Source organism: Streptomyces sp. NPDC046900, from assembly GCF_040644975.1.
Taxonomy (GTDB): Bacteria; Actinomycetota; Actinomycetes; order Streptomycetales; family Streptomycetaceae; genus Streptomyces.
This window is the reverse complement of record NZ_JBEYXD010000066.1, coordinates 1-49,616: the sequence shown is the minus strand read 5'-3', so window position 1 is coordinate 49,616 and position 49,616 is coordinate 1. Positions and strand designations below refer to the sequence as shown.

Sequence of the window (49,616 nt, the reverse complement as noted above, 5' to 3'; positions counted from 1 at the left end):
GCCCCCGCCGGCGCCCGCCGGACGGGCTGGGTTCAGCCCGTCCGGCGTCCGGCTTTTCCGGGGGTCGGCTACTTGACCGATCCGGCCATGACCCCCTGCACGAAGTGCCGCTGGAACGCGAAGAACACCGCCACCGGCACGATCAGCGACAGAAACGCGCCGGGCGCCAGCACATCGATGTTGCTGCCGAACTGCCTTATCTGGGACTGGAGTTCCACGGTCAGCGGCTGCGAGGAGCTGTCGGCGAACAGCAGCGCCACCAGCATGTCGTTCCACACCCACAGGAACTGGAAGATGGCGAGGCTGGCGAGGGCGGGCCGCCCCACCGGGAGCACGAGCCGGGTGAAGATGCGCCACTCACTGCCGCCGTCCATCCGCGCCGCCTCCAGCATCTCCTTCGGTATCTCCGCGAAGTAGTTCCGCAGCAGGAACACGGCGAAGGGAAGCCCGTACGCCACGTGGAAGAGGACGACGCCCGGAATCGTGCCGAACAGCCCCAGCTGCCCGAAGAGTTTGGCGACCGGCAGCAGACCGATCTGCACCGGCACCACGAGCAGCGCGACCACCAGCAGGAAGATCGGCTCGCGCGCCGGGAAGTCCAGCCATGCGAAGGCGTATCCGGCGAGCGCCGCGAGCACGACGACCAGTGCGGTGGCCGGCACCGAGATCAGCACCGTGTTCCAGAACGCCTGCGTCATCCCGGCGTTCTTCAGCAGCGCCGAGTAGTTGTCGAAGGACAGCTGCCCGGGGCCGGCCAGGGCCGTCCACCAGCCGCCCTTCGCCGTGTCCTCGGCCGACCGGAGCGACGAGACGAACAGTCCCGCCAGCGGAGTGAGCCAGATCAGGCCGATCACCACGAGGAAGGCCTGCACCAGCCCGTTGCCGAGGCCGCGTCTGACCGCGTTCATCGCTGACTCCTTCGGAAACGGCGGACATTGAAGACCATCGCGGGAATCACCAGCAACAGGAGCAGCACGCCGAGCGCGCTGCCGAGCCCCTGGTTGTTGCCGCCGCCGAAGGAGACCAGCCACATCTGCGTCGCCAGCACGGTCGCGTCCTCCTGCACCGGCCCCGGCGCGATGATGTAGACGAGGTCGAAGACCTTCATCACATTGATCACCAGGGTCACGAAGACCACGGTCAGCACGGGTGCCAGCAGCGGAACGGTGATCCGCCGGAAGATCTGCCACTCGTTCGCCCCGTCCATCCGGGCCGCCTCCAGCGCGTCCCGGGGCAGTGTGGCGAGGCCCGCTCCGATCAGCACCATCGCGAAGCCGGTCCAGATCCACAGATACGCCCCGATGATCGCCGGCGTCACCAGCGTCGGTCCGAGCCAGGAGACACCCTGGTAGGGCGGTGCGAAGTTCGATCCCGGCAGCGTCACCGTGTACGAGCCGGAGTCCAGTCCGGAGAAGCGGAAGGAACCGTCGGACGCGGTCGTCGTGGTCGCCACGGTCCGCCCGTCGTGCACCGCCTCCACCTTCATCTGCGGCAGGCCGCTCTCCCCGCGGTCGACCACTCCCTGCTTCCCGCCCCCACCGGGTGTGAAGTCCAGGTAGACGACCCCGCGCACCTCGTCCGCGCCGGCCTTCTGCCCGGCCGCCCCGTACGCGGGCGCCGCTCCCGCGGGCAGGTCCTTGGGCAGTACCCCGACCAGTCCGAGGGCCACCGAGTCGCCCGGCGAGACGCCTGCGCTCGTGCGGTACGAGCCGTCGCGGCCTGCCGTGAGCCCCTGTCCGGTGCGGGCGCGTGCCGCCGGATAGGACGACGTGCCCTGGAAGGCGTCGTGGACCGAGACCACGGCGGCGTTCAGCACGCCCTTGTTCGGATCCTCGTCGTAAGCGAGGCGGAAGATGATGCCCGCGGCGAGGAAGGACACCGCCATCGGCATGAACAGCAGCAGTTTGAACGCCGTCGCCCAGCGGACCTTCTCCACCAGGACGGCCAGGATCAGACCGAGCCCGGTCAGCAGCGCGGGGGCGACGACCACCCAGATGGTGGTGTTCCGGATGGCCTTGAGCGTCGCCGGGTCACGGAACATCTCCGCGTAGTTGTCGCCGCCCACGAAGCGGGTGCCGGAGGCGTCGAAGAAGCTGCGTCCGACCGAGAACAGCACCGGGTAGACGACGAGGGCGCCGAGCAGCAGCAGCGCGGGGAAGACGAAGAGCAGGGCGACGATCCGCCCGCGTCGTCGCGTACGCCGCGCACGGGCGGCGGACGCGACGGACGGGGAACCCGCGTCTCTCGAGAGTGCGGTGGCGGTCATGTCCGCTCAGCCCTGGTACGCCTTGGCCGCCGCGTCCTCGAGCTGCGCCGCGGCCGCCTTCGGGTCGGACGGGTCGCGCAGGAAGTCCTGCAGCAGCTTCCACTCGCCGGCGCCCTTGGTGCCGCCGAAGGCCGCCGGGGCCTGGTCGGACATGTCGAAGCGGACCGAATCGCCTGCGGCGACCAGGGACTTGGCCGTCTCGCGGGTGACGTCGTCACCGTAGGAGGCGAGGTCCAGCTTCTTGTTCGGGGACAGGAAGCCGCCCGCCTTCGCCCACACGGCCGCCGCCTCAGGAGTCGCCAGGTACTCCATGAGCTTCATGCCGGCCTTGGCGTTCTTGCCGTCCTTGAGCACGACCGCCGCGTCACCGCCGCTGACCACGGGCGCCGTACCGCCGTCGACCGCCGGGAACGGGAAGAAGTCGGCGTCCTTGCCGATGGTCTTGCCGAACTGGTCGTGGGCGACACCGGCGACGAAGTCGCCCTCGTAGACCATGCCGGCCTCGGGCTTGGGACCGAAGACCTTCTCGACGGAGCCCGGGAAGTCGGTGTTGAGTGCCTCCTTCTGGCCGCCCGCTATCAGCTGCTTGTCCTTGAAGAGCTTGCCGAGCGTGGTGAGCGCCTTGACCACGCTCTCGTCGGTCCACTTCAGCTTGTGGGCGGCGAGCGCGTCGTACTTCTCGGGTCCGGCCTGGGAGAGGTAGATGTTCTCGAACCAGTCGGTGAGCGTCCAGCCGTCCTGACCTGCGACCGCGAAGGCGGCGAGGCCCGAGTCGGAGACCGTGTGCCCGGTCTTCAGCAGCTCGTCGTACGTCTTCGGCGCCTCGACCCCCGCCTGGGTGAACGCGTCCGGGCTGTACCAGATCGTCGACTTGTGGGCGGCCTTGAAGTAGAGGCCGTAGAGGGTGCCGTCGACGCTGCCGTAGTTCTTCCACACCGTCGCGAAGTCGGCGTCGACGGTCTGCTCGGCGGTCTTGGACAGCGGCTGGAGCCAGCCCTTCTTCGCGAACTGCTGGAGCACGCCGACCTGCGGGACCATCACGACGTCGGGCGCGTTGCCGCCCTCGATCTTGCTGCCGACGACGGTGGAGACGTTGTCGCCGGTGGAGACGAACTGCGTCTTGGCGCCGGTCTTCGCGGAGAACGCGTCCAGCACCTTCTGGAAGTTCTTCTGCTCGCTGCCGGACCAGACACCGGCCACAGTGACCGTCTGGCCGTTCAGCTCCTTGTCGCCGCCGCCTGCGGCAACGGGCCCGCCGCCGCAGGCGGTGGCGCCGAGCGCCAGGGCGAGGGCGGTGCAGCCGGAGAGCAGAGTGGTGCGTCGTCGCATCATCGTTGATGTCCCTTCGGGGAAGCGGGAATGGCGGGGTTGTGGTGTGGGGCTCAGAGGTCGGTGCCGTCGCTGATCCACCAGGCGGCCGTGGACCCGGCGAGCACCCCGGGCGCACAGGGGCCGCTGGCGAGCAGCGGGGTTCCGGAGACGGGGGCCGGCGTGGGTGCCGCACCGAAGTTGACGGCGCAGACGAGGTCGTCGCCGCGCACGAAGCCGAGGACACCCGGCGGTGTCTCCAGCCAGCGCAGGGGGCCCTCGCCCAGCTGGGAGAGCGCGGCGCGCAGTTGGAGGCCGTCGCGGTACAGGTGCCAGAAGGAGCGGGTGTCGGCGAGGGCCCGGTCCGTGGCGTGCTCGGCGAACCAGTCGGGCTGGGGCAGCCAGGGCCGCGCGCCCTCGGCGCCTGAGGTGAAGCCGAACGGGGAGGCCTGTCCCGACCACGGCAGGGGCACCCGGCACCCGTCCCGGATACGGGCGCGGCTTCCGGTGCGGTGGAAGATCGGGTCGGTGAGCACGTCGTCGGGTAGGTCGACGACCTCGGGCAGGCCCAGTTCCTCGCCCTGGTAGATGTACGCGGCGCCGGGCAGGGCCAGCATCAGCAGTGCCGCGGCGCGGGCCCGGGCGGCGCCCAGGCCGCTGCCCTCGGTGGCCGGTTCTCCGTAGCGGGTGACGGTGCGGACCTGGTCGTGGTTGTTGAGGACCCAGGTGACCGTGGAGCCGGTGCCCGCGATGTCCTGCATGGCCTCGGATATGACCTTGCGGAAGGCGTCCGCGTTCCAGGGGGCGCTGAGCAGATCGAAGAAGAACGCCTGGTGCAGCTCGTCCGGGCGGACGTACTGGGCGTGCTCGCGGGCGGTCGGTACGGAGACCTCGCCGACCAGAAGGCGTTCTCGGCCGTCGCGTGCCGTGTACTCCTCGCACACCGCACGCCAGTGCCGCCACACGTCGTGCACCTCGGGCTGGTTCCAGGCGAGCGGGTTGACCGAGTCACGGGTGCGGGCGTCGGCCTCGGGGTCGGGCGAGTCCGGCAGGCCGGGGTGTTTGAAGAGGCCGGCGGCGACGTCGATACGGAAGCCGTCCACGCCCCGGTCCAGCCAGAAGCGCAGCACCCGGTCGAACTCCGCGGCGACCTCGGGGTCGCGCCAGTTCCAGTCTGGCTGTTCGGGGGTGAACATGTGCAGGTACCACTGGCCGGGCCGGCCGTCCGCCTCGGTCACCCGGGTCCAGGCGGGACCGCCGAACATGGCGTGCCAGTTGTTGGGCGGCTTGCCGCCGTCGGCGCCGCGGCCGTCGGCGAAGTGGAAGCGGGCGCGGGCCGGGCTGCCGGGCGTCGCGGTCAGCGCCTCGCGGAACCACCGGTGCTCGCTGGAGCAGTGGTTGGGGACGATGTCCAGGAGCACCTTGATGCCGAGCCGCCGGGCGGCCGCCGTCAGCTGATCGAACTCGGCGAGGTCGCCGAAGAGCGGGTCGACGTCGCAGTAGTCGGCCACGTCGTAGCCGTGGTCGTACTGGGGCGAGGGGTAGAAGGGGCTCAGCCAGATCCCGTCGACGCCGAGTTTCTTCAGGTACGGCAGCCCGGCCCGGACGCCGGCCAGATCGCCTATGCCGTCTCCGGTGCTGTCCAGGAAGCTGCGGACGTACACCTGGTAGATCACTGCGTCCCGCCACCAGAGGTGGTTGTCGATGTACTGGGAACTCACCCCGTTGACCTGTCTGTGCGTGCTGAGGCGACCCGAAGCGGGGTCGACGGTTATGCATGCATGTTAGGTAGGCGTGTCATAAGAGTGTCAACGAATCTGCGGAAGCTGTTGGGAAGTTGGCCCTTCAAATCCGTATTTATCTGCCCAGGAGGAGCCAAGGTGAGATCGTGGCGTTACCTAACAAGTAACTAGCGAGCGACTAGCGGTGGGAAATGGCGGCCAGCTCCCGCGCCAGCCGTCGCACCGCGCTCTCGGGCGTCTCCTGCCCCGTCAGCGCGTCGTCCACCACCGCCTGCACGACCAGGCTCACCTGGTCGTAGCGCGGGCTCTTGGGACGCGGAGCGGCGGCCATGACGCTCGCCCGCAGGGTCGGCAGATAGGGGAACTGCCGTATCAGCACGGGGTCGTCGTAGAGCGCGGCACGCACCGGCGGGAGCGCGCCGCGGGTGAGGACCTGGCGCTGGACGCGCTCGCTGGTGAGGTACGCGATCAGACGCGCGGCGGACTCGGGGTGCCGCGCATGTGCGCTGACCGCCAGATTGGAGCCGCCCAGGACACTGGTGCCCGGGCCGTTCGGTCCCGGCAGCGGTACGGCGCCTACCTTCCCGGCGACCTCGGACCCCTTGGCCGAGGCGACGACGTACGCGTAGGGCCAGTTACGCAGGAAGAGCAGCCGGCCGTCCTGGAACGCCTGCTTGGACTCCTCCTCCTTGTACGTCAGCGCCTGTTTCGGTATCCATCCCTCGCGCACACCCCGGGCGAGGAAGCCGATGCCCTCACGCGCGGCGGCCGAGTTCACCGTGACGCGCTCGCCCTCGTCGCCGAGGATCGTGCCGCCCGCGGAGTACACCGCCTCGGCCGCGTTGACGGTGAGGCCCTCGTACGGCAGGAACTGCCCCGCGTAGCCGCCGAGTCCGTACTTCGGGGCGATGGTCTTCGCGTCCCGCTCCAGCTCGGCCCAGGTCCGCGGCGGCGCCACGCCCTCCTTGGCGAGGACGTCCTTGCGGTACAGGAGGAGACCGGCGTTGGTGACGTACGGGACCGCGTACAGCCGTCCGTCGTAGGTGGCGGTGTCGACGACCGGCGGCAGGAAGGTCTTCAACGGGAAGCGGTCGCGCGGCAGCGGGCGGATCCAGCCGGCCGCCGCGAACTCCGAGGTCCAGGCGACGTCGATGTTGAGGACGTCGAACCGGCTGCGGTCGCCGCCGCGCAGGTCGGTGGTCATCTGCGCATGGGTCTCGTCGGCGGAGTCCGGAAGTTCGACGAGAGTGACCCGTTCACCGGGGTGGGCGCGGTTCCAGCCCTCGAGCAGCGGGCCGAGATAGCCGGTCAGGTCTCCCGCGGTGGCCAGGGTGATCGGTCCGCAACCGCCCGCGATCCCGTCGTCGGCCCGGGCGCCCGAGGCGACGCAGCCGGCCATGACCACGGCCAGAACGAGGAGGCCCCTACCGGCGGTGCGCATCCACCGCATAGGTTCCTCCCTGTGCACCGGCACCCGGCGTCGTCGCCCGGGGTCAGAGGCCATGTATACCTGTTAGGTATGGGCGATACTAGGGTCTGGAGCACAATACGAGGACCCGAGGAGGAGAGCACGAGTGCGCCTGCCCCTCCTGGCCCTCCTCGCACGCGGCCCCGCCCACGGCTACGAGCTCAAGCAGGACCTTGAGCAACTGCTGGGCTCCGCGTACCCTCAGCCGAACGTCGGCCAGATCTACGTCACCCTCGGCCGCCTCGAGAAGTCGGGACTGATCGAGGGCGAGGAGGTCGAGCAGTCGAGCCGGCCCAACAAGAAGATCTACCACCTCACCGACGCCGGGCGGGAGGCGCTGCGCGCCTGGTACGAGGAGACGGCGGACGAACCGCGGGTGAGGGACGAGTTCTTCATGAAACTGGCACTCGCACCGCAGACCGGCCTCGCCGATCAGATCGCCCTGATCAACAAGCAGCGGCGCCAGTACCTCAACACCATGCGCAGCCTGTCGAAACTCGCCGCTGCCGAAGACCGCGACAACCGGATGGCCCATCTGCTGATCGAGGGCGCGATGCTGCATCTGCAGGCCGACCTCGACTGGCTGGAGCGGTGCCAGGAGGAACTGGAGGAGCAGGAGTGAGCGAGCGCCCCACTCCTCTGCTGCGGGCCGAGGGCCTCGTCAAGACCCACTACGGCGAGGGCGCGCCCGCGCACGCCGTGCGCGGGGTCGATCTGAGGGTGACGCGGGGCGAGTTCGTGGCCGTCACCGGCCCGTCCGGGGCCGGGAAGTCGACGCTGCTGCACCTGCTGGGGGGGCTGCAGCGGCCGGACGCCGGCAGCATCTGGCTGGACGGCGAGTGCACGGACTCCTACAGCGAGGCCCGCTGGGCCGTGGAGCGCAGAAGGCGCATCGGGATCGTCTTCCAGTTCTTCAACCTGGTGTCCAATCTGTCGGTCGCGGACAACGTCGAGTTGCCGGCACTGCTCGCCGGTGCGTCACCGAAGCAGGCACGCGCCGAGCGAGAGGAACTCCTCTCCGAACTGGGCCTCGCGGGCAAGGAGCGCAGCATGCCGGGCGAGTTGTCCGGCGGCGAGCAGCAACGGGTCGCGCTGGCCCGGGCCCTGGTCAACCATCCGCCGCTGCTCCTCGCCGACGAGCCCGCGGGCAGCCTCGACAGCAAGGGCACCCGCGAGGTGATGCGGCTGCTCTCCCGTTTCCACCAGCGTGGCCAGACCATCGTGCTGGTCACCCATGACGCCCGGCTGGCCAGCGCGGCCGACCGGGTGATCAGCTTCTTCGACGGCCGGATCGCGGACGACGCGGAACTGGACGGCACACCGTCACGCCGGACGGGAACATCCGGTGTGCTGGAGCTCAGGGACTGATCCGCGGTGCACGACGACCCGAGGGCGACCCCGTCCGCCCCGCCCGAGCCGAGAGGCTGACGCCGTGCGAGCCACCCTGCGCTGGGCGCACTCCGATCTGCGGACACATCGCGGCGAAGCCCTGTTCATCGTGCTGGCCACCGCCGGCGTCGTCGCCTCCCTGCTGCTGGCCGCGTCGCTCTTCGGGTATGCCACCAACCCCTGGCAGCGGGTCTTCACCCAGGCACGCGGCGCCCATGTGTGGATCCACACCGGCCGCGGCGCGGACACGGCCGAGCTGGCCGGTCTGGACGGCGTCCAGTCCGTCGCGGGTCCCTACCCGACCGAGGCCACGACCCTCGTCGCCCGCGGCACCCGCGCCGCCGTCGAACTGCGCGGCACACCGCGGCTGCCGTCCGTGGGCCGGCCGCTGATCACCTCGGGCCACTGGCTGAGCCCCGCGCAGCCCGACGGTGTGGTGCTGGAGAGCCGGCTCGCCCGGGCGCTGCTCGCCGAGCCCGGCGACACCCTGACCGTGGCGGGCACGGCCCGGACGCTCACCGTCGTCGGCGTCGCGGACAGCGCCGAACCCCGTTACAGCCCGGGCGAGCAGCCGGGGCTCGTCTGGGCACCGCCGGCCGCCGTGCGCGAACCCTCCGGCCAGGTCACCGGACTGCGCCTGGCCGATCCCGAGGACACGGACTACGCCGTCCAGCGCGCCGTCACCGTACTGGGAGCCGGTGCGGTCAGCGAGGTCTCCACCTGGCAGCAGGCCCGGGCCGAGGCGCAGGGTGACAACCGGCTGCTGGGCCAGGTGCTCGGCCTGTTCGGGCTCGGCGCGCTCGTGGCGGCCGGCTTCGCCGTGCACGGAGCGATCGGCACCCGCATCCGCGGACATCTGCGGGACATAGCCGTGCTCAAGGCGATCGGCTTCACACCCGGCCAGGTCGTACGGATCTTCCTGCTCCAGCACATCGCGTACGCGCTGCTCGGCGCCGTGGCGGCGGCCGCCCTCACCCAGGGGCTGGGCAGCCGGATCCCGGGGCGTCTCGGCGACGCGGTCGGTGTGTGGCAGGGGCTGCCCGACCACACAGTCGCCCTGTTCGCGGTGCCGGTGGCCGCCGTGCTGTTCATCGCCGCCACCACCTGGCTCGCGGCCTGGCGGTCCGGCCGGGTGCCTCCCGTGCCCGTGCCCCGGCCCGCGGCACCGGCCGGTGGCCGCCTGACGGGCGTGGCGCGCGGGGCCCTCGGACTGCGGCTGCCGCCGGCTCTGGTCCTCGGCTGGCACAAGGCGTTCACCCGCCGGCCCCGGTCGCTGGCCACGATCGCCCGGCTGGCGCTGCCACTGCTGCTGATGGTGGTGGCGATGAGCGCATGGACCACCATCGACCGCTTCCACAGCAGACCCGAGGAGGTCGGCCTCGCGGGGGCGCTCACGGTCCGCCCCGACAGCAGTCTCGACGACGCGTCAGCCCGTTCCCTCCTGCAGCGCAATCCGCAGGTGGCCGACGCCTACCCGGGCGTCCAGGTCGCGGCGCTGGTACCGGGCCAGACGGCCACGATCGCGCTGCGCGGGCTGGGCACCCGCACGGAGCCTTACCCGTTCGCCCTGGCCGAGGGCCGTCCGGCGCTGGGCCGTGACGAGGCGGTGGCCGGGCAGGGGTTGCTCGACCTGCTGGACGTGCGCGTGGGCGACTGGGTGCGGATGACGGTGGGCGACCAGCCCCAGATCCTGCACATCGTGGGCCGCAGCATCGAGCCGGAGAACGCCGGGCGGGTCATCTCCACCTCGCTCGACACCCTGCGCGAGAACGACCCCCGGCTGCGCCCCACGCTCTACCAGATCCGGCTCCGCCCCGGCGCCGACCCGCACGAGGTCGCCGGCGAACTGGCGGCGTCGGCCCCCGGGCATCTCGACGTGCACCCCGTGACGAATCCGGCGGACGGCCTCGGGCCACTGCGCGGAGTCGTCGCCGGACTGATCGCCGTCCTCGCGCTGATCGGAATGGTCGAACTGCTGAGCGCGATCGGCGGCACCGTCCGCGAGAGCGAGCGGGACCTGCTGGCGCTCAAGGCCATCGGCCTGTCCCCGCGGCAGATCACCGCGATCACCGTCACCGCCACCGCCTGCACCGCCCTGGCCGCGGTGTGCGTCGGCACGGCGCTGGGGATTCCGCTCGCCCACTGGCTGATCGACGTACAGGGCAGATCCAGCGGTATGGGCGCCGGGCTGGCCGAGGGCCCCTCCCCCGCCCTTCTGCTGGCGTTCGGGGCCGCCGCCGTGCTGGGCGCCGCGGCCCTCGCGGCCCTGCCCGCAGCCCGGGCGACACGCCGCCGCCTCGCGGACACCTTGAGCGCGGTGGCCTGAGCGGCGGCTGCGGAGAGGGCGGTCCGGCCGCCCCCTCCGCTCCCCTGGGTCTTAACGGCCGCGCAGCTCGCGGTACTTGTCGACAAGGGCCTTGGTGGACTCGTCCAGGCCCGGCACCTCGGCGCCCTCGGTCAGCGCGGGCTCGACGCGCTTGGCGAGGACCTTGCCCAGCTCCACACCCCACTGGTCGAAGGAGTCGATGTTCCAGATCGCACCCTGGACGAACACCTTGTGCTCGTAGAGCGCGACGAGCTGGCCGAGCACCGACGGGGTCAGGTCGGTGGCGAGGATGGTGGAGGTCGGGTGGTTGCCCTGGAACGTCTTGTGCGCCACCAGCTCCTCGGGCACACCTTCGGCGCGGACCTCGTCGGCGGTCTTGCCGAACGCCAGCGCCTGCGTCTGGGCGAAGAAGTTGGCCATGAGCAGGTCGTGCTGGGCCTTGAGCTCGTCCCCCAGCTCCCCGACCGGGTTGGCGAAGCCGATGAAGTCGGCCGGGATCAGCTTGGTGCCCTGGTGGATGAGCTGGTAGTAGGCGTGCTGGCCGTTGGTGCCCGGCGTCCCCCACACGACCGGCCCGGTCTGCCACTCCACCTCGCGTCCCTCGCGGTCCACGGACTTGCCGTTGGACTCCATGTCCAGTTGCTGGAGGTAGGCGGTGAACTTGGACAGGTAGTGCGAGTAGGGCAGGACCGCATGCGACTGGGCGTCGTGGAAGTTGCCGTACCAGATGCCGAGCAGACCCAGCAGCAGCGGGACGTTGGACTGGGCGGGCGCGGTGCGGAAGTGCTCGTCGACGGTGTGGAAGCCGTCGAGCATCTCGCGGAACTGCTCCGGGCCGATGGCGATCATCAGCGACAGGCCGATCGCCGAGTCGTACGAGTAGCGGCCGCCGACCCAGTCCCAGAACTCGAACATGTTGTCGACGTCGATACCGAACTCGGCGACCTTCCCGGAGTTCGTCGACAGGGCCACGAAGTGCTTCGCGACCGCCTCCTGACCGGCCTTCAGACCGGTGAGCAGCCAGTTGCGGGCCGAGGTGGCGTTGGTGACCGTCTCGATCGTGGTGAACGTCTTGGAGGCGACGATGAACAGCGTCTCCGCCGGATCCAGGTCCCGCGTGGCCTCGTGCAGATCGGCGCCGTCCACGTTGGAGACGAAACGGAAGGTCAGCGAGCGGTCGGTGAAGGCGCGCAGCGCCTCGTACGCCATCGCCGGGCCGAGGTCCGAGCCGCCGATGCCGATGTTCACGACGTTGCGGATCCGCTTGCCGGTGTGGCCGGTCCACTCGCCCGAGCGGATCCGGTTCGCGAAGGCGGCCATCTTGTCGAGGACCGCGTGGACCTTCGGCACCACGTTCTCGCCGTCGACCTCGATCACCGCGTCCCGCGGCGCGCGCAGCGCGATGTGCAGGACCGCCCGGTTCTCGGTGACGTTGATCTTCTCACCGCGGAACATGGCGTCCCGGAGACCGAACACGTCCCGCCCGGCGGCCAGCTCGCGCAGCAGCCGCAGCGTCTCATCGGTGACCAGGTGCTTGGAGTAGTCGACGTGCAGATCGCCGACGTCGAGGGTGTAGCCGCTGCCGCGCCCGGGGTCCGCCGCGAACAGGTCCCGCAGGCCCACCTCGCCGAGCTCCTCGCGGTGCTTGGCCAGAGCGGTCCACTCGGGCGTCTGGTTGAGCCTGGTACGGCTGTCTGCGTTCATCTCGGACTTCAGCCTTCTTCCTTGCGTGTGCTGCTGCGTACCTCGCCCCGCTGCCGGTCCCAACCTAATTGATCAGGGCGCCGAGTGACCGGTGGTCGCGCCGTCCTGTGGCGTAACAACAGGTACGTCCGGATTGCGCCCAGTTGTCAACGAGGTCACGACGAGTCCGAAGAGCAGGGCACCGAGGGTGCGCCGGAGGCCGGGGCCGTACGGAAGAGGGATCCGGCACGGCGCGCCGAGGCGTCGGTGCACCGCGCTGGGCGGCGAAGCCTCCGGCGAGTCATCGCCGAGTACGCCGTCTCGAGGCCAGGTGTCCCGCGTCGGCCTCGTCCAGCGGGCGGGTCATGTGCGCGCGGGATCCCGACCGGCCGGCAGCCCCCTAAGACCGACCACGGACGTGGCCGCAGGCCATCACAAAGAATGACAAAGGGACTCGTCCGTGAGCCGTGCGGCGCGCCGGGCAGGGCGCGTCCTCGAACCAGGGACCAGTACGGTGGCGCGCAGCCGTCCACGCCCCCGCGCGCCGCGCAGGCGCACGCAGAGTGGCCGCCTCACCCGTCATCACGTGTCCCCCTCACGCCGCGCCGATGCGCAAACCGTGGAGGGCGCCGCTGACAACGGCCCGTGAGGCGAACGGCACCGGTGGACGGAGACGGCTCCGGCCGGGCACCCTTCGATGCCCGGCCATGGGACGGCGAGCCCGAGCCACGTCGAGGGCTCGGGGATCGGTCCCTAGATCTCGCCCCGCAGTTTGGCGAGCGCCTCGGCGAGGATCGCCTCGCCGTCCGCGTCGCTGCGCCGTTCCCTTACGTACGCGAGATGCGTCTTGTAGGGCTCGGTGCGCGGCGGGTCCGGCGGGTTGTCCCGGTCCTGACCAGCCGGAAAGCCGCAGCGCGGGCAGTCCCAGTTGTCGGGAACCTGCGCGTCGCTGGCGAAGCTCGGCTGCGTCTCGTGCCCGTTGGAGCACCAGAAGGAGATGCGCAGACGCGGCGCGGACTCACCGCGCTCGGCCTCGCCCATCGGCCCCGCCCCGACCCGGCTTCCTCGGATCGCGTTGCCACTTGCCACGGTCGTAACTCCCTGCGTGATGGTGCCGCGAAGCGAGTCGGCGTTTCGCCTCGTTGCGAGCGCCTCAGTCTACGTAAGGCCCAACGCGCGTCCAGTGATGGGAGTTACCCCCGCCCCTAGACGCAAGCCCCATGATAGGCCGCGTCCGAAGACCCGTACCGAACATGGGGCGTTACGTGCTTTTTGTGTGGTCTGTCTTTATGCGCGACTTGCAGGCGTCCGCAGACGCTAGCCCTTGACCTTCATCAGGACGCCGAGCACCACGATGCACGCGAACCAGAGAAGACCGATCACGATGGTGATCCGGTCGAGGTTGCGCTCGGCGACCGAGGAGCCGCCGACGGAGGACTGCATGCCACCACCGAACATGTCGGAGAGGCCGCCGCCCTTCCCCTTGTGCATCAGCACCAGCAGCATCAGCAGCAGGCTGAAGATGATCAGGGCGATCGAGAACCCCAAAACCACGGCTGGACCAACTTCCTCGGACTTGGATGGACGACGGGGCCGAAGCTCTTATTGAAACTTCACGTTCCGAATAACAGCCTCGGCCCCGCAAGGGTACGACGGATCGCCTCTACGTCATACTCACGACTTTTACGCTCGCCCCGGGGGCCCGGCTCACTGGTCGCGGAAGCGGACGATCTTGACGAACTCGTCGGCGTCCAGTGAGGCACCACCGACCAGAGCGCCGTCGATGTCCGGCTTTGACATGATTTCGGCCACATTGCCGGACTTGACCGAGCCGCCGTACTGGATGCGTACCTTGTCGGCCACGTCCTGCGAGTACAGTTCAGCGATCTTGCCACGGATCGCCGCGCAGACCTCCTGCGCGTCCTCGGCGCCGCAGACCTTGCCCGTACCGATGGCCCAGACAGGCTCGTAGGCGATCACGATCGACTCGGTCTGCTCGGCCGGCAGGTCCTTCAGACCGCCCTCGACCTGCGACAGCGTGTGCGCGACGTGGTCGCCCGACTCGCGGACGCCCAGCTCCTCGCCGACGCACAGGATCGGGGTCAGACCGTGCTTGAAGGCGGCCTTGGCCTTCGCGTTCACGATCTCGTCGGTCTCGTGGTGGTACTGGCGGCGCTCGGAGTGGCCGACCACCACGTAGGTGCACTTGAGCTTGGCCAGCATGGCACCGGAGATCTCGCCGGTGTAGGCCCCGGAGTCGTGCGCCGAGAGGTCCTGAGCACCGTACTTGATCTTGAGCTTGTCCCCGTCCACCAGGGTCTGCACGGAGCGCAGGTCGGTGAAGGGCGGCAGGACGGCGACCTCGACGGCCTCGTAGTCCTTGTCCGCGAGGGCGAAGGCGAGCTTCTGGACGTGGGCGATGGCCTCGAGGTGGTTGAGGTTCATCTTCCAGTTGCCCGCCATCAGCGGCATGCGCTCGGCGGAAATTGCGTCAGCCATCGAGGTTCAGTCCTCCAGTGCGGCGAGGCCGGGGAGCGTCTTGCCCTCGAGGTACTCGAGGGAGGCGCCACCGCCGGTCGAGATGTGTCCGAATGCCGACTCGTCGAAGCCCAGGGTGCGGACGGCGGCGGCGGAGTCGCCGCCGCCGACCACGGTGAAGCCCTTGCAGTCGACGAGGGCCTGGGCGACCGCCTTGGTGCCCTCGGCGTAGTCGGGGTGCTCGAAGACGCCCATGGGGCCGTTCCAGAAGACGGTGGCCGCGTCGGCGAGCTTCGAGGCATACAGCTTGCGGGTCTCCGGACCGATGTCCAGGCCCAGCTGGCCGGCCGGCATCGCGTCCGCGGCGACGACGGTCGGGTTGGCCGGGGCCTTGGTCTTCAGATCCGGGAATTCCGGGGCGACCAGCACGTCGACCGGAAGGAGCAGCTCGACGCCGCTCTTCCCCGCCCGCTCGATGTACTCGGTCACGGCCGGGAGCTGGTCCTCCTGCAGGAGGGAGCTACCGACCTCGTGACCCATGGCCTTGAGGAAGGTGTAGACCATGCCGCCGCCGATGAGCAGCCGGTCGGCCTTGGCGAGCAGCTCGTCGATCACGGCGAGCTTGTCGGAGACCTTGGCGCCGCCGAGCACGACGACGTAGGGCCGCCGGACGTCCTCGGTGAGCTTCTTCAGGACGCCGACCTCGGTGGCGATGAGGTAGCCGGCGTAGTGCGGCAGGCGGGCCGGCAGGTCGTACACGGAGGCGTGCTTGCGGTGGACCGCGCCGAAGCCGTCGCCCACGTACACGTCGGCGAGGGCGGCGAGCTGGTCGGCGAACTCGCCGCGCTCGGTGTCGTCCTTGGAGGTCTCGCCGGGGTTGAAGCGAAGGTTCTCGATGACCGCGACCTGGCCGGGCTGGAGGCCGTTCACCGCCTCGTGGGCGGCGGGGCCGACGGTGTCCTGGGCGAACGCGACCGGCGCGCCGAGGAGTTCACCGAGGCGCTCGGCGGCGGGCAGCAGCGAGAAGGCCGGGTCCGGGGCGCCCTTGGGACGGCCCAGGTGCGAGGCGACGACCACCTTGGCGCCCGCGTCGGCGAGGGCCTTGACGGTGGGCAGCACGGCACGGATACGGCCGTCGTCGGTGATGAGGCCGTCGGCGAGCGGGACGTTGAGGTCGGCTCGGACGAAGACCCGCTTGCCGTCCACGCCTTCGGAGAGAAGTTCGTCGATCGTCTTCATAAAGGGGCTCCTGGGGAGGGCTCTTGATCGTACGAGGGCTGATGAATCTGCGCGCGAACCCGTCCGCGCCCGCGGGCCGGCTCGCCACACGTGCGGCAGGGCTCGGGCGGCGCGACGGTGCGCTGCCCGAGCCCTGCTATCGCATCTGGGTGCCTGCTTCGGCGATCAGAGCTGGTTGCCGACGAAGACCGTGAGGTCGACGAGGCGGTTGGAGTAGCCCCACTCGTTGTCGTACCAGCCGATGACCTTCACGTTCTTGCCCTCCTGGACCATGGTCAGGGAGGAGTCGAAGGTGCAGGACGCCGGGGCGTTGACGATGTCGGAGGAGACGATCGGGTCCTCCGTGTAGTCGAGGAGACCCTTGAGCTCGCCCTCGGCGGCCTTCTGGAAGGCGGCGTTGACCTCTTCCTTGGTGACCTCGCGGCTGAGCTCGACGACCAGGTCGGTGACCGAGCCGGTCGGGACCGGGACGCGCATGGCGATGCCGTCCAGCTTGCCCTTCAGCTGCGGCAGGACCAGGGCGGTGGCCTTGGCGGCACCGGTGGTGGTCGGGATGATGTTCTCGGCGGCGGCACGGGCGCGGCGCAGGTCCTTGTGCGGGAAGTCCAGGATGCGCTGGTCGTTCGTGTACGCGTGCACCGTGGTCATCAGACCCTTGACGATGCCGAAGTTCTCGTCGAGGACCTTCGCCATCGGCGCCACACAGTTGGTGGTGCAGGAGGCGTTGGAGATGACGTGGTGGTTCGCCGGGTCGTAGGTGTCCTGGTTGACACCCATGACGATGGTGACGTCCTCATTCTTGGCCGGGGCCGAGATGATGACCTTCTTGGCGCCACCGGCGATGTGCTTCTCGGCGTCTTCCTTCTTGGTGAAGATGCCGGTCGACTCGATGACGACGTCGACACCCAGCTCACCCCAGGGGATGTCGGCCGGGTTGCGCTCGGACAGGACCTTGATCGTCTTGCCGTCGACGGTGATGGTGTCCTCGGTGTGGGACACCTCCGCCTTCAGGCGGCCGAGGATGGTGTCGTACTTCAGCAGGTGAGCGGTGGTCGCGGTGTCACCCAGGTCGTTGACAGCCACGATCTCGATGTCTGCACCCTGCTCCAGCAGCGCGCGGAAGTAGTTACGACCGATGCGGCCGAAGCCGTTGATGCCTACGCGGATCGTCACGAACCGATCTCCTCGTTGGTACGCCGGCCTTCGATGCCGGCGAGCTCTATTGGGATGTCCCCGACCGCCTATGACCCTACCTCCCTGACGCCCCCGGAGTGACATCGAGATGGCTCATACACGGCAGGGCGGTCCGTACCCGTCAGTAGGGGTACGGACCGTCCTGGCCCCAAGGCTCGATCACCCGTTCCGGCGATACGAGACCAACTGCCGTTGACTACGGACCGTCAGCCACCGAGAGCGGCCAGTGACTTCTTGATGAGCACCGCCCGGTCGGCCGCCGAGGCGATGTGCTCGAGACCGAAGCCCAGCAGCACGGTCCGGTCCGTCGTGACCGCGCCGTATGTCTTGAACAGGGCCCCGGTGCGCGCCCAGTCCTTCAGGACCGCGGGGCTGCCGGCGGGCGGTCCGGCCACGCTCCAGGCGCCGAAGGACGTCTCGAAGCCCTCCGTCCCGGTGGCCGCGCCCCCGGTGACGAGCGAGGTGTCGTCGACGAGGACGCCATGGCCGCCGCTGCCCGGGTCGGTGATGTAGCTGAGCGAGACCTCGACCGTTCTGCCCGCGTACGCGCTCAGGTCGAAGTCCGCCTGCTGCCAGCCGTTGGAAGCGCCGGTGAGGCTGTGCCACGTGCCGGTGGTCCCGTTCGCGGTGCAGCCGTTCGCCGTCACGGTCAGATAGTGCTTGAGCCACGGGTGCTCGCCCACAAGGAATCCGGCCTGGCACTCCGACGGCACCGCGTCGCTCGTGGCGCCACCGGCCTCCGGCAGGGTCGTCCAGTCGTCGGCCCCCACGGTGTGGATCTCGACCACCGCGTGGTCGTAGCCCGGCTCGGTGTCCCACAACAGCCGGGTGCGCAGCGTGGGCTTGTCGGCCGCGCCCACCTTGGTGAGGTCGATGGTGCGGGCGAGTCGCTTGTACGCGTCGTCGGTGTGGACGGCGGCCGCCATGTACGAGCCCGCGTACGGCCCGTACGGGTTGACGGTTCCGGCGAACTGGCCGGCCCCGGCGCTGGCGAACTGCGGGTACCGGTCGGCGGGCAGTTCCTCGGAGGTGACGCCGTACGTGCCCGCCCTGTCCAGCGGGTTGCCGGGCGCGCCACCCAGCGCCCCGGTGAAGCCGGCGAGACCGCCGGCGCCGGTGAAGCCGGTGGCCCCCGGCGTCGACGTACGCGAGTAGGCGCCCAGGTAGTACTGGCTGAAGTCGTCCGAAAGGGTCCCGTCGCCCAGGTCTACGGCGCCGCCCGCCCGCTCGCCCGCCTCGATCAGCTTGCCGCCCTCGTTGAGGAAGGCGCGCAGCTGGAGTTGGGTGGCGTTGCCCGGCACGCCCGCTCCCGTGTAGTGCACGACCGTCCTGAAGTGGTCCAGCACACCGAGCGCGTCGGGTGCGCCCTGCGTGGCGACGTCCCAGACGATCGCCTTGCGGCCGCTCGCGCTCAGCGCGTCGACGTAGGTCTGCGCCTGGGCGGCCTTGGCGCCCTCCTCGGCGACCACGAGCGTGTCCGCCTTGGTTCGTTCGGCGACGGTGTAGGTGAAATGCCCGCTGGACGTCGGCTTCCCGTTCTTCGTCCTGCCGGTGAACCACACCTCGACCTTGTCGCCCGGTTGGCCCTTACGCACCTCGGCCCGGTACTCGTCGAAGTAGAGGTTGTCCTCGCCGCCGTACGTCTCGCCGCCCTTCCAGGGCTTGAGCGACCGGTCGTGGACGCGGCCGCCGTTGACGCGGTACTTGAGCTCCTTGTCGCGCACCGATTTGCGTACGACGACCGAGACCTCCTGGTCCGCGCCCCGCGAGTACGACGTCGGGAAGGCGGCCGGGGTGAAATCGGGCGCGTCCATGCCGACCGAGGACGTCGGCTGGTCAGGGTGCGACGCCGTCTCGGCGACGGAGAGGGCGAAGGGGATGTTCTTCTCGAACTCGTCCTGGATCAGCTTCTCGTCGTCGGGGAAGTTGAAGACCGACTGGCAGTCGGCCGCGTTCCAGGCGTCGTTCGGGTCGATGTTCGAGGCGGTCTGGCAGGTCGACATCTCCGGCGTGAACATCGCCATGCCGTTGACGTTCGACGCGTCGCCGTCCGCCTCACCGTTGGTGGTGTAGAGCTCCGAGGAGACCTGCGAGCGGTAACCGGGGATCGCCGGGTTGTCCGGGGTGCCGGCGAGCGCCTTGTAGAGGACGTCGTCCGGGGTGGGCGTGGCGACCTGCCAGCCGACGCCGTAGAGGAGGAGTTCGGCGGCGGAGTGGTAGTTGATGCCGTACGTGAACCCGATGCGCTTCTCGAAGGCGCTCAGCGCGCGGGTCTCGGGCTCGGACGCGGGGCTCGCGCCGCGGTAGGTCTGGCTGGTGGGGTTGGGGGACGAACCCTCGTCGTCGTAGCCCCACTTGTAGCCGAAGTTGCGGTTGAGGTCGACGCCGTCGCCGGTGCTGATGCCCCCGTCCCCGTTCACGTCCCGCAGGTTCTTGCGCCACAGGCGGGTGGTGGAGTCCTTGAAGGTGTAGTCGTATCCGTCCGGGTTGGCCGAGACGACGAACCACAGCTCGGTGGAGTCGACGATCTTCTTGACGCGCTTGTCCGTGGTGTAGCGGTCCAGGTAGTAGTGCATCAGCCGGCGGGTCATCTCCGGCGTGATCCACTCCCGTGCGTGCTGGTTGGAGACGTACAGCACCGAGGGCTTGGAGCCGTCCTTCGACTTCTTCGCGTTCTTGGTCAGTTTGAGCGCGAGGATGTGCTGGCCGTTGATCGTCCGGCCGATGGATTCGACCTTGGTGAGACCGGGATGGGCCTGCGCCGTCCTGACGATCTCCTTCTCGATGCCGCCCTTTCCGCTGTAGGGGCGGAAGACGCCCTCTGACGCGCCGTCGACCCGCGCCTCGGCCTTGGCCGACAGCGTGTGCTCGGTGAGCGCCACGCCCTGCTTCTGAAGCCGGTCGGCCTGACGGTCGGTGAGGTAGACCTCGACCTCGGTCTTGCCGTTCCCGGTCACTTGCTCGCCGAGTTCGTGCCCGTCCTGTCCGGCCTTCAGCAGCAGGGGCACCTGCTGCTGGGTGACCTCGGCGCGGAAGACCTTGACCTCGTCCCCCTCGGTCTTGCCGGCGGAGCCTCCGGTCTGCGCCCAGGCGATGGGTCCGAGGCTCGCTCCGCCGAGCAGAAGCGCGCCGACGGCGAGGATCGATCTCGCTCTGTGTCTCATGAACCCCCCTCGCAATGGCTCGCCACAGCGGCGAGCCATTGCCAGGCTCATGACAGTTCATGATCGAGTCAAGAGTGCGTCAAGGACAGACAAACGCCGGTGCCGTCAGCCCCAAGCGGGCGTCGGCACCGGCGTGTTGCGACGTCCTGCGTCATCCCGCCAGGTTGTCCGCCATCTCCTCCGTGAGGTTGGACTCCGTGCCCGGGATGCCGAGGTCGGCGGCGCGCTTGTCGGCCATCGCCAGCAGACGGCGGATACGGCCCGCGACCGCGTCCTTGGTCAGCGGCGGGTCGGCGAGGGCGCCCAACTCCTCCAGGGAGGCCTGCTTGTGCTCCATGCGCAGCCGGCCCGCGGCGGCGAGGTGCTCGGGAACCTCCTCGCCGAGGATCTCCAGGGCACGGGCCACCCGAGCGCCGGCGGCGACGGCCGCGCGGGCCGAGCGGCGCAGATTGGCGTCGTCGAAGTTGGCGAGGCGGTTCGCCGTGGCGCGCACCTCGCGGCGCATCCGTCGCTCCTCCCAGGCCAGCACGGACTCGTGCGCGCCGAGCCGGGTGAGCAGTGCGCCGATCGCGTCGCCGTCCCGGACGACCACGCGGTCCACGCCCCGCACCTCGCGGGCCTTCGCGGCGATCGAGAGCCGGCGGGCGGCGCCGACCAGGGCGAGCGCGGCCTCCGGGCCGGGGCAGGTCACCTCGAGCGAGGACGAGCGGCCGGGCTCCGTCAGCGAGCCGTGGGCCAGGAACGCGCCGCGCCAGGCCGCCTCGGCGTCGCAGGTGGCCCCGGACACCACCTGCGGGGGCAGGCCGCGGATCGGGCGGCCCCGGCCGTCGACGAGACCGGTCTGACGGGCCAGCTGATCACCGCCCGCGACCACGCGCACCACATAGCGGGAACCGCGGCGCAGCCCGCCGGGCGCCATCACGATCAGCTCCGAGCTGTGGCCGAAGATCTCGAGAATGTCCCGCTTCACCCGGCGCGCCGCCATCGCCGTGTCCAGCTCCGCCTCGATCACGATGCGGCCGCTGACCAGGTGCAGTCCGCCCGCGAACCGCAGGATCGCCGAGACCTCCGCCTTTCTGCAGCAGGTCCGGGTGACGGGAAGACGGGAGATCTCGTCCTTCACCGCTGCCGTCATCGCCATGGGCCGATCCTTCCATGCATCCGAAAAATACGGTCGTACGCGGCGGCCAACAGCTCCGGGTCGTGCCGCGGGGTTCCGTCGGTCCGGGCCACCGGTGCCAGCTCGACCGAGGCGCCGAACCGCTTGGCGGCCTCGTTCAGCAACGCACGGTCGGGCACGGCGGCCTGGTCGGCCAGCACCACGTCCAGGGCGAGTTTAGGGGCGTGTCGTCCCAAAACCTCCAAATGACGCTGCGGGGAGAAGCCCTCTGTCTCTCCCGGCTGCGGAGCGAGGTTCAAGGAGAGCACCCGGCGGGCCTTGGTCTCCATGAGAGCGTCCAGGAGCTCCGGCACGAGCAGGTGCGGAATCACCGAGGAGAACCAGGACCCCGGCCCCAGCACCACCCAGTCGGCGTCCAGCACCGCGGCGACGGCCTCGGGCACGGCCGGCGGGTCGTGCGGCACCAGGTGCACGGACTGCACCTCGCCGCGGGTGAGCGCCACATTGGCCTGTCCCCGTACGGTGCCGACCTCGTCCGGGTGCGCCGGGTCGTGGCCCTTGACCAGCGCCTGAAGCTCCAGGGGTACGGCGGACATGGGCAGCACGCGGCCATGGGCGCCCAGCAGCCTGCCGACCAGGTCGAGGGCCTGGACATGGTCGCCGAGCTGCTCCCACAGGGCCACGATCAGCAGATTGCCGACCGCGTGCTCGTGCAGATCGCCCTTGGACTGGAAGCGGTGCTGGATGACGCGGGCCCAGGTCTGGCCCCAGTCGTCGTCGCCGCACAGCGCCGCCAGCGCCTTGCGCAGGTCTCCGGGCGGCAGCACACCGAGTTCGTGGCGCAGTCGGCCGCTGGATCCGCCGTCGTCGGCGACGGTGACGACGGCGGTGAGGTCGCCGGTGATCCGGCGCAGCGCGGCGAGCGAGGCGGACAGGCCCATGCCGCCGCCGAGAGCGACCACCTTGGGCTGGGTGCCGCGGCGGCGCGCCCTGCCGCCGCGGGCCTCGGCGGGGCTCCCGCCCCGTCCCTCGGACACCACCCGGCGCAGCCTGCTCAGCCGCAGAGTACGTCCGGTCACTCGCGCCCCATGTCCCGGTGCACGACCACGGTCTCCACTCCTTCGGCGGCCAGCCGGGCCGCGAGCTTCTCCGACATGGCGACCGAGCGGTGCTTGCCGCCGGTGCAGCCGATGGCGATGGTCACATAGCGCTTGCCCTCGCGGCGGTAACCGGCCGCGATCAGCCGGAGCAGCTCGGCGTAGCGGTCGAGGAACTCCTTGGCACCGGGCTGGTTGAAGACGTAGGCGGCCACCTCCTCGTTGAGGCCGGTGAAGGGGCGCAGCTCCGGAACCCAGTGCGGGTTGGGCAGGAAGCGCATGTCCGCGACGAGGTCGGCGTCCACCGGGAGGCCGTACTTGAAGCCGAAGGACATCACCGTGGCCCGCAGCTCGGGCTCCTCGTCGCCGGCGAACTGGGCGTCCATCTTGGCGCGCAGTTCGTGCACGTTGAGGCTGGAGGTGTCTATCACCAGATCGGCGTCGCCGCGCAGCTCACGCAGCAGCTCGCGCTCGGCGGCGATGCCGTCCACGATCCGGCCGTCGCCCTGGAGGGGGTGCGGGCGCCGGACGGATTCGAAACGGCGTACCAAGGCGTCGTCGGAGGACTCCAGGAACACGATCCTCCGGGTGACGTTCTTCGCCTCCAGATCGGCGAGGGACTCCCGGAGGTTGTCGAAGAACCGGCGTCCACGGACGTCGACGACGACCGCGATGCGGGCGACGTTGCCCTGGGACCGCGCGCCCAGCTCCACCATGGTGGGGATCAGCGCGGGTGGCAGGTTGTCGACGACGAACCAGCCGAGGTCCTCCAGGCATTTGGCGGCCGTCGACCGGCCCGCGCCGGACATGCCGGAAATGATCACCAGCTCGGGAATGGCCGTGTCCGGCACTCCGGCTGCGTCGATGCCCGTACTCACCTGTGCTCCGTTTTCCTGGCCCGCCTGCTCCGGCGAGTGCTCCTCGCCCGCGTCCGGGTGAGAGGCCTGGCTCTGCGCTGAGCGTTCTTCCGCGCTTCGGTCGTGCTCGGTCATGTCTCCTGCCCCCGTCGCTCGTCCGGGGGACCCGCAGACACGGGCTCCCCGGGGGAACCCGCCGTCGTCTCGGGTTCCTCCTCTTCCATGATCTCTCCGGTCGCCGTGTTCACGGCGGGTGCGGCCGGGGCCGCCTGGGCGAGGGCCACGGCGATCGTCTCGGCCGTCTTGCGACCGATGCCGGGGACCTCTTGAATCTGGTCGATTGTCGCGGATCGGAGCCGCTTCACCGAGCCGAAGTGCTTGATCAACGCCTGTTTGCGCGACTCCCCGAGTCCCGGCACCTCGTCCAGGGGGCTCGTCCTCAGACGCTTGGTCCGCTTGCTGCGCTGATAGGTGATCGCGAAGCGGTGGGCCTCGTCGCGGACGCGCTGGAGGAGGTAGAGGCCCTCACTGCTGCGGGGCAGGACCACCGGGTCGTCCTCGTCGGGCACCCACACCTCTTCGAGGCGCTTGGCGAGGCCGCACACGGCGATGTCGTCGATGCCGAGCTCGTCCAGCGCCCGCCGGGCGGCGGCGACCTGCGGCTGACCGCCGTCGACCACGACGAGCTGCGGCGGATACGCGAACCGCTTGGGCCGCCCGTCGTCCTCGGTCAGCAGCTCCCCGTCGGCCCACTCCCCCGTCTTCTCCTTCTCGGCGACGTAGCGCTTGAAGCGGCGGGTGATCACCTCGTGCATGGACCGGACGTCGTCCTGGCCCTCGAAGCCCTTGATCTGGAAGCGGCGGTACTCGCTCTTGCGCTGCAGCCCGTCCTCGAACACCACCATGGATGCCACCACGTCCTCGCCCTGCAGATGCGAGATGTCGTAGCACTCGATCCTGAGCGGAGCGCTGTCCAGATCGAGGGCCGCGGCGATCTCCTCCAGGGCACGCGAGCGGGTGGTCAGGTCGGAGGCACGCTTGGTCTTGTGCAGGGCGAGCGCCTGCAGAGCGTTGCGCTGCACGGTCTCCATCAGCGCCTTCTTGTCCCCGCGCTGCGGGATGCGCAGCGACACGGCCGAGCCGCGGCGGCCGGTGAGCCAGTCCTGGACGGGCTCTATCGGCTGGGGCAGCGCCGGGACCAGGACCTCCTTGGGCACCGAGTCGCCCGTCTCCTCACCGTAGAGCTGCTGGAGGGCGTGCTCGACCAGGGCTCCCGTCGTGACGTCCTCCACCTTGTCCGTCACCCAGCCACGCTGGCCGCGGACCCGTCCGCCACGCACGTGGAAGATCTGCACGGCCGCCTCCAGCTCGTCCTCGGCGACCGCCATCAAGTCGGCGTCGGTCGCGTCGGTGAGCACGACGGCGTTCTTCTCCATGGCCTTCTTCAGGGCGTCGATGTCGTCGCGCAGGCGGCCGGCCCGCTCGTACTCCATCTCGTCGGCCGCCTCCAGCATCTGCTTCTCCAGACGGCGCAGATACGTCCCCGTGCGGCCGGCCATGAAGTCGCAGAACTCCTCGGCCAGTTCCCGGTGGTCCTCGGGGGCGATACGGCCGACGCAGGGTGCGGAGCACTTGCCGATGTAGCCGAGCAGGCACGGGCGGCCGGTGCGCTCGGCGTTCTTGAAGACGCCGGCCGAGCAGGTACGCACGGGGAAGACGCGCAGCAGAAGGTCGACCGTGTCACGGATCGCCCACGCGTGCCCGTACGGCCCGAAGTACCGCACACCCTTGCGCTTCTGGCCGCGCATCACCTGGACACGCGGGAACTCCTCGTTCATCGTCACCGCGAGATACGGGTAGCTCTTGTCGTCGCGGTACTTGACGTTGAACCTGGGGTCGAATTCCTTGATCCAGGTGTACTCCAGCTGCAGGGCCTCGACCTCCGTCGACACCACCGTCCACTCCACGGACGCGGCCGTGGTGACCATGGTGCGGGTGCGCGGGTGGAGGTTCGTCAGGTCCTGGAAGTAGTTCGCCAGGCGCTGGCGCAGACTCTTCGCCTTTCCGACGTAGATCACCCGGCGGTGTTCGTCCCGGAACCTGTAGACCCCGGGCGAGTCCGGGATCTCTCCCGGCTTGGGGCGGTAGCTGGAGGGGTCGGCCATGTCTCACACCCTACTGGCGGGGGCCGACAGCGCGGCGAACCTGTGGACAAGGGCCGGAAGGGCTCAGACCCCCCTCGGAACGGTCCTGACGGCACCGCCGAACCGGCCATGGCGGCGAGGACTCCTTCCATGGGCTGGGCTTCAAGTGTTGTCGGGGCTTGGTCAACACGCTTCAATGCGTGAAACCTTCCGGCCGTGATCGGTGGGGTCCGCTTCTGAACGGATCCCGCACGGACCGGAACGACCCTGCGCACGGTCTGACCAGCCGTCGTGAACATGCACAGAAAGGCCCCTCTGTATGCGGCACGGCACACAGCACGCGGACCTCGTCCCGGCGGAGTTGGAGGCGACCCTGCGCGGCGGCCCCTTCCATGTCGCGCTGCGCGCCGCGATCGCCGCTCGCGGACTGCCGCTCCAGCGTGTGCAGCACCATCTGTCGCGGTACGGGGTCAAGGTCGGCGTGACGAGCCTGAGCTACTGGCAACAGGGGGCGCGACGCCCGCAGCGTCCCGAGTCCCTGCGCGCGGTGCGCGCCCTCGAGGAGATCCTCCAACTGCCCGACGAGTCACTGATCCGGCTGCTGACCAGCACCGACGATCGGCCCGACCCGGACCGGCCCCCGGGCCGTTCGTACCGGTCCCTGGTGGAGGCCTCGGGCGTGCTGGAGCGCCTTCTCGCCGAGTTCGAGTCACCGCTCGACGGCGGACTGCACACCATCGGCCACCATGAGCGCGTCCGCATCGGGGCGCGCCGGGAACTACTGGCCCGCGAGTCGCACCACATAGTGCGTGCGCACAGGGACGGTGTGGACCGCTATATCGCCATCCACCACGGCGACCCGGGGTGCGCCCCGGAGCGGATCGCGGTCCACGCCCTGGAGAACTGCCGCACGGAGCGGGTGCGCTGGCACAGCGAGACCGGCGTGCTGGTCGCCGAGCTGCTCTTCGACACCCGGCTGACCAGCGGCGATACGTTTCTCTTCCGGTACGGCTTCGAGGACGGCACCGCAGGCGTGTCCGGCGAGTACGTCCGCGGCTTCACTTTCGCGGGCGGGCAGTACGCGCTTCAGGTGTGCTTCGACGAGGACGCGGTGCCCGTACGGTGCCACCGGTTCACCCAGCATTCCGTCGCCGCCCCGCGCAGCGGCCGGCAGGAGCTCGCCCTGAGCGGTCACCATCGGTCGGTCCACCTGGTGGAACCGCGGGTCCGGGCGGGCCTGGTGGGGATCGGATGGGACTGGGAGTGACTGGGCCCTGCTAGCCCTCAGGCCGCCGGACCCGCCACGATCCCGCCGTTTTTCACCTCTGCTGACAGCTCGTGCAGCGGCTCGGTGGCCGGAGCCTGCACCACCTTGCCGGTGAGGGCGTCGAACCGGCTGCCGTGGCAGGGGCAGATCAGCGTCGTGCCGTCCAGTTTGTCGATGGCACATCCCGCGTGCGTGCAGATCGTGCTGTACGCCTTCAGGCCGTCCGCGGTGCGGCTCACCACGACGTTCGCGTCCCGGTACAGCTTCGCGCCGCCCTGGGGGATCTCGCTCTCGGGTCCCAGCGAGACCGGCGCGGTCGGTGTGGCGGGCGCCCCACCGCCGTTACCGGCTGCCGAACAGGCCGCGAGACCGAGGCCGACGACCGGGGTGAGCGCGGCCCCGCGAAGGACGGTACGACGGGTCGCCGAGGGACGGTCGGACATGGGATCTCCACTGCTCAGAGCCAGTGTCCAGCGGGTGCCGGAACACACCGACGATACCGGTGGCATTCATTCCGCCTTGGGCCGGGGCGGGGCTCATGCGGGCGGGCCGCGGCAAGGCTGACGCACTGGGGCGGGGCGGGGCCTCGGCGCTGGGCGGTGACGGGGGCTCGCGCGCTGGGGCGGGGTGGGGCTCACGCCCATAGGTCGGGGCGGGGCTCGGTCGGGGGTGGCGAGGAGACAGAGCTACATGAAGCCGAAGCCACAAGACAGCATGAGGGCGGGTGGGAGACGTAAACGCTTGCGCAAGCGTTTACGTCGGCCGCCGAATGGGATAGCTTTCCCGGCCAGGCGGTCCGAGGAGGGGACGCGATGGCAACCATGGCCGATGTCGCACGGAGCGCCGGTGTGTCCGTCGCCACCGTCTCGCATGTCCTCAACGACACCCGGCCGGTGCTGCCCCACACCCGTCAGGCGGTGCTGGACGCCATCGACGCACTGGGCTACACACCGAACACACTCGCCCGTTCCCTGGTGACGTCTCGTACCCGGTCCATCGGGCTCGCGGTGTCGGCGATCAGCAACCCCTACTTCACGGAGATCCTCCAAGGCGTCGAGGCCGAAGCCCTTGAGCACGGTTTCAGCCTGCTGATCGCCGACCCGCATGACGACCCGGAACACGAGCGCAAGGCCGTACGGCTCCTGCACGAGCGTCGCGTCGACGGAGTGATCGTCGCGCCCTCGGCGAACCCTGACGGACTTCTCGCCCATCTCGCACGGCATGCCGTGCCGACCGTGTTCCTCGACCGGCTGGTGGACGCGGACCGGCTCGCCACCGGCAGGACCGCCGACACCGTGCCCCCGGGCACGCCTCCAGGACAGCCCACCGGAAACGGGTCCGAGCGAGACAGGCAAGGCACTCGCTTCCGGTTCGACCAGATCTGCTCCGAGAACGCCGAACCCATGGCTCGGCTGGTTACCCATCTCGCCGGGCTCGGCCACCGGCGCATCGGTCTCGTTGCGGGCCTGCCCGGGCTCAGCACGACGACCGAGCGGATCAGCGGCTACCGGCAAGGCCTCGCAGCCGCGGGGCTGACCCACGACGAGCGGCTGGTGGTGCACGGCGCCTCCGCGGCCGCAGGTGCTGAACGCGCCACCGCCGCCCTGCTGTCACTGGCCGCACCGCCGACAGCCCTGGTCACCGGCAACAACGCGATGACCATCGGCGCGCTGCGCACCCTGCGCGACCGCGGTCTGTCCGTGCCGGAGGACCTGGCGCTGTGCTGCTTCGACGACTTCGCCTGGGCCGATCTGTTCTCCCCCCGGCTCACCGCGATCTCCCAGCCGAGCAAGGAGATCGGCGCCCGGGCCGTGCGGCTGCTGCTGGACCGTATGGAGTCCCCTGGCCGTCCCTCGCGCACCGTGCGGCTGCCCTGCGCGTTCGTCCACCGCACCTCGTGCGGCTGTCCCGACACCCCCTCCGAGAAGGGAAATGTCTCGTGATCGTCGTCGCCGGTGAGGCCCTGATCGACCTCGTCCCCCAAGGCACGGGCGCGCTCGCGCCCCTGAAACCGGCGCTGGGCGGCGGCCCGTACAACACCGCCGTCGCGCTCGGCCGGCTCGGATCTCCCACAGCCTTCTGCTCCCGCACCTCTTCCGACGCCTTCGGGGAAGCCCTGCTCGACGGGTTGCGCCGGGCGGGCGTGGACGTCTCGGCCGTCCGACGCGGCACCGAGCCGACCACTCTGGCGGTGGCCACTGTCGACGAGAACGGCTCGGCCGCGTACTCCTTCTACGTCGACGGCACCGCCGACCGGCTCTTCACCGCACCGGCCGGCCTTCCACAGGGCACCCGGGCCGTCTCGTTCGGCACCTGCTCCCTCGTCCTGGAACCGGGGGCGAGCGCGTACGAGGAGCTGATGCGCAGCGCCGCCGCGCAGGGCGTCTTCACGACCCTCGACCCGAACATCCGCGCGGTGCTGATCCCGGACCCGGACGCGTACCGGGCCAGGTTCAAGAGCTGGCTGCCGGCGGTGTCGCTGCTGAAGCTCTCGGTGGAGGACGCGGAGTGGCTGGGCGGCACGCCGCGCGAGTGGCTGGCCTCCGGCCCTGCGGCCGTCGTGATCACCCACGGCGGCGACGGACTGACGGTCTTCACCCGGGACGGGGCGGAGCATTCCGTGCCTGGTGTGCCCGTCGCCGTCGTGGACACGATCGGCGCGGGCGACACCGTCAACGCGGCGCTGCTGCACGGCCTGGCTGCCCGCGACGCCCTCTCCCCCGCCGCACTGGACGCGCTGGACGCCGACGGCTGGACCGAACTGCTGGGCTTCGCGGCCCGCGCCGCTGCGATCACCTGCTCCCGGGCCGGTGCGGAGCCCCCGTACGCATCCGAACTATCCGAACCGACCGGCCTTTAGTCCGGGTTCACCGGGCCTCGTTCGCCAGGCCCGGTGGGGCGGCAAGCCTCTGCCGGTAGGGCGCCGGGTGCGCGCCGCCCGGCCGGGTCCGGGCCGGCGCCGCGGTCTCGTCTGCCGGCAGGTGGCCGGCGAGACCAGCACCCGCGGGCTCCGTCTACTCCGTCTACTCCGTCTACTCCGGCAGCCCCGGCAGCCCCGGCAGCCCCGGCGCAGAACGCGCGGTGCCCCGCGGGGCGTTCCCGCGGGGCACCGGGTGTTCCGGGCTTTTCGTCCGGGTTTATCAGGCCTTGCGTGCCCGTGTGGTCTTCTTCGCGGGGGCTGCCTTCTTCGTCGCGCCGGCCGGCTTCTTGGCCGCCGTGTTGTTGGCGGTCTTCACCGTCCTTGCCGTTGCCGTCTTCGTCGCCTTCGACGTGGCGGCGACCGTCTTCGCGACCGCCTTGCGAGGGGCCTTCACGGATGCGGCATCGCTGACGCGCTCCGCGCCGAGGACCTCCCGCAGGAACTTCCCGGTGTGGCTGGACGGGACCCCCGCGACCTCCTCGGGCGTGCCCTCGGCCACCACGAGACCGCCGCCCGCGCCGCCCTCGGGACCCATGTCGACGATCCAGTCGGCGGTCTTGATCACGTCGAGGTTGTGCTCGATGACGATGACCGTGTTGCCCTTCTCGACCAGTCCGCCGAGCACCCTCAGCAGCTTGCTGATGTCCTCGAAGTGCAGACCGGTGGTCGGCTCGTCCAGAACGTAGACCGTGCGTCCGGTGGATCGCTTCTGCAGTTCACTGGCGAGCTTCACACGCTGGGCCTCACCGCCGGACAGGGTGGTCGCCGACTGGCCGAGGCGGACGTAGCCGAGACCGACGTCGTGCAGCGTGTTCAGATGGCGGGCGATCGCCGGAACGGCCTCGAAGAAGTGCAGGGCCTCCTCGATCGGCATGTTCAGGACCTCGGCGATGGACTTGCCCTTGTAGTGGACCTCCAAGGTCTCCCGGTTGTAGCGGGCGCCGTGGCAGACCTCGCACGGGACGTAGACGTCCGGGAGGAAGTTCATCTCGATCTTGATGGTGCCGTCGCCCGCGCAGTTCTCGCAGCGGCCACCCTTGACGTTGAAGGAGAAGCGGCCGGGCATGTAGCCGCGGACCTTCGCCTCGGTGGTCTCGGCGAACAGCTTGCGGATGTGGTCGAAGACGCCGGTGTAGGTCGCCGGGTTCGATCGCGGGGTGCGGCCGATGGGCGACTGGTCGACGTGCACGACCTTGTCGACGAGGTCGTCGCCGTCCACGCGCGTGTGCCGCCCGGGGACGTTCCTCGCACCGTTCAGCTCGCGGGCCAGGTGGGTGTAGAGGATGTCGTTGACCAGTGTCGACTTTCCGGAGCCGGAGACACCCGTGACGGCCGTGAACACGCCGAGCGGGAAGGACACGTCGATGTCCTGGAGGTTGTTCTCACGGGCGCCGTGCACGGTGAGCTGCCGGGACGGGTCGCGCGGTCGCCGGATGTCGGGCAGCGGGATGGACTTCTTGCCCGACAGGTACTGGCCGGTCTGCGACTCGTCGTTGGCGAGCAGTTCCTTCAGGGAGCCGCTGTGTACGACCTTGCCGCCGTGCTCACCCGCGCCGGGACCGATGTCGACGACCCAGTCGGCGACCTTGATCGTGTCCTCGTCGTGCTCCACGACGATGAGCGTGTTGCCCATGTCGCGCAGCCTGACCAGGGTCTCGATCAGCCGGTGGTTGTCACGCTGGTGCAGACCGATGGACGGCTCGTCGAGCACGTACAGGACGCCGACGAGGCCGGAGCCGATCTGGGTGGCGAGGCGGATGCGCTGGGCCTCGCCGCCGGAGAGCGTGCCGGCCGCGCGGTTCAGCGAGAGGTAGTCGAGTCCGACGTCCACCAGGAACCGCAGCCGCTCGTTGACCTCCTTCAGGACGCGCTCGGCGATCTTCTTGTCGCGGGCGTCGAGCGTCAGCTCACCCAGGAACTCCGCGCAATCGCTGATCGACATGGCGGAGATCTCCGCGATCGACCTGCCCATGATCGTGACCGCCAGGACGACCGGCTTGAGACGCGTGCCCTGACAGGTGGGGCAGGGCACCTCGCGCATGTAGCCCTCGAAGCGCTCCCGGCTGGCGTCGCTCTCGGCCTCACTGTGCCGGCGCTTGACGAAGGGGACGGCGCCTTCGAAAGGCGTCGTGTACACGCGCTCGCGCCCGTACCGGTTCCGGTAGCGGACCTCGATCTGCGTCTTGTGGCCGTGGAGCAGGGCCTTCTTGGCGCGCTGCGGCAGTCCCGCGAAGGGGATGTCGGTTCGGAATCCCAGCGCGTCCGCCAGGGCCCCGATGAGACGGCCGAAGTAGTCCTTGGTGTGTCCGTGCGACCAGGGGTGGATGGCACCCTCGTCGAGGGTCTTGTCCGGGTCCGGAACGATCAGCTCGGGGTCGACCTCCATGCGCGTGCCGATGCCGGTGCACTCGGGGCAGGCGCCGAAGGGCGAGTTGAAGGAGAAGGAGCGGGGCTCCAGTTCCTCGAAGGACAGGTCGTCGTACGGGCAGTACAGGTGCTCCGAGTACATGCGCTCGCGCTCGGGGTCGTCCTCGGGGAGGTCTACGAAGTCGAGCACCACCATGCCGCCCGACAGGCCGAGTGCCGTCTCCACGGAGTCGGTGAGGCGACGCTTGGCGGAGTCCTTCACCGTGAGGCGGTCGACGACCACCTCGATGGTGTGCTTCTCCTGCTTCTTCAGCGTGGGCGGGCTGGAGAGCTGGATCGTCTCCCCGTCCACACGCGCACGGCTGTAGCCCTTGGTCTGCAGGTCCGCGAAGAGGTCGACGAACTCTCCCTTGCGCTCGCGCACCAGCGGTGAGAGCACCTGGAAGCGGCTCCCCTCCGGAAGCTCCAGGACCTTGTCGACGATGGCCTGCGGCGACTGGCGCGAGATGGGACGGCCGCACTCGGGACAGTGGGGCTTGCCGATCCGCGCGAAGAGCAGACGGAGGTAGTCGTAGACCTCGGTGATCGTGCCGACCGTCGAACGCGGATTGCGTGAGGTCGACTTCTGGTCGATGGAGACCGCCGGCGAGAGCCCCTCGATGAAATCGACGTCCGGCTTGTCCATCTGCCCGAGGAACTGCCGAGCGTACGAGGACAGCGACTCCACGTAACGTCGCTGACCCTCGGCGAAGATCGTGTCGAAGGCCAGCGAGGACTTGCCCGACCCCGACAGGCCCGTGAAGACGATGAGCGCGTCACGCGGCAGGTCGAGCGAGACATTCTTCAGATTGTGCTCGCGCGCGCCACGGACGATGAGACGGTCGGCCACGCCGGTCCGCACCTTTCTTGAGAGAAGCGACAGGGGCGAGGCCCCCGTGTTTCTCAGACTAGGGGGAGCCACTGACAACGCCGGTCGGATTCCTGGGTTCATAACAATCCCGGGCTATCCAGCATGCCCGACGCCGCACTCGACCTTATAGCACGTGCATTCGATTTGCGGGGGTGGTCCGCGTCCTTCACTCGAAGGAGTGGCGGAGGCTAGGGTCGCCTCATGATTGATCACGCGCACGACCTGGCGTCTGTACGTGACGCGACCGAACGACTGCTGACCGCAGTCTCCAAACTGGACAACGCCGTGCTGGCCGAGCCGTCACGGCTGCCGGGCTGGACCCGCGGTCATGTCCTCGCCCACCTCGCCCGTAACGCGGACGCACTCGTCAACGTCCTGCAAGGGCGTCCCATGTATGTCTCCGGCGAGGCCCGGGACGCCGACATCGAGCGCGGCGCCCCGCGGCCCCTGGACGTCCAGCTCACCGACCTGCGCGAGAGCGCGGCCCGTTTCCATGAGACCGGGGTCGCGCCCGCGGACTGGTCCCGCACGGTGGAACTGCGCAACGGAGTCACGGACTCGGCGGCCCGGCTGCCCTTCCGGCGGTGGGCCGAGGTCGAACTGCACCACGTCGACCTCGGGATCGGCTACGAGCTGGAGGATGTGCCCACGGAGTTCGCGGACCGGGAGATCGACTTCCTCGCCGACCGCTTCAGGGACCATCCCCAGGTCCCGGGCATCACGCTGTCCGTGACGGAGGACCCGGGCCGCCCCGTCCGGCGCACCGGCCGGCAGGCCGACTCCGAGCCGCTCACCGTGTCCGGCCCCGCCCACGCGCTGCTGGGCTGGCTCTCCGGACGCACCCGGGGCGACGGCCTGACCGCACTCGGCCGGAGCACGGCGCTGCCCGCGCTGCCCCCGCTGTGACCTCGTCGGTAGGCTGGCAGCCATGACGTACAGCGGAGCAGTGACCGTCGGCGGGCCGGCCGACGTGCACGAGCTGAAGGACCTGATGATCACCAAGATCGCGGTCGGTCCCATGGACAACAACGCCTATCTGCTGCGTTGCCGGGCCACCGACGAACAGTTGCTGATCGACGCGGCCAACGACGCGCACACACTGCTCGGCATGATCGGTGACGACGGCATCGCGTCCGTCGTCACCACGCACCGGCACGGCGACCACTGGCAGGCCCTCGCCGAGGTCGTGGCGGCCACGGGGGCACGGACGTACGCGGGGCGTCAAGACGCCGAGGGAATTCCCGTCCCCACGGACGTCCCGGTCGACGACGGCGACACGATCCGGGTGGGGCAGGTCGAGCTGACCGCGCGTCATCTGGTCGGCCACACGCCGGGCTCGATCGCCCTCGTCTACGACGACCCGCACGGACACCCGCACGTGTTCACCGGGGACTGCCTCTTCCCCGGCGGGGTCGGCAACACGCACAAGGACGCGAAGGCCTTCGCCCGTCTGATCCACGACGTCGAGACGAAGATCTTCGACGTGCTTCCGGACGAGACCTGGGTCTACCCCGGGCACGGCAACGACACCACGCTGGGCACCGAGCGCCCGCACCTTCCGGAGTGGCACGCGCGCGGGTGGTGAGCGCGATCGCGCGGGAGTGGTGAGCGCGGGTTCGTATGGGAGTGCGCGTGTTGTGCTGAGCGGGGGCGCACGGGAGTACTGAACGCGCGAGCGTGGTGAGCGCCCGGGCGCGAGGACAGCGTCCCGCGCGCTCGGAGTGCACCAACACGCCGCGCGAGAACCCACGTACGCGCCCCGTGTGAATCGTTCGCACGCGCTGAGGGCTCGCGCGCGCTCCCCCCGCATCTGATTACACGCTCAACTGGAAGCAGCCCCGCGCAGGATGACGGCTCCTGCGTGGCACGGGCCGCCGGTCCCTCGATCCCGCCCTCGACCGGCGGCCCCGGCCCGGGCGCACGACCGCGCGTTCACATGAATGCAACACCCGCTCCCACCATGCGGACAGTTGCCCGGATGACCTCGACAAACCAGATGTCGCGCTGTCACTCTCCCGCCATGCGACTCGCCCAACACGCCCTGCGCCGTGCCGCGTCCGGCACCACCGTCGCCCTGCTGGCTCTCGTCGTGGGCTGCGCCCCGCAGCCCGAGGAGAACGCTCACGCCGGGGCCTCCGGGACGAGCGCCGGGGCCTGCGCGAGGGGCGAATTGACCACGAAGACGTCCGGCAAACTGACGATCGCGACCGACGAGCCCGCCTACGAGCCCTGGTTCAAGGACGACAAGCCGTCCAACGGCGAGGGCTTCGAGTCGGCGGTCGCCTACGCCGTGGCGAAGCAACTCGGCTACGACAGGAACGCCGTTGTCTGGCAGACCGTTCCGTTCAACAAGGCCTTCGCGCCGGGCGTGAAGACCTTCGACTTCGACATCAATCAGGTGTCGATCAGCGAGGAGCGCAAGAAGGCCGTCGATTTCTCGTCCGGCTACTACGACGTCCGTCAGGCCGTCATCGCGCTGAAGGGTTCCAAGGCCGCGCAGGCGAAGAGCATCGCGGACCTGCAGGACGTCAAGCTGGGCGCACAGGTCGGCACCACCAGCCTCGGCTACATCACCGACGTGGTGAAGCCGAAGCAGCAGCCGGCCGTCTACGCCAAGAACGACCAGGCCAAGTCTGCCCTGAAGAACGGTCAGGTCGACGCCATCGTCACCGACCTGCCGACCGCCTTCTACATCACCGCGGCCGAAGTGACCGATGCGAAGATCGTCGGCCAGTTCGAGAACCAGGGCGGTACGCGAGAGCAGTTCGGACTGGTACTCGACAAGGGCAGCGCTCTCACCCGGTGTGTGAGCTCCGCCGTGGACGCGCTGCGCAAGGACCGCACGCTGGCGAAGCTCGAGCAGCAGTGGCTCTCCGACGCCGTCGACGCTCCGGTGCTCAAGTGACGGTCGCCAAGGAGGAGTCGGGAGAGGAGTCAGGAGAGGACTCCGGCGAGGACGCCACGGTCGCCGGGGACGGCACGACGGACATGCCCGGCGGGGGCGACACATACGTCCCCTCCCAGCGGCGGCTCGAGCGGGAGCGTCACCGGCGCGCCCGCGCCCGCCGTGCGACGGCCGTCGCCGCACTCTCGACCCTGATCACCGGCGTCGTCCTCTATCTGGTCGTCGTCAACGCGCCCGGGTGGCCGCGCACCAAGGAGACGTTCTTCAGCGCTCAGTACGCACGCGAGGCGCTCCCCAAGGTCCTCGAGGGGCTGTGGCTCAACGTCCGCCTGCTGCTGGTGTGCGGAGTCGCGGTCCTCGTCCTCGGCATGCTGATCGCCGTCGCCCGCACGCTGCGCGGGCCGGTGTTCTTCCCGTTGCGCGTGCTCGCCGCCGCCTACACCGACTTCTTCCGTGGACTCCCGCTGATCATCAATCTGATGATCGTGGTGCTCGGCGTCCCCGCGCTGCGCCTGCAGGGCGTGACCGTCGACCCGGTGCTGCTCGGCGGGACGGCGCTCACGCTGACGTACTCCGCGTATGTCGCCGAGGTGTTCCGCGCCGGCATCGAGTCGGTCCACCCCTCGCAGCGTGCTGCGGCCCGCTCGCTCGGCCTCACCAACCGGCAGGCACTGCGTCATGTGGTGCTCCCCCAGGCCGTGCGCCGTCAGGTGCCGCCGCTGCTGAACGACCTCGTGTCCCTCCAGAAGGACACCGGGCTGGTCTCGATCGGCGGCGCCGTCGACGCGGTGCGGGCGGCCGACATCATCGTGGGCCGGAGCCTCAACTACACGCCGTACATCGTCGCGGGACTCGTCTTCGTGGCGCTGACCATCCCGATGACCCGCTTCACGGACTGGGTCACCGCCCGGATGGACCGGCAGCGGGCGCAGGGAGGGAACCTGTGAGCGACACCCTCGACAAGTCGGACGCCAACGAGAGCGACGGGGCTTCCGGTTCGCCCGTGCTGCGCATGGAGTCCGTCCGCAAGACCTTCGGCGGCACGGTCGTTTTGCGGGAGGTCGATCTGCAGGTCGCCCCGCACACAGTGACGGCGCTGATCGGTGCCTCCGGCTCGGGCAAGTCGACGCTGCTGCGCTGCGCGAACCTCCTGGAGGACATCGACGACGGCGCCATCTGGCTGGACGGCGAGGAGATCACCGACCCGCGCGTCGATCAGGACGCCGTCCGCCGCCGGATCGGCGTGGTCTTCCAGGCGTACAACCTCTTCCCGCACATGACGGTCCTGGAGAACATCACGCTCGCACCGCGCCGTGTGCACGGCGTGGACCGCGCGACGGCCGAGGAGCAGGCCCGCGAGCTGCTCGAGCGGCTCGGGCTCGGCGCCAAGGGGGCCGAGTACCCGGACCGGCTGAGCGGCGGCCAGCAGCAGCGCGTCGCCATCGTGCGCGCGCTGGCCGTACGGCCACGGCTGCTTCTCCTGGACGAGGTCACCGCGGCCCTCGACCCCGAACTCGTGGGCGAGGTCCTCGCCCTTGTCCGGGACCTGAAGGGCGACGGCATGACCATGGTCCTGGCCACCCATGAAATGGGCTTCGCCCGCGAGGTCGCCGACCAGGTCTGCTTCCTGGACGGCGGTGTGGTCCTGGAACGGGGCACGGCCGAGCAGGTCTTCGGCGATCCGCAGCAGGAGCGCACGCGTCGCTTTCTGCGCCGGATCGTGGAGGCGGGGCGGCTCTGAGACACAGGCGCTCGACGACGGAGGCCGGCTTCTCCCGGCTCAGGGCAGCAACGTGCTTCCCTCCGGTATCTCTGCCCAGCGCCGCGGCTCCACGAGCGTGCACAAACCAGTGGGAAGGCGGTAACGCCTCGTCGCCCGCTGGGCGGTAGGTACCCAGCCGGTGCGTCGCAGGCCGCGGCTCCCGCGGGGGTCCGCAGCGGTCGATGCGTCGAAGTAGTTCATGCGTCGATCGTGGCACCCACCACTGACAACCGCACTTCACCAGCGGCGTCCGTCTGGTGACGGCCCGTCACGTATCTTGCGAGCCCGCTGCTGCAAGTGCCGCGACCCGCTCCACCGCGAACGCGTACCCCTGTACTCCGCATCCGGCGATGACACCGTCGGCACGCAGGGAGACGTACGAGTGGTGACGGAACTGCTCGCGCTGGTGGATGTTGGAGATGTGGACCTCCAGCACCGGCAGGCCGTCGCAGGTGTTGAGCGCGTCGAGAAGCGCGATGGAAGTGTGCGAGTAGGCGGCCGGGTTGATCACGATCCCGGCGTGGTTCAGGCGCGCCTCATGGATCCACTCGACCAGGTCGCCCTCGTGGTTGGACTGCCGGAAGTCCACCGTGCCCCCGAGCGCGGCCGCCGTCTTCACACACAGGGCCTCGACGTCCGCCAGTGTGTCGGAGCCGTAGATCTCCGGCTGGCGCTGCCCGAGGAGGTTCAGGTTGGGACCGTTGAGGACCATGATCGGGGCGTTGGCGAGAGTGCGGGGCACAATTCCTCCGGTCCGTTGAGATCTGCCGGCCCAGGTCGGACCGCGGCTCAGCCCCGGTCTATCACGATGCGGCGGGTGGACGATGTCTCTTGGCCTTCGTCATGACGCACCCGCCGTGTCCGCCCTCGCTCAACCCCGGTGACCGGGTGGCCGTCGTCTCGCCGTCGGCCGGGCTTCCCCGCATCACTGTCACCTGCTGACGCCCCGATGCACCGGGCGCACGCCCGCCTCACCCATCCAGGGCGCCGAGCCCCCGCAAGCCCCCGTAACTCCCTGTCACGCTGGGTAGCTGACGCGACATGCGCGATGTACGCACCGTAAGGGCTCCCTCCCTGCTCCACCTCGCCGCCGCTTCGCTCGCGGGGACGGCCATCGAGTTCTACGACTTCTTCGTCTACGGGACCGCGGCCGCCCTGGTCCTCGGCCCCTTGTTCTTCCCGACGTTCTCGCCGGTGGCGGGCACGCTGGCGGCGTTCGGGACCTTCGGGATCGGCTTCCTGGCGCGGCCGCTGGGCTCGGTGCTGTTCGGTCACATCGGGGACCGGCGCGGAAGGCGGCCGGTGCTCGTGGCGTCCTTGTTGCTGACCGGAGCCGCGACCGTGGCGGTCGGCTGTCTGCCGACGTACGGGACGATCGGTACGGCCGCTCCCGCGCTCCTGCTCGCGTTGCGCTTTCTTCAGGGACTCGGGCTCGGTGGGGAGTGGGGCGGCGCGGTGCTGCTGATCGCCGAGCACGCGCCGGCCCGGCGCCGCGTGCTGTGGTCGAGCTTTCCGCAGGTGGGTCCCTCGCTCGGCTTCGTACTGGCCAACGGCGTGATGCTGGGGCTGTCGGCGACGCTGTCGGAGGCGCAGTTCGCCGCCTGGGGGTGGCGGATTCCGTTCTGGGCGGCGGGGGCCCTCGCGGTCGCCGGGCTATGGCTCCGCGGTTCGCTCGCCGAGAGCCCGCTCTTCCTGGGCCTCGAAGACCATGCGCGCGTGCGGCTCGTCGAAGTCGTGCGCCGGCACTGGCGGCTCGTCCTGCTGACGGCCGGGGCCCTCGCGGTCGGGTACGCGGTCTTCTATGCCGTGACGACCTGGTCGCTCGCGTACGCGACGGAGCGGCTAGACGTCGACCGCACGGTCATGCTGGCATGCGTCATGGGTGTCGTCGTGGCGCAAGGCGCCCTCACTCCGCTGCTGGCCCTCCTGGGTGACCGCCACGGACGGCGCCTCCTGTGCCTCACGGGCTGCGGTGGCGCCGTCCTGTGGATGTTCCCGCTGGTCGCACTGCTGTCGACGGGCAAGCCGCTGCTGATGTCCCTGGGTTTTCTCGGGGCGATGCTCGCCTTCATCACGATGTTCGCCGTGGTCGCCGCGTATCTGCCGGAACTGTACGAACCCCGGGTGCGTTGCACGGGCGCTGCGGTGGGCTACAACCTCGGAGGGGTGCTCGGCGGCGCTCTCACCCCGATCGTGGCCACCGCGCTGGTCGAGCACGGTGGCCGGGTGCCCTGGGGTGTCGGCGCCTATCTGACGGCCGTGGCCGTGCTCAGCCTGGGTTGCTTCGCGCTGCTGCCCGAGACCCGTCCCGTGCCGGTCGCCGTCAGGGAACCGGCACGCGGGTGAAGGACAAGGCCTACGGGGTGACCGCCAGCTCGAGGTAGGCCGCGAAGATCACCAGATGCACACCTCCCTGAAGGGGCGTCGCACGCCCGGGGACCACGGTCAGAGAACTCACGACCACGGTCAGAGCGAGCAGCACCATATGGACAGGGCCGAGACCGAGGACGAGCGGTCCGGAGAGGAACACGGACGCCAAGGCGACTGCGGGGATGGTCAGGCCGATGCTGGCCATCGCCGAACCGAGGGCGAGGTTGAGGCTCGTCTGGACCCGGTCGCGGCGTGCCGACCGCAGTGCGGCGATGGTCTCGGGCAGCAACACCAGAAGTGCGATGATCACGCCGACGACGGCCGGGGGCATGCCGGCCGCCGCAACCCCGGACTCGATAGTGGGCGAGACACCTTTGGCGAGTCCGACGACGCCGATGAGAGCGAGGCCGAGCAGGCCGAGACTGCGGGCCGCGGTCCGGGTGGACGGTGCGTGCGCATGGTCGTCCACCGTGATCACCTCCCCCTGCCGGGTGATCGGCAGGAAGTAGTCGCGGTGCCGCACGGTCTGGGTCGTCACGAACAAGCCGTACAGAACCAGTGAGGAGAGTGCGGCGAACGTGAGCTGCGGCCCGGAGAACTCCGGGCCGGGCTTGCTGGTGGTGAAGGTCGGCAGGACCAGGCTGAGGGTGGCCAGTGTCGCGACGGTGGCGAGAGCGGCTCCGGTGCCCTCGGGGTTGAAGACCGCGATCCCGTGCCGCAGTGAGGCGACCAGCAGGCTCAGGCCCACGACCCCGTTGCATGCGATCATCACCGCCGCGAAGACGGTGTCGCGGGCCAGGCTCGCGGTCTTGGCGCCGCCGTCCGCCATCAAGGTGACGATGAGCGCGACCTCGATGACCGTGACCGCGATGGCGAGCACAAGCGAACCGAAGGGCTCACCGACCCGGTGGGCGACCACTTCGGCGTGGTGGACCGCGGCCAGGACGGAACCGGCCAGCACCAATGTCACCAGAGGCACGACCGCAGCCGGGAGATGGCTGCCCCAGGTCAAGGTCAGCAGGACCACTGCGACCACGGGCACGATGGCCGTCCACCGCACCGCGAGGGACCGGACCCCGACGATCATGCAGCGATCCTCGCAGACGTACCCGGGGCCCGCATTTCCGGTCCTGTCGCTGTCGTTCCGCACGGTGAACTCGCGAGGGACGCTCGCGGGTTCGCCATGGCGCACCCGGTGATGTCGAAGCTCGGCACAGTCAGGCCTCGACGCTGTCCTTCGGAGCGCCCGCGGCGTTCTCCTCCGCGCCACCCGCTGCCGCCTGCTGCCTCCGGGAGGCCATCAGGCTGGTGGTCGTCGTGACGATCAGGACCGCGCAGATCACGCCGAGCGAGACCGGTATGGAGATCTCGGGTACGTGAACCCCGGACTCGTGGAGAGCGTGCAGCACCAGCTTGACGCCGATGAAGCCGAGGATGACCGACAGTCCGTACGAGAGGTGGACCAGCTTCTTGAGCAGGCCGCCGATGAGGAAGTAGAGCTGCCTCAACCCCATCAGGGCGAACGCGTTGGCCGTGAAGACGATGTACGGGTCCTGGGTCAGCCCGAAGATCGCCGGTATGGAGTCGAGCGCGAAAAGCACGTCCGTGGTGCCGAGGGCAAGCATCACGACCAGCATCGGCGTCATGACTCGCTTGCCGTTCTGCTGGATCCACAGCTTGGTGCCGTGATACCGGTCGGCCACGCCGAATCGGCGCTCGACGGCCTTCAGCAGCCTGTTCTCCTCGTACTCCTCGTCCTCCTCATCGGACCTGGCCTCCTGGATCAGCTTCCAGGCGGTCCAGATCAGGAAGGCACCGAAGAGGAAGAAGACCCAGGAGAAGGAGGCGATGATGGCGGCGCCCGCGGCGATGAAGACGGCCCGCAGCACCAGGGCTATCAGCACTCCGACGAGGAGTACGCGCTGTTGGTACTGCGAAGGCACCGCGAACTTCGCCATGATCAGGACGAAGACGAAGAGGTTGTCGACGCTCAGCGACTTCTCGGTGATGAAGCCGGCGAAGAACTCTCCGGCGGGCTGGCCGCCGCCGAAGACGAGCAGGCCGAGTCCGAACAGTCCGGCGAGGGTGATCCAGACGAGCGTCCAGATGCCGGCTTCCTTGATCGATACGTCGTGCGGCTTGCGGCCGATGAAGAAATCGACCGCGATCAGGGCGGCGAGGCCCGCGATCGTGAGGACCCACAGGGTCAGGGAAATATCCACTGCGCCTCCGGCAGTACGTCACGGCAGTTGTCAGCGTCGTCGCTGCCGGAGGTCTCTTCCACCCGCGGAACCGGAAGCGCATGGCGCGCTCGACGGCTGCGGGCCGACGCCCCGGGATCTGGCCGATCCGTATTGACGGGTACGCCGCAGCAGGTAGGGAGTACTCCCCTCCGTGAGAAAGAGAGTACCCGAATCACCAAGGAAAGGTAAAGGAATCGGTAAAGAAATACCCAAACTCGCTGGTCAGAGCACTTTACTTACTCTAGGTGAGAGTCCGTTACCGAGTCCGGGCCTCACCGGTTCCAGGAGCGGCGCGTCTCGGCGATCCGGGCGAGCACCTGATGGAGCACCTGGCTGCCCCGCGGAACACGCGGCGGCTCATACGTCCAGGCATGACCGACCCAGGGGTCCGCCAGGTGATCGTCAGGCCCAGGGGTGAGCCGCAGCAGCGAACGCCACAGCGGATCGAGCAGCGGACCGTAGGCGGCCGCGTCCTCCCGGTCGGCAACCATCATCAGATGGACACCCACGGCCGGTCCCTCGTCAGCGAGGTAACGCAGCTGGGTCACGGCGCGGTCGTCGAAGCCGTGGGGGAAGTCGTTCACGATCAGGAGCTGTTCAGCTGTGTCGAGGCCGGGCGGCAGCGCGTCGGCCGCCCCGCCGCGCACCGCCATCTGCACCAGGTCCACGCGCTGGGTCAGTCTGCTGAGCACGTCGGCCACGCCCTCGGCGCCGGCGGCGGGCGGAGCGGTCAGCACCCCCGATGTCACCAGGGGTGCGAGCGCCGGGGCCCCCGAACCTGCCGGGTCGATGACGTGCACCGCGAACTCCGCCGCCGGATAGACGGCGATCAGCCGGGCCGCGTGCGCCACCGCCGTCTCCATGGCGAGGCGGTGCAGTTCGTCCGGGTCCGCCAGCGCGTCCAGGGATCCGGAACGACCGCTGTCGATCCACAGCCCCCGCTCCAAGGGCAGTCTCATCAGCATGGGGATGTGAAGGCTCTCGCACTCGGGCAGGTGCAGATCACCGAGTCGCACGGCCATGGGGATCTCCATCGGCACCCGGTAGCCGTGCCAGACCGGGTTGTCCCAGCGCGCGAACGCAGGAGGCAGGGCGGGCTCGACGACGCCCGACTCAGCGATGAGCTGGGTGAGGTCGCGGTCGAGCGCTGCCCTTGCCTGGCTGACGAGCTGGGTGTGCTTGGCCTGCGCCGCCTGGCGTGCGGCGTCTCCCTGTCCGCCGATCCGGCTACGCGGATCGGACAGGACCTTGTCCAGCTCCTGCTCCATACGCGAATCGGCGAAGTCGACGGCACTGCGGTACGCGGCCGCTGTGCGCGCCAAGTCCTCGAACATGCCCCACACCTGGTTGTACAGCCGCTCTTCCATGGACCAGCCGGTCGCGTCACCGGCGACGGGCTGTGCCGGCTGCCCGGGCGGGGCGGGGGGTGCGGCCGGCGGGGGCGGCGGCGGTGCCGCCGACTGCCGGCGGGGATGGGTGTAGTCGATCGGGCCGTCGGATGCGGAGTGGGTGGCAGGGCTCGGCGCCCCGGTGAGGTCGTACGGAGATCCCTGTTGCGGCACGTCGGGCGCATTGCGCTGCGGCGGAACGGAGCCGGAGGCACCCTGAGGCGCCGCAGGAGCCGGCGTCGGCCGTGTCCGGTCGCTTTCCGGCAGACGCGGCGGAGGCGGTGCCACCGAGCGGGCCAGGCCCTGAACCACCGCCTCGTTGATGCTGCCCGCGAGTTGCCGGGCCTCGGACAGGCCCTGGTCCGTGAGGAGCTCGGCGAGCCCGCCCGCGTATCCCTGGCCGACCGCGCGCACCTTCCACGCACCCTGCCGACGGTAGAGCTCCAGCGCGATGACGGCGGACTCGGAATCCAGCCCGGTGATGGTGTAGCTGGCGACCTCGGCGCCGTCGAGCCCGGTGACCGCGACGAAGGGCGCGGCCACGGCGCCGAACCGCTGCGGGCCGCCCGTTCCCGTCGGCAGGGCGAGCAGCACCGTGACCCGGTGCACGATCTCCGGCAGAGCGTCGAGGTCGAAGGCGAGACGGTGGTCGGCCGCCGCCTGCCTGGAAACCTCCAGGCCCGGCAGTACAGGCGCGCCGGGGTGGGCCACCCACTCGGCGCCGCGTATCCTGCCCTCCGCGTCGCTGAGCGTGGCCCCCGCCACGATCGGCTTGCCGGCCGACACCCGGACCTCGAGTCGGGCCTGGGGAAGCGGGTGGTTCTGTCCCCGGACCAGTTCGGCCGTCATCGCCTTGTCCCCCTATGTCGCTTCGTGTCCCAGGCGTTCGACCGCCTACAGATGCGGCAGGATCGCCGGCATCAGGTCCTGGAAGGTGCGGCCGTTGGCCGGAGTACCGAGGGCCGTCATCGTCCAGCCCTCACCCGCACGGTGCACCTTGGCCATGATCTGCGCCGTGTACGCGCCGCCGCCCGCAAGGGTGTAGCGGGCCAGTTCCTGGCCGTTGGTCTCGTCGACAAGGCGGCAGAACGCGTTCTGCACCTCCTGGAACGTCTGGCCCGTGAACGAGTTCACCGTGAAGATGATCTGGTCGATGTGGACCGGGACACGCTGCAGGTCGACGAGGATCGCCTCGTCGTCCCCGCCCTGGCCCGCACCGCCGACGAGGTTGTCACCGGTGTGCCTCACCGATCCGTCGTCGCTCACGAGGTGGCGGAAGAAGACGACGTCCACGGGCTGCTTGTCGGCGAAGAGCACCGCGGACGCGTCAAGGTCGATCTCCCGGGTGCGCGTGCCGAAGAGGCCGCGCCGGGGAGCGGCCTGCCAGCCCAGCCCCATCCGCACCGCGGTCAGCGAGCCTCCGTCGTTCTTCTGCAGACTGATGGCCTGACCCTTGGTCAAGTTGACGGTCACGCGCTGTCCCCTCTCAAGCTGTCCCCGGTTGGCCGCGGAGTCCGCGGATTCCAAAACCCTACGCAGCGGCACTGACAGTGCCGAACCCCGGACCGCGCTTTGTGTCGGTCTTGCAACACACCGCGTGGCGGCCGGGGTCCGGGACGGGCGACGGGACGTCAGGCCAGGCCCGCCTCCCTCATCTGACGCAGTTCCTTCTTCATTTCGGAGACCTCGTCGCGCAGCCGGGCCGCGATCTCGAACTGCAGGTCCGCCGCGGCGGCCCGCATTCGTTCCGTCAGTTCCTCGATCTGCTCGGCCAGTTCGGTCGCGGGGCGGTCGGTGGGGACCGTCTCCTTGGCCTTGCCCTTGGCGGCCTTGGCTCCCTTGGCCCCCTCACGACCGAGCGAGGGCACGGGACTCTTGGCGGCCTTGCCGTCCTTGGCCTTGCGGTAGCCCGTGCCGAGCAGCTGCTCCGTGTCGACGTCCTCGCGGGCGATCTGCGCCACGATGTCGTTGATCTTCTTGCGGAGCGGCTGGGGGTCGACGCCGTTCGCGGTGTTGTAGGCGATCTGCTTCTCCCGGCGGCGGTTGGTCTCCTCGATGGCCTTCTCCATCGCCGGGGTGATCTTGTCGGCGTACATGTGGACCTGGCCGGAGACATTGCGCGCGGCGCGGCCGATGGTCTGGATGAGCGAGGTCCCCGAGCGCAGGAAGCCCTCCTTGTCGGCGTCGAGGATCGCCACCAGGGAGACCTCGGGCAGGTCGAGGCCCTCGCGGAGGAGGTTGATGCCGACCAGGACGTCGTACTCGCCCGCCCGCAACTCCCGCAGCAACTCGACCCGGCGCAGGGTGTCCACGTCGCTGTGCAGATAGCGCACCTGGATGCCGAGCTCGAGGAAGTAGTCGGTCAGGTCCTCGGCCATCTTCTTGGTGAGTGTGGTGACCAGGACGCGTTCGTCCTTCTCGGTCCGCTGGCGGATCTCGTGCACCAGGTCGTCGATCTGGCCCTCGGTGGGCTTGACCACGACCTCCGGGTCGACGAGACCGGTGGGGCGGATGATCTGCTCGACCTGACCGTCGGAGCGGGACAGCTCGTACTGTCCCGGGGTCGCGGAGAGATAGACGGTCTGGCCGATGCGTCCCTGGAACTCTTCCCACTTCAGGGGGCGGTTGTCCAGGGCGGAGGGCAGCCGGAAGCCGTGCTCGACGAGAGTGCGTTTGCGGGACGCGTCGCCCTCGTACATCGCCCCGATCTGCGGGACGGTGACATGCGACTCGTCGATGACGAGCAGGAAGTCCTCCGGGAAGTAGTCCAGCAGGGTGTTCGGCGCGGAACCGGGCTCACGCGCGTCGAAGTGCATCGAGTAGTTCTCCACCCCGGAGCAGGTGCCGATCTGGCGGAGCATCTCGATGTCGTACGTCGTGCGCATGCGCAGCCGCTGGGCCTCCAGCAGCTTGCCCTGCTTCTCCAGTTCGGCCAGCCGCTCCGTCAGCTCCTTCTCGATGCCGTTGATCGCCCGCTCCATGCGCTCGGGTCCCGCGATGTAGTGGGAGGCCGGGAAGACGTACAACTGCTGGTCGTCGCTGATGACCTCGCCGGTGAGCGGGTGAAGGGTGGAGAGGGCCTCGATCTCGTCGCCGAACATCTCGATCCGGACGGCCAGTTCCTCGTAGACCGGGAAGATCTCGATGGTGTCGCCGCGCACTCGGAAGGTGCCGCGGGCGAACGCCATGTCGTTGCGCGTGTACTGGATGTCCACGAAACGGCGCAGCAGCTGGTCGCGGTCGATCTCGTCGCCGACCCTGAGGCTGACCATGCGGTCGACGTACTCCTGGGGAGTACCGAGGCCGTAGATGCACGAGACGGAGGCGACCACGATCACGTCGCGGCGGGTGAGCAGCGAGTTGGTCGCGGAGTGCCGCAGTCGCTCCACCTCCTCGTTGATCGAGGAGTCCTTCTCGATGTACGTGTCCGACTGCGGGACGTACGCCTCGGGCTGGTAGTAGTCGTAGTACGAGACGAAGTATTCGACCGCGTTGTTCGGCAGGAGCTCGCGGAACTCGTTCGCCAGCTGGGCGGCCAGCGTCTTGTTCGGCGCCATCACCAGGGTGGGGCGCTGAAGCTTCTCGATCATCCACGCGGTGGTGGCGGACTTACCGGTGCCGGTGGCGCCGAGCAGGACGACATCCTTCTCACCTGCACTGACGCGCTTCTCCAGCTCAGCGATGGCCGTGGGCTGGTCGCCACTCGGCTGATAGGGACTGACGACCTCGAAGGGCGCCACCGTGCGTTCGATCTGTGAAACGGGCCGCATGTCACCACCGTACGACCCCGCACTGACAACGGGGACGGCTCAGCGGCGCTGCGGGGTGCGCAAGCCCCGGTGCACGGGGCGCTGCCCCGCGCGGGACAAGGGACGACGACCGGCGTGGACGATCTCGGGGTGGGCCGGAACGCCCGGCTTGCGCTCCACCGGGGTGCGGCGCGGCTGACCCATGACCATCTGCGGGTCGAAGATCACGACGACACCGGCAAGGCAGAGGAAGACGAGCGGACCGATCATGAGAGGGGCGAGCAGGGCGGCCGACGACTCACCGGCCGGAGTCCCGGACGAATGGTGGAGATGGACCGTGAGTGCCGCCATGCCCGTGTAGTGCATGCCGCTGACCGCGAGCCCCATGACCAGGCTCGCACCGACGCTCCAGAGGAATCCGCGGACCTGTCCGGCCGCCCAGAGTGCCGCAGTCGCCGCGACGACCGCTATGACGACGGAGGCGGCGACCGTGAGGGTGTTGTACCTGAGCTCGCCGTTCAGGCGCATCCCGGCCATGCCCAGGTAGTGCATGGAGGCGATGCCCAGACCGGTGATGGTGCCGCCGGTGAAGAGCGCCACGCCGGTCGTCCCCCAGTAGCCGACGATGAAGACACCCACGCCGACCATGACGATGGCGACAGCGAGGCTCGCGAACGTCATGGCCCTGTCGAAGTGAACGGGGGTCTCCTTCACGGAGAACCCCATCATCGCGATGAAGTGCATGGTCCAGATGCCGGACCCGATCGCGGCCGACCCCAGCGCCAGCCACCCGGCCCGCCAGGACTGAGCGACCAGCATCGATCTGGTGGTGCAGCGGAGACCGAGCGCGCCGCCCAGGCAAGCCATGAGGTACGCCACCACGGGGGTGACCAGTCCGTAGCTGAAGCCGTCGACGGTGCCTTGCATGCGCGACTGCCCTTCCCGCCCTGATACGTACCTGACTCGAAAAATGCCCCCCATCCCCAGGACCGCGTCGACGGTCAGGGTTGACGCAGAGAGTATGACTCGCGCCGGAACGCTCGAACGATTTTCCGGCAAAGAATCACGGCGCTGCCGCACTTGTGTGGTGCTTGTGTGCAGCACGGGGCAACTGCAGTCAATCTGTGTACTTCCTGCGTACGTGTCCCTTGACTCACCGTCGTCACTTTGATGCCGTGTGTCATCGACCGACGCCAGGAGTACGCATGCACGCGCGTGTTGCCGCCGCCATGACCACCGTTCTGTTCACGCTCAGCGTCGCCATACTGCCCACCCCCCGGGCCGACGCCAGAGGCGGTGACGGCACCGTCGTCGTCGCCCACCGCGGCGCCTCCGCATATGCGCCGGAGAACACCCTGGCCGCTGTCGACACGGCGTCCGCCATGGGCTTCAGCTGGGTCGAGAACGATGTGCAGCGCACCAAGGACGGCCGGCTCGTGGTGATCCACGACGCGACCCTGGACCGCACCACCGACGTCAAGCGTGTGTTCCCGCACCGAACCCCCTGGAGGGTGAAAGATTTCACCGCCGGGGAGATCGCCCGGCTGGACGCGGGCAGCTGGTTCGGCCGCCGGTACGCGGGGGTGCACGTACCCACGCTGCGTCAGTACCTTCAGCGCGTCTCGCACAACCATCAGAAGCTGGTCCTGGAGATCAAGAATCCGGAGCTGTACCCGGGGATCGAGCGCCAGACCGTGAAGCTGCTGCAGGACGAGGGCTGGCTCGACCGCGACCATCTCAGGAACCGGCTGATCGTCCAGAGTTTCAGTGCGGACAGTGTGCGTAAGGTCCATGAGCTGCGGGCGGGGATCAGGACCGCGTATCTGGGCACGCCACGAGTGACGGAGCTACCGGTGTTCGCCCGCTTCACCGACCAGATCAACGCGCGGTACACCAAGATCTCCTCCCGCTACGTCTCCGCGGTCCACGCGCTCAAGAGCTCGCACGCCCAGAGGATGAAGGTCTTCGCATGGACCGTCGACAGCGCGGACGAGGCCCGGCGGGTGGCCGGGTTCGGCGTGGACGGCATCATCACGAACGCGCCCGACGTGGTACGCAGAGCTGTCACCGCGTACTGATCCGCTGCGTCCGCGGGCTTCCGCGCGAACCGCTGGATGCCGCGCGTCCGCGAAGTACGGGAGGCTCGCGACCCGCGCCCGGGGCGTTGAGTTCCTAACGGACGTCAAGCAGATCGTGGTGATCTCGGGGCTTGGTTCGTAGGGTGGTTGTCGACGGGCCGGTTGCCGGAGCGCTTCGCGAC

General features: G+C 69.6%; 38 protein-coding genes. 13 read left to right on the top strand and 25 right to left on the bottom strand.

The window, feature by feature from the left end; all coding sequences use genetic code 11:
* Positions 1–68: 68 nt before the first annotated feature.
* The 5 genes from ABZ904_RS38145 to ABZ904_RS38125 form a co-directional block, all read right to left on the bottom strand.
* On the bottom strand, positions 69–908 hold the full coding sequence (locus ABZ904_RS38145) for a carbohydrate ABC transporter permease (protein ID WP_359392395.1): 840 nt from the start codon (positions 906–908) through the stop codon (positions 69–71).
* Positions 905–2,266: an ABC transporter permease subunit gene (locus tag ABZ904_RS38140; protein WP_359392393.1), complete on the bottom strand. Its 1,362-nt coding sequence runs from the start codon at positions 2,264–2,266 to the stop codon at positions 905–907. The genes ABZ904_RS38145 and ABZ904_RS38140 overlap by 4 nt, the downstream gene beginning before the upstream one ends.
* Positions 2,267–2,272: 6 nt before the next feature.
* Positions 2,273–3,598 (bottom strand): extracellular solute-binding protein, encoded by a 1,326-nt coding sequence (locus ABZ904_RS38135; protein ID WP_361828727.1) that lies wholly within the window; start codon positions 3,596–3,598, stop codon positions 2,273–2,275.
* Positions 3,599–3,648: 50 nt separating this feature from the next.
* Positions 3,649–5,295 (bottom strand): alpha-amylase family glycosyl hydrolase, encoded by a 1,647-nt coding sequence (locus ABZ904_RS38130; RefSeq protein ID WP_361828725.1) that lies wholly within the window; start codon positions 5,293–5,295, stop codon positions 3,649–3,651.
* 199 nt (positions 5,296–5,494) lie between these two features.
* Positions 5,495–6,766: an ABC transporter substrate-binding protein gene (locus ABZ904_RS38125; protein WP_361828723.1), complete on the bottom strand. Its 1,272-nt coding sequence runs from the start codon at positions 6,764–6,766 to the stop codon at positions 5,495–5,497.
* Between the two features lie 124 nt (positions 6,767–6,890).
* On the opposite strand from ABZ904_RS38125, the gene ABZ904_RS38120 reads away from it, so the two are divergent.
* The 3 genes from ABZ904_RS38120 (at position 6,891) to ABZ904_RS38110 (ending at position 10,499) form a co-directional block, all read left to right on the top strand.
* A complete protein-coding gene (locus ABZ904_RS38120) occupies positions 6,891–7,406 on the top strand; it encodes a PadR family transcriptional regulator (RefSeq protein WP_359392385.1) in 516 nt (171 codons plus the stop codon).
* Positions 7,403–8,152 carry an ABC transporter ATP-binding protein gene (locus ABZ904_RS38115; protein ID WP_359392383.1) on the top strand — a complete coding sequence of 250 codons (750 nt, stop codon included), beginning with the start codon at positions 7,403–7,405 and terminating at the stop codon, positions 8,150–8,152. Before ABZ904_RS38120 ends, ABZ904_RS38115 begins: the two co-directional genes overlap by 4 nt.
* 64 nt (positions 8,153–8,216) lie before the next feature.
* Positions 8,217–10,499 carry an FtsX-like permease family protein gene (locus ABZ904_RS38110; RefSeq protein ID WP_359392381.1) on the top strand — a complete coding sequence of 761 codons (2,283 nt, stop codon included), beginning with the start codon at positions 8,217–8,219 and terminating at the stop codon, positions 10,497–10,499.
* A 51-nt stretch (positions 10,500–10,550) separates the two neighbouring features.
* Here the strand turns inward: ABZ904_RS38110 and pgi are convergent, their stop codons facing one another.
* From pgi to uvrC, 11 genes are all read right to left on the bottom strand, one after another.
* Positions 10,551–12,203, bottom strand: a complete 1,653-nt coding sequence (pgi, locus tag ABZ904_RS38105) for a glucose-6-phosphate isomerase (RefSeq protein WP_359392379.1) — start codon at positions 12,201–12,203, stop codon at positions 10,551–10,553.
* Positions 12,204–12,935: 732 nt separating this feature from the next.
* Positions 12,936–13,271, bottom strand: a complete 336-nt coding sequence (locus tag ABZ904_RS38100) for an RNA polymerase-binding protein RbpA (RefSeq protein WP_078947476.1) — start codon at positions 13,269–13,271, stop codon at positions 12,936–12,938.
* 228 nt (positions 13,272–13,499) lie between these two features.
* A complete protein-coding gene (gene secG / locus ABZ904_RS38095; RefSeq protein ID WP_359392376.1) occupies positions 13,500–13,736 on the bottom strand; it encodes a preprotein translocase subunit SecG in 237 nt (78 codons plus the stop codon).
* A gap of 153 nt (positions 13,737–13,889) precedes the next feature.
* A complete protein-coding gene (tpiA, locus tag ABZ904_RS38090) occupies positions 13,890–14,645 on the bottom strand; it encodes a triose-phosphate isomerase (RefSeq protein ID WP_359392566.1) in 756 nt (251 codons plus the stop codon).
* A gap of 42 nt (positions 14,646–14,687) precedes the next feature.
* Positions 14,688–15,899: a phosphoglycerate kinase gene (locus tag ABZ904_RS38085; RefSeq protein ID WP_359392374.1), complete on the bottom strand. Its 1,212-nt coding sequence runs from the start codon at positions 15,897–15,899 to the stop codon at positions 14,688–14,690.
* A 165-nt stretch (positions 15,900–16,064) separates the two neighbouring features.
* Complete coding sequence (gene gap, locus ABZ904_RS38080) at positions 16,065–17,072, bottom strand: type I glyceraldehyde-3-phosphate dehydrogenase (protein WP_359392372.1); 1,008 nt, start codon at positions 17,070–17,072, stop codon at positions 16,065–16,067.
* A 227-nt stretch (positions 17,073–17,299) separates the two neighbouring features.
* Positions 17,300–20,257, bottom strand: coding sequence for a M14 family zinc carboxypeptidase (locus ABZ904_RS38075; protein WP_361828719.1), 2,958 nt, complete (start codon positions 20,255–20,257; stop codon positions 17,300–17,302).
* Positions 20,258–20,408: 151 nt separating this feature from the next.
* Positions 20,409–21,398: a DNA-binding protein WhiA gene (gene whiA, locus ABZ904_RS38070; protein WP_359392368.1), complete on the bottom strand. Its 990-nt coding sequence runs from the start codon at positions 21,396–21,398 to the stop codon at positions 20,409–20,411.
* Complete coding sequence (gene yvcK, locus ABZ904_RS38065; RefSeq protein ID WP_359392366.1) at positions 21,389–22,456, bottom strand: uridine diphosphate-N-acetylglucosamine-binding protein YvcK; 1,068 nt, start codon at positions 22,454–22,456, stop codon at positions 21,389–21,391. The genes whiA and yvcK overlap by 10 nt, the downstream gene beginning before the upstream one ends.
* Positions 22,453–23,466: an RNase adapter RapZ gene (gene rapZ / locus ABZ904_RS38060; RefSeq protein WP_359392363.1), complete on the bottom strand. Its 1,014-nt coding sequence runs from the start codon at positions 23,464–23,466 to the stop codon at positions 22,453–22,455. Before rapZ ends, yvcK begins: the two co-directional genes overlap by 4 nt.
* The gene (gene uvrC, locus ABZ904_RS38055) at positions 23,463–25,496 is read right to left on the bottom strand and encodes an excinuclease ABC subunit UvrC (RefSeq protein ID WP_360996900.1); all 2,034 of its coding nucleotides are present in this window, start codon (positions 25,494–25,496) and stop codon (positions 23,463–23,465) included. The genes rapZ and uvrC overlap by 4 nt, the downstream gene beginning before the upstream one ends.
* Positions 25,497–25,794: 298 nt before the next feature.
* On the opposite strand from uvrC, the gene ABZ904_RS38050 reads away from it, so the two are divergent.
* Positions 25,795–26,742 carry a hypothetical protein gene (locus tag ABZ904_RS38050; protein ID WP_360996902.1) on the top strand — a complete coding sequence of 316 codons (948 nt, stop codon included), beginning with the start codon at positions 25,795–25,797 and terminating at the stop codon, positions 26,740–26,742.
* A 17-nt stretch (positions 26,743–26,759) separates the two neighbouring features.
* On the opposite strand, the gene ABZ904_RS38045 is transcribed toward ABZ904_RS38050, so the two are convergent.
* The gene (locus ABZ904_RS38045) at positions 26,760–27,185 is read right to left on the bottom strand and encodes a Rieske (2Fe-2S) protein (RefSeq protein ID WP_360996904.1); all 426 of its coding nucleotides are present in this window, start codon (positions 27,183–27,185) and stop codon (positions 26,760–26,762) included.
* A 369-nt stretch (positions 27,186–27,554) separates the two neighbouring features.
* Between ABZ904_RS38045 and ABZ904_RS38040 the strand changes: the two genes are divergently transcribed.
* Together ABZ904_RS38040 and ABZ904_RS38035 are read left to right on the top strand one after the other, a co-directional pair.
* Positions 27,555–28,685, top strand: a complete 1,131-nt coding sequence (locus ABZ904_RS38040) for a LacI family DNA-binding transcriptional regulator (protein WP_360996906.1) — start codon at positions 27,555–27,557, stop codon at positions 28,683–28,685.
* Positions 28,682–29,602, top strand: coding sequence for a carbohydrate kinase (locus tag ABZ904_RS38035; RefSeq protein ID WP_360996909.1), 921 nt, complete (start codon positions 28,682–28,684; stop codon positions 29,600–29,602). The genes ABZ904_RS38040 and ABZ904_RS38035 overlap by 4 nt, the downstream gene beginning before the upstream one ends.
* A 280-nt stretch (positions 29,603–29,882) precedes the next feature.
* On the opposite strand, the gene uvrA is transcribed toward ABZ904_RS38035, so the two are convergent.
* Positions 29,883–32,918 carry an excinuclease ABC subunit UvrA gene (uvrA, locus tag ABZ904_RS38030; RefSeq protein ID WP_359392351.1) on the bottom strand — a complete coding sequence of 1,012 codons (3,036 nt, stop codon included), beginning with the start codon at positions 32,916–32,918 and terminating at the stop codon, positions 29,883–29,885.
* Between the two features lie 222 nt (positions 32,919–33,140).
* Between uvrA and ABZ904_RS38025 the strand changes: the two genes are divergently transcribed.
* The 5 genes from ABZ904_RS38025 (at position 33,141) to ABZ904_RS38005 (ending at position 37,585) form a co-directional block, all read left to right on the top strand.
* Positions 33,141–33,845, top strand: coding sequence for a maleylpyruvate isomerase family mycothiol-dependent enzyme (locus tag ABZ904_RS38025; RefSeq protein WP_359392349.1), 705 nt, complete (start codon positions 33,141–33,143; stop codon positions 33,843–33,845).
* A 22-nt stretch (positions 33,846–33,867) separates the two neighbouring features.
* Positions 33,868–34,524, top strand: a complete 657-nt coding sequence (locus ABZ904_RS38020; RefSeq protein WP_359392347.1) for an MBL fold metallo-hydrolase — start codon at positions 33,868–33,870, stop codon at positions 34,522–34,524.
* A 435-nt stretch (positions 34,525–34,959) separates the two neighbouring features.
* Complete coding sequence (locus ABZ904_RS38015) at positions 34,960–35,844, top strand: ABC transporter substrate-binding protein (protein ID WP_360996912.1); 885 nt, start codon at positions 34,960–34,962, stop codon at positions 35,842–35,844.
* Positions 35,841–36,791, top strand: coding sequence for an amino acid ABC transporter permease (locus tag ABZ904_RS38010; protein WP_359392343.1), 951 nt, complete (start codon positions 35,841–35,843; stop codon positions 36,789–36,791). The genes ABZ904_RS38015 and ABZ904_RS38010 overlap by 4 nt, the downstream gene beginning before the upstream one ends.
* Positions 36,792–36,856: 65 nt before the next feature.
* Entirely contained in the window at positions 36,857–37,585 is a 729-nt protein-coding gene (locus tag ABZ904_RS38005; protein ID WP_360996933.1) for an amino acid ABC transporter ATP-binding protein, read from the top strand.
* A gap of 289 nt (positions 37,586–37,874) precedes the next feature.
* On the opposite strand, the gene aroQ is transcribed toward ABZ904_RS38005, so the two are convergent.
* The gene (gene aroQ, locus ABZ904_RS38000; protein WP_360996915.1) at positions 37,875–38,348 is read right to left on the bottom strand and encodes a type II 3-dehydroquinate dehydratase; all 474 of its coding nucleotides are present in this window, start codon (positions 38,346–38,348) and stop codon (positions 37,875–37,877) included.
* 299 nt (positions 38,349–38,647) lie between these two features.
* On the opposite strand from aroQ, the gene ABZ904_RS37995 reads away from it, so the two are divergent.
* Positions 38,648–39,952, top strand: a complete 1,305-nt coding sequence (locus tag ABZ904_RS37995) for an MFS transporter (protein ID WP_361828713.1) — start codon at positions 38,648–38,650, stop codon at positions 39,950–39,952.
* A gap of 10 nt (positions 39,953–39,962) precedes the next feature.
* On the opposite strand, the gene ABZ904_RS37990 is transcribed toward ABZ904_RS37995, so the two are convergent.
* From ABZ904_RS37990 to ABZ904_RS37965, 6 genes are all read right to left on the bottom strand, one after another.
* Positions 39,963–41,063 carry an ionic transporter y4hA gene (locus ABZ904_RS37990; protein WP_360996919.1) on the bottom strand — a complete coding sequence of 367 codons (1,101 nt, stop codon included), beginning with the start codon at positions 41,061–41,063 and terminating at the stop codon, positions 39,963–39,965.
* A gap of 130 nt (positions 41,064–41,193) precedes the next feature.
* Positions 41,194–42,198: a TerC/Alx family metal homeostasis membrane protein gene (locus ABZ904_RS37985; RefSeq protein WP_359392335.1), complete on the bottom strand. Its 1,005-nt coding sequence runs from the start codon at positions 42,196–42,198 to the stop codon at positions 41,194–41,196.
* Positions 42,199–42,491: 293 nt separating this feature from the next.
* Positions 42,492–44,456, bottom strand: coding sequence for a TerD family protein (locus ABZ904_RS37980; protein WP_360996921.1), 1,965 nt, complete (start codon positions 44,454–44,456; stop codon positions 42,492–42,494).
* Positions 44,457–44,501: 45 nt separating this feature from the next.
* Positions 44,502–45,080, bottom strand: a complete 579-nt coding sequence (locus ABZ904_RS37975; RefSeq protein WP_359392329.1) for a TerD family protein — start codon at positions 45,078–45,080, stop codon at positions 44,502–44,504.
* Positions 45,081–45,238: 158 nt separating this feature from the next.
* Complete coding sequence (gene uvrB / locus ABZ904_RS37970) at positions 45,239–47,377, bottom strand: excinuclease ABC subunit UvrB (RefSeq protein WP_359392327.1); 2,139 nt, start codon at positions 47,375–47,377, stop codon at positions 45,239–45,241.
* A 39-nt stretch (positions 47,378–47,416) separates the two neighbouring features.
* Positions 47,417–48,283 carry an MHYT domain-containing protein gene (locus tag ABZ904_RS37965; RefSeq protein ID WP_359392325.1) on the bottom strand — a complete coding sequence of 289 codons (867 nt, stop codon included), beginning with the start codon at positions 48,281–48,283 and terminating at the stop codon, positions 47,417–47,419.
* A gap of 278 nt (positions 48,284–48,561) precedes the next feature.
* Here ABZ904_RS37965 and ABZ904_RS37960 point away from each other — a divergent pair, with 278 nt between their 5' ends.
* A complete protein-coding gene (locus ABZ904_RS37960; RefSeq protein ID WP_359392323.1) occupies positions 48,562–49,434 on the top strand; it encodes a glycerophosphodiester phosphodiesterase family protein in 873 nt (290 codons plus the stop codon).
* Positions 49,435–49,616: the final 182 nt, after the last annotated feature.

Bases quoted from the DNA above. Each gene is read 5' to 3' on its own strand.
- ABZ904_RS37965 (WP_359392325.1), bottom strand. From the start codon at position 48,283: ATGCAAGGCACCGTCGACGGCTTCAGCTACGGACTGGTCACCCCCGTG.
- ABZ904_RS38145 (WP_359392395.1), bottom strand. From the start codon at position 908: ATGAACGCGGTCAGACGCGGCCTCGGCAACGGGCTGGTGCAGGCCTTC.
- ABZ904_RS37990 (WP_360996919.1), bottom strand. From the start codon at position 41,063: ATGATCGTCGGGGTCCGGTCCCTCGCGGTGCGGTGGACGGCCATCGTG.
- tpiA (WP_359392566.1), bottom strand. From the start codon at position 14,645: ATGGCGGGCAACTGGAAGATGAACCTCAACCACCTCGAGGCCATCGCC.
- ABZ904_RS37960 (WP_359392323.1), top strand. From the start codon at position 48,562: ATGCACGCGCGTGTTGCCGCCGCCATGACCACCGTTCTGTTCACGCTC.
- ABZ904_RS38025 (WP_359392349.1), top strand. From the start codon at position 33,141: ATGATTGATCACGCGCACGACCTGGCGTCTGTACGTGACGCGACCGAA.
- ABZ904_RS38135 (WP_361828727.1), bottom strand. From the start codon at position 3,598: ATGATGCGACGACGCACCACTCTGCTCTCCGGCTGCACCGCCCTCGCC.
- ABZ904_RS38085 (WP_359392374.1), bottom strand. From the start codon at position 15,899: ATGAAGACGATCGACGAACTTCTCTCCGAAGGCGTGGACGGCAAGCGG.
- ABZ904_RS38075 (WP_361828719.1), bottom strand. From the start codon at position 20,257: ATGAGACACAGAGCGAGATCGATCCTCGCCGTCGGCGCGCTTCTGCTC.
- ABZ904_RS38020 (WP_359392347.1), top strand. From the start codon at position 33,868: ATGACGTACAGCGGAGCAGTGACCGTCGGCGGGCCGGCCGACGTGCAC.
- uvrB (WP_359392327.1), bottom strand. From the start codon at position 47,377: ATGCGGCCCGTTTCACAGATCGAACGCACGGTGGCGCCCTTCGAGGTC.
- ABZ904_RS37995 (WP_361828713.1), top strand. From the start codon at position 38,648: ATGCGCGATGTACGCACCGTAAGGGCTCCCTCCCTGCTCCACCTCGCC.
- uvrC (WP_360996900.1), bottom strand. From the start codon at position 25,496: ATGGCCGACCCCTCCAGCTACCGCCCCAAGCCGGGAGAGATCCCGGAC.
- rapZ (WP_359392363.1), bottom strand. From the start codon at position 23,466: ATGACCGAGCACGACCGAAGCGCGGAAGAACGCTCAGCGCAGAGCCAG.
- ABZ904_RS38140 (WP_359392393.1), bottom strand. From the start codon at position 2,266: ATGACCGCCACCGCACTCTCGAGAGACGCGGGTTCCCCGTCCGTCGCG.
- ABZ904_RS38040 (WP_360996906.1), top strand. From the start codon at position 27,555: ATGGCAACCATGGCCGATGTCGCACGGAGCGCCGGTGTGTCCGTCGCC.
- ABZ904_RS37980 (WP_360996921.1), bottom strand. From the start codon at position 44,456: ATGACGGCCGAACTGGTCCGGGGACAGAACCACCCGCTTCCCCAGGCC.
- ABZ904_RS38125 (WP_361828723.1), bottom strand. From the start codon at position 6,766: ATGCGGTGGATGCGCACCGCCGGTAGGGGCCTCCTCGTTCTGGCCGTG.
- whiA (WP_359392368.1), bottom strand. From the start codon at position 21,398: ATGGCGATGACGGCAGCGGTGAAGGACGAGATCTCCCGTCTTCCCGTC.
- ABZ904_RS38015 (WP_360996912.1), top strand. From the start codon at position 34,960: ATGCGACTCGCCCAACACGCCCTGCGCCGTGCCGCGTCCGGCACCACC.
- pgi (WP_359392379.1), bottom strand. From the start codon at position 12,203: ATGAACGCAGACAGCCGTACCAGGCTCAACCAGACGCCCGAGTGGACC.
- ABZ904_RS38045 (WP_360996904.1), bottom strand. From the start codon at position 27,185: ATGTCCGACCGTCCCTCGGCGACCCGTCGTACCGTCCTTCGCGGGGCC.
- ABZ904_RS38005 (WP_360996933.1), top strand. From the start codon at position 36,857: ATGGAGTCCGTCCGCAAGACCTTCGGCGGCACGGTCGTTTTGCGGGAG.
- ABZ904_RS38050 (WP_360996902.1), top strand. From the start codon at position 25,795: ATGCGGCACGGCACACAGCACGCGGACCTCGTCCCGGCGGAGTTGGAG.